This window comes from Tritonibacter horizontis (assembly GCF_001518015.1).
Lineage (GTDB): Bacteria > Pseudomonadota > Alphaproteobacteria > Rhodobacterales > Rhodobacteraceae > Epibacterium > Epibacterium horizontis.
The window spans coordinates 1-56321 of the sequence record NZ_LPUY01000075.1; the positions used below are offsets into that span (position 1 = coordinate 1).

A 56321-nucleotide genomic window follows, 5' to 3' on the forward strand; every position below is an offset into this window, starting at 1 on the left:
CCCCCGCCCCGGTCGGATCGCAAAGCGATCCGAAACCACCCTGAAAAAGACCGCCGTCGGCAGCTATTTCATCGCCTGGAAAACACAGCCATCCGACATCATGATCGGCGGCGTCGCGCAAAGGTTTCGTGCCACGCGATAGGCGGCCAGTACTTTGGGGACATAATCACGGGTCTCGGCGAAAGGCGGCACGCCGGCGTGTTCCCGCACGGCGCCCGCCCCGGCATTGTATCCAGCCAGCACGAGCATCGGATCCCCTGAAAATTCCTGCATCAACCAGTCGAGAAACCGCACGGCCCCGGCTATATTCTGCACGGGATCAAATGCATCGCTGACCCCAAAACGTTCCGCCGTCGCAGGCATCAGCTGCATCAGCCCCTCGGCCCCCACCCGACTGACCGCGTCAACACGCCCACCGGATTCGACCGCCATCACCGCCAGCACCAGGGCCGGCGAAACCTCGGTCCCGATCGTGGAGGTCAATAGCGAAACCCCATGCGCCCCGATCATGTCCTGCATGTCCTGCAACCGGGGCGTGGCGATTTCACTGCGCCCCTCCAATACCGATAGCGCCTCGACCAGGCGCCCCGGCGAGGCGCCCGCAAGGTCGCCGCCGACGGCCTCCCAGAACCAGGGGTAGCGGGTGACGGTGCTGTTGGGTTGGATGGACCCATCCGGTCTTGCGGTGCTGACGGCCGGGACCGGGGCTGCCGGGTCGATTTGAACCGTGATACGCTTTTGCGCCCCGGCCGTTGGCGGACGCACCCGCTTGGCCTCAAAGTCAGGAAACACTGCCGAAGGGCGGCTTTCGTCCTGCGCCGCCACAAGACTTGCGACCACAAGGCCGAACACTGTTGCTGCCACCCGCTTCATCTTGATTTTGCGCGTCCTGCCGTCTGATTTCGGCTGAACCCTGAGCGAAAGTGCCGCAAAAATCCAGACGGATGCGCCAGAATTGGACCTTTTTGCCACATTTGCTCCTTATTCGTCGCAGGTGAAAAAGGAAAAAGCGGCAAAATGCCAGACAATCATGAGCAAATTCAAAGCTTTGATGAATTTCCTAAGATTTTTTTAATCTTGCCGAACGCCTTCCGGGTTTCGGCCCAATTCCTGCCACGCTGACTAGGGATAACAGTGACATCCAAAGCGGAACGTCATCAAGCAGGTGAGAGAGCGGATGACACAGAAGTTCCAGCAAGGGTAACACTTTTTTCGATCCTCAGGAGGGACGTACCATGATCAAATTCTTCAAAAACTTCCGCAAAGACGACTCTGGCGCCGTAACCGTTGACTGGGTTGTGCTGACCGCCGCCGTCGCCGTACTGGCAGGCGTTGTCTACACCTCGATCCAGGATGGCGCATCCGACCTGACCGAAGGCACCGGTAACTTCCTGTCCGATCTGGACCCAAGCGCAGAAGAAGCACCGACCACCTAAGCCTCGCTTCGGGGATCATGGGATCCTGACGTAAATGTTTCGGGCCGCAAATCGTTTGTGGCCCGAAATCATCCGGGGGCGCCAGCCGGGAGGTTTACTGATGAAGACACTCAAGAGATTTCTGGCGCGTGATGACGGAGCTGTCACCGTCGACTGGGTCGTATTGGCCGCCGCCGCCATCGTCTTGGCGGCTTTGATTTCATCCGCGATGCAAGACGGGGCTCTCGGCCTGGCCGATGGCCTGGCGAGTTACATGTCGGACTGGACGTTCTGACCACGGCTTTCCACCGGCGCGCCTCGCGTCTTGGGTGCAGGACCGCACCCTTCTGATATCACTTTCAGCGCCTGTCCCGGTGACGGGTCTGCGCGACCTTTGCCCCTTGGCAGGGTGGCACGTGACATCCTCACGCGGATACAGCACAGAAAGGGACCCCCATGAGAGCGGTTTTTGGACTCGTCCTCATCGTCGGTGTCGCCCTTGCCGGCGGCGCTGTCATGATGGCAAAGAATTACATCGAAGCGCATCAGACCGCCCTGGCACGGGAACGCGCCAAAGGTCAGCAAAGCGCCCCGACCGTCGACGTCTACGTCGCCAACAAGCAACTGAACTATGGCCGTCGCCTGACCAAGGACGACATCCAGCTGATAAAATGGCCCAAGAACGCGGTGCCCGACGGTTTCTTTACCGCTGCCGAGGAGCTGTTCCCCTCCGATCATCAGAACGATGCACGCTATGTGCTGCGCACGATGGAAAAGGGCGAACCGCTGATGGCGGTGAAAATTACCGAACCGGGACAGGATGCAGGCCTCACGTCGCGGCTTGAACGCGGCATGCGTGCCTTTGCGATCCGTGTCGATGTCGCCAGCGGCGTGTCTGGTTTCCTGCGCCCCGGCGATCACGTCGATGTTTATTGGTCCGGTCGCCCGCCCTCCTCTCGCGGCGAGGACAACCGTGGCGAAGTCACCCGACTGATCCAGCCGAACATCGAATTGATCGCGGTCGATCAGACCGCTGGCACAGATCTCAGCGGCGCCCTGATTGCCCGGACCGTCACCGTCACCGTGCGCCCCGAACAGGTCGCCGCCCTGGCGCAAGCCCAGACAACCGGACGCCTGTCGCTGTCGCTGGTCGGCGCCGAGGACGACACGATTGCCACTTTGGTGGAGGTTGACCAACGCAAATTGCTCGGCCTGGGCGAAATCGAAGCGCCCCAGCGCGTCGAGGAAGAAAAGGTCTGTACCATCCGAACCCGCCGTGGTGCCGAGGTGGTCAATATCCCGATCCCCTGCAGCAATTAAGCGTCAGGCAGCGAATTCAGACGGTTACCAATTGGCCCGCGCGGTGTTTCATCACCCGCGGGCCAGTGCGTTCAGACCACAGGCCCGCGTCAACTTTCCATGAACCTGCACCCTGAAGTCATTGATTCTTGCAATGAAAGCCGAAGTAGCGCAGATTGACTTCAAAATTGGGGCAACAAGACCCCAGATGTTGAGGCGTGATCGGAAAGGCAGGTCACATGTCATTTGGACGTTATTTTGCGGCAGCCCTCACGGGGCTGACCCTATTCTGCGCATCCCTCCCCGACGCCACGCTGGCGCAGGGGATCAAGGTCGTGAAAAAGGGCACCAATTCCATACTCGACGTGCCGATGAACCGGGCCGTTGTGGTGGAGGCGGATGTGCCATTCGCCGAATTGAGCATCGCCAATCCGGGCATCGCCGATATTTCATCCCTTTCGGATCGCACCATCTATGTGCTGGGGAAATCTCCCGGGATGACCACCCTGACGCTGCTGGATGGCTCCGGGCGGCTCATCACCAATGTCGATGTGCGCGTCGCGGCGGATGTGACCGAATTCAAACAGCGGCTGCAGCAAATCCTGCCGAACGAGAAAATCGAAGTGCGGACCGCCAACGACGGGATCGTCCTGTCGGGTAATGTCTCCAGCTCGCAACGCCTGCAACGCGCAATGGATCTGGCGGAACGCTACGCACCGGACCGGGTCAGCAATCTGATGACTGTCGGCGGCGTGCAGCAGGTCATGCTCAAGGTGCGCTTTGCCGAGATGCAGCGCTCTGTCAGCAAATCGCTCGGCTCTTCGGTCGCACTTGGTACTGACCGCGTTGCCGGGGAAACCGGCACCTGGTTGCTTGGCGACAATGGCCTTGGCAACCCGATCCAGACCCAGGAAGACACCGTCGGCGCCCTGTTCTTTGGCTTTGACATCGGGTCGGTGGAATTTGGCGTATTGCTTGAGGCGCTGGAGCAAAAAGGTCTGGTCCGCACCCTTGCAGAGCCAAACCTGTCTGCCCTTTCCGGCCAAGAGGCCAACTTCCTGGCCGGTGGTGAATACCCGATCCCCGTGGCCCAGGAAGAAGGTGCGATTTCCATTGAATTCAAACCCTTTGGGATCGAGCTTAACTTCGTGCCGAGGGTTGTTGATGGCGATCTGATCAACCTTGAGCTCAAGGCGGCCGTCTCTGCCATCGACACCACCAACTCTGTCACGCTGAATGGTTTCTCGATCAATGCCTTCTCCCGCCGGGAAACCTCGACCACGGTTGAATTGCGGGACGGAGAAAGCTTTGCCATCGCCGGCCTGATCGAGGATCAATTCCTCGACAATGCCGCCCAGGTGCCATGGCTGGGCGATGTCCCTGTGCTCGGGGCGCTGTTTCGCAGTGCCGATTTTGAACGCAACCAGAGCGAACTGGTGATCATCGTTTCCGCCCATCTGGTCACACCGACACGGGGCGAGGCCTTCTCTTTGCCAACGGACCGGATCAAACCGCCGAGCGAAAAGAACCTGTTCCTGTTTGGGCGTACAGAACGCGTCCAGAAGGGCGCCGCCGGCGAAGTGGCCAATCAGGACTTTGATGGCTCCTACGGCTATCTCCTAGACTAACGGATTAAGAACGGTGGCGCAGATGTTGAAATATACGGCAATTTTCGGACTGGCCCTGATCACCGGTGCCTGCGCCTACAAAGAGGCCGGGCAGCCGTTGGATGGCCAGTATTTCGGGCAGGCCACCTTGAACAACACCGCCGTTTTATCTGGCGAGCGGGATTTCCGGGTCGAACTGGCCAAGCGGTTCGCCCAAGACGTGCCCACCACGATCAACTTTGATTTCGACAGTGCCCAGCTTGACGGGGCAGCGCGTCAGGTGCTGAGCGCGCAGGCCGAATGGATCCGGCAATTTCCCGAGGTCCGGTTCCGGGTCTATGGTCACACCGATGCGGTTGGCAGCCAGAGCTATAACAAATCCCTCGGCCTGAGACGCGCGCGCGCCGCCGTCAACTTCCTTGTGTCACAGGGGATCAGCCGCCAGCGCCTGGAGGCCGTTGCCTCCTTTGGCGAGACGCAGCCCTTGGTTCTGACCGATGGTCGCGAACGCCGCAACCGCCGGACCGTGACCGAAGTCAGCGGCTTTGTCGCCGCCCGCGTGAACGAACTGGATGGAAAATACGCCGCCATAATCTATCGCGATTATGTCGAAAGTGCGGTTGTTCCCAGTACCTTGACCAGCGAAAGCTCGCTCTCTGAATAGCGCGGTGACCGCGCAGGGCCCCTGCGTGTTGGTGTGCGGCGGCGCCCGCGCATTAACCGGCTGTTAGGTACAATTAATTTTCCCAACAATCGGGGCTTTTTGGCCCTACTCTTGCCCATATTGAGGACGACACTCGTCCCATAAGGTGCCCCTCGCCGCATGGACAGGGTGCACCGGTCCGCAAACGGCTTCGGTCGGGACCATGCAATGTGGGGATACATGGCAATGACGAATGGGAATTCGCAAGCAGATGCAGCGCCGATTTCGGCCTGTACCATCAGTCGGGATGTGCAGAACTTTGATCTGCTGATCGAAGACATGGAAGCCGTCATGGGCGAGGCCTGGGGCGACCTTGGCTTTACCGAAGCGCTTGCTTTTTTCTACCAACCCGAGGCCGAGGCGCTCGATTTTGTCGCCATCGCGATGGATGCCGAGGACGAGGAAATCCTGCCCTTGATGGGGGAGATCATCACCCAGGCCAAATCCCGCGGCATTAAGGTCATCCTGGTGGCCGAGGACGTCACCCCCGCCGCTCTGCACAAGCTCCTGCGCCAAGGCGCCGACGAATTCATCCCCTACCCCTTGCCGGAACAGGAACTGGCCGCCGCGATCGAACGGGTTCGAAAGCCCGCCGAACCGGTCGCACCCGTGGCCGCCCCGGCGCGCGCCCACAAGCTTCATGCAGATAGCCAGCGTGAGGGCGCCGTGATCGTGGCCCAGGGCCTTGCCGGTGGCACCGGATCGTCGACCTTTGCCGTCAACCTCGCCTGGGAGCTGGCAGAGCTGAATTCAACCGAGCGGCCCAGCGTCTGCCTTTTGGATCTCGACCTTCAGACCGGCTCGGTTTCGACCTACCTCGACCTGCCGCGACGCGACGCCGTGATGGAAATGCTCAGCGAAACCGAGGCGATGGACGAAGACATCTTTGGCCAATCCTTGCTGCCCTTTCAGGACAAACTGCAGGTCCTGACCGCGCCCGCCGATATGGTGCCGCTGGAATTCATTACCCCCGAAGACATTCTTCGTGTGGTGGAAATGGCGCGCAGCCATTTCGATTTCGTGGTCATCGACATGCCGCATACGCTGGTGCAATGGACCGAAACGGTGATGACCCTGTCACATGTCTATTTTGCGCTGATCGAACTGGACATGCGCTCGGCCCAGAATGCCTTGCGGGTCAAGCGCGCGCTGCAATCCGAAGATCTCCCGTTTGACAAGCTGCGGTTCATCCTGAACCGGGCGCCTAAATTCACCGACCTGAGCGGCAAAAGCCGGGTCAAACGCTTGGCAGAAAGCCTTGGTATTTCTCTCGACGTCCAGCTGCCGGACGGTGGGAAATACATTCTGCAAAGCTGCGACCACGGACAGCCGCTGGCCATCTCTGCTCCGAAAAACCCGCTGCGCAAGGAAATCGCCAAACTGGCGCGAAGCCTGCACGAGCTGGGAAAATCCGAAGCCGAAGCTGCCTGAACGCTCGCGTGAACACCTGGGGTTAATACAATGTTTTCCAAGTACAAAAAGACGTCCGCCGTGCCAGTTCAGGCACCGCCCAAACCGGCCAATCCCGCGCCCGCCGCAGCCACGCCTGCTGCCGAGGGTGTCAAAACCGTTCTGCGTCGCCCACTCGAGCGCAAGGCCGCCGAAGCGGCACCGATGGACCGCGAGCGCAAGCGCAAGGAACGGCTGGGCGAGATCAAGATCGAACTCCACCGCGAGCTGCTGGAAAACCTGAACCTGGCCGCGCTTGAAAAGGCCACCGAAGCAGACCTGCGCAACGAAATCGCCTCGATCTCTGGCGAGGTCCTGCAGGAAAAGAACATTGTCCTGAACCGTGAGGACCGCCAGCAGCTCAACAAGGAACTCTATGACGAGGTCACCGGGCTCGGGCCGCTGGAAACCCTGCTCAAGGATGACACGGTGTCCGACATTCTTGTGAACGGCCCGCACCAGATTTTTGTCGAACGCAACGGCAAGCTGGAAGTGTCCGACATCACCTTTAAAGACGAGCGCCATCTGATGCGGATCATTGACAAAATCGTCTCTGCCGTGGGGCGGCGCGTCGATGAATCCAACCCCTATGTGGACGCCCGTCTGGCGGATGGATCGCGGTTTAACGCGATGGTTCCGCCGGTGGCTGTGGATGGATCGCTGGTTTCGATCCGAAAGTTCAAAAAAGACAAGCTTGGCATCGACGATCTGGTGAATTTCGGCGCCTTCACCGAAGAAATGGCTGCATATCTGCAAGCCGCCGTCTCGACCAGATTGAACGTCATCGTCTCTGGCGGCACCGGTTCGGGCAAGACAACCACCCTCAATGCGCTGTCATCCTTCATCGACAACGCCGAGCGGATCCTGACCATCGAGGACACCGCGGAACTGCAACTGCAACAGTCCCATGTGGGGCGGATGGAAAGCCGCCCACCCAACGTCGAAGGCAAGGGCGAAGTCTCGCCCCGCGACTGTCTGAAAAACGCCCTGCGGATGCGCCCCGACCGCATCATCGTCGGCGAGACACGCGGCAGCGAGGTCATCGACATGCTGCAGGCGATGAACACCGGCCACGACGGGTCGATGACCACGATCCACGCCAACTCTGCCCGCGACGGGATTTCACGGCTGGAAAACATGATCGCCATGGCCGGGATCGAAATGCCGATCAAGGCGGTCCGCAGCCAGATCGCATCGGCGGTAAACCTGATCGTACAGGCCTCCCGCCTGCAGGACGGCTCGCGCCGGATGACCTCGATCACCGAAATCACCGGCATGGAAGGCGATGTGATCTCGATGCAGGAAATCTTTCGCTTCCAGCGGGTTGGCCTGACACCAGACAACAAGATCATCGGTCATTTCACCGCAACCGGCGTGCGCAGCCACTATTCGGAACGGTTCCGTCTCTGGGGCTATGACCTTCCTGCGTCAATCTACGAACCCACAGTGATGGAGCGCCGCTGATGCAAATCGGAATGGAACCACTCATCTACGGCCTGATCTTCGTTGGCGTGCTGGTGCTGGTCGAAGGCATCTACCTTGTCACCTTTGGCAAGTCGATCAGCCTCAACAGCCGGGTCAACCGTCGCCTTGATATGCTGGAAAAGGGCGGCAATCGCGAACAGGTGCTTGAACAGCTTCGCAAGGAAATGCAGCAACACCTCAGCTCGCGCTCGATCCCGCTCTATTCCCTGCTTGCCGAACGGGCCCAAAAGGCAGCCATCGCCTTTTCACCGCGTCAGCTGATCATGATCATGTGCGGTCTCGCTGGCCTGGCCTATGTCGGCCTCAGTGTCGGCACCCAGGCTGAACCGCCCGTCCGGGCGCTCGCCTCCATTGTCATCGGCGTCGGCGCGGTGTTCTTCTGGGTCAATTCAAAGGCCAAGAAACGTCTCGCGATGCTGGAAGAGCAACTCCCCGACGGGGTTGAGCTGATGGTGCGGAGCCTGCGCGTCGGCCACCCTTTCACCTCCGCCATCCAGATTGTCGCCAAGGAAGTCGAAGATCCGCTGGCCACCGAATTCGGGATCATTTCCGACGAATGTGCCTATGGGCGTGATGTCGGCGAGGCGCTGAAAGACATGGCCGAACGCCTCGACATTCAGGATCTGCGCTTTCTGTCCGTTGCCGTGACCATTCAGCAGCAATCGGGCGGCAACCTGGCCGAGGTTCTGGCCGGGCTGGCCAAAGTCATCCGCGCCCGCTTTCGCCTGTTCCGCCGGGTCAAGGCCATTACCGCCGAGGCCCAGTGGTCTGGCAAGTTCCTCTCTGGCTTTCCGCTGTTCTGCCTCGCCTCAACCCTGATCAACGATCCGGCCTATTATGACGGCGTCGTCGATCATCCCTGGTTCATTCCCGCCTGCTTCATCGTCGGGGGCATGCTGACGGCCAACCTTTTCGTGATGCGCATGCTCACCAACATTCAGGTCTGAGGAACCCGCCATGAACCCGATTACCTTTGTTCAAGACGCGTTGATTGCCCAATTCGGAGAGGCCGGCCCGTTGCTGGCGCTGGGGTTCCTCGGCCTCGTGCTGGTTGCTGTCGCCGTGGGTCTGCTGCTGAACCAACCAGAGGATCCGCTGAAAAAACTGCAGCGCAGCCTGAACGAAAGCCAATCCGGAACACCGCAAAAAGAGCGCCTGCGCCAGGCCAACCGCAACGAACAGCTGCAGAAATTCGCAAACTTCCTCGAACCGCAAGACGCCGAGGAACTGTCCGCGATGGAACTGAAACTGCGCCAGGCCGGCTATCAGTCCAAGGATGCGGTCCGGCTGTTTCACTTCGCTCAGTTTGCGCTTGGCCTTGTCGGGCTCGGCCTTGGGCTGGTGTTTGTCTATGTGCTCAATCCCGATGTCGAATACAGCACCCAGGATATTGCCTTGCGGGTGATCGGCCCCGGTGGTGCCTGCTATTTCCTGCCGCGCTACTGGATCACCCGCCGCATCGAAGAACGCAAACAGGCGATCACCCGCGCCTTTCCCGATGCGCTGGACATGATGCTGGTCTGTGTCGAGGCGGGTCAGTCTCTGGACCAGGCGATTGTCCGCGTCGCCCGTGAACTGCAGGCCTCCTACCCGGAGTTGGCAGAAGAATTCGAGGTGGTCGCCCATGAGATGAAGGCCGGCAAGGACAAGGACAAGGTCATGCGCGATATGGGAACCCGTTGCGGGGTGCAGGATGTTTCGTCCTTTGTCACCGTGATGATCCAATCCGCGACCTTCGGGACATCCATCGCCGAGGCGCTCCGGGTCTATGCCGGCGAAATGCGCGACAAACGCGTGATGCGCGCCGAAGAGGCTGCAAACAAGTTGCCAACCAAAATGACCCTTGCCACAATGGGTCTGACAGTGCCGCCGCTGCTGATCATCCTCGTTGGTCCTTCGGCGCAAGGTATTTCAAACCTGGGAAAATAAGGCAGACCTCCATGACGTTCAGGACCTGGCGCACCCACCTTTTCCGCCTGGTCCCACCCGCGGCCGCCGCCAGCGCATCTGCGTTGGTGGCGGCTTGCGTGTTGGGATCGGGGGATGGCGTGCTCAATGGCAAGGGCGACCGGGTCTGGGCCCCCGGCGTTGACACCCGCGCCGAGGCCGTCAACGGGCTGGATGTCGGCCACCGGCTGATGGCCGCAGGACAATACGAACTGGCGATCGACGCTTTCAACCGGGCCGCCTTGCAGGAGGGGCTGACGCCTGAGGTGCTGTCCAGTCTGGGCTCCGCCAACCTCGGGCTTGGGCGATTGGGGCAGGCCGAGGATCTGTTGCGCCGGGCGGTGAAGGATGCTCCCGAATGGCTCGAAGCGCTGAATAACCTCGGGGTTGTGCTGCTGGAACGCGGCAAGACGGCCGAGGCCGAACAGATCCTGCGCCGGGCCTATGCCTTCGACAATGGCGAAAGTGACGCAATCCGCGATAATTTGCGGCTGGCCCTCGAAAATCTTGACAATCCGGGCCATAGTGACGCCACAGGCAGTGACTATAAATTGGTGCGGCAGGGCGGCGGTGTATATCGCATCCAGACGACACCATAGCGCCAGAGGCAGAGCAGAAAAGGACGCAGAAAAATGCGCCAAATGGTTCTTTTGTCCGCAGGTTTGATCGGGGTGTTGACCCTTGCCTCCTGCAGCAAGGAGATCGACAAAGAAGCCGTCGAACGGGCCTTGCAGGACGTGAATGTGATCGACGAGAGCAATCTCAACAACGTTATCCTGAACAGCTCCGACCCCAACGAGGCGGTCAGCTACTTCCAGCGCAGCGTCGCCAGCAACCCGGATCGGATTGATTTTAACCGAGGCCTCGCAGCGTCGCTCGTACGCGCCAAACGCTACACAGAGGCCGCCGCCGCATGGCAGCGGGTCACCTCCCTGCCGGCGGCAACGGATGCCGACCGGGTAGAGCTGGCAGACGCGCTGATCCGCACCAACAGCTGGGATCAGGCCAAGGAAACCCTCAATACCGTCCCGCCCACCCATGAGACCTTCAAACGCTATCGTCTCGAGGCGATGGTGGCCGACTCTCAGAAGGACTGGAAAGCGGCGGACAGTTTCTATGAAACGGCCATTGGGCTCACGACGACTCCGGCGGGTGTCTTTAACAACTGGGGCTATTCCAAGCTGAGCCGTGGCGACTATGCCGAGGCGGAGCGGCTGTTTGGCGAGGCCCTGCGTCAGGACCCGAACCTGTTCACCGCCAAGAACAACCTTGTGCTCGCCCGGGGGGCACAGCGCAATTACAGCTTGCCCGTCATCGCAATGACCCAGACCGAGCGGGCACAGCTGTTGCATACGATGGCCCTGTCGGCGGTCAAACAAGGCGATGTCAGCACCGGCGAAGGCCTGCTGCGCGAGGCGATTGATACCCATCCGCAACATTTCGACGTTGCCGCCCGCGCGCTCGAAGCGCTCGAAAACGGCTAAGGCGGGGGCGCACGGATGCATTTCCCGGCCCAAGCCGCCCTGTGGTTCCTGCCCTTCGTGCTGCCGCTGTGTGCCGTGGTGATGCTGACCGACCTGCGCGAAATGCGCATTCCGAACTGGACCGTGGATAGTCTCGGCGCGGTCTATGTCCTTCTTGGCCTTCTGGTGATGCCCACCTGGGCCGACTATGGCTGGCAGCTGTTGCATCTGCCAATCGGCGTCGGCCTCGGCTTTCTGTTCTACGCGGCGGGGCTCGTGGGGGCGGGAGATGCGAAATTTGCCGGCGCCGCCGCGCCCTATGTCGCCTTTGCCGATCTGTCGCTGGTGGTGATCATCTTTGCCGTCACGCTGCTGACCGGGTTCCTCGCCCACCGGTTTGCCCGGCACACCGCCCTGCGCCGCCTGGCGCCCCACTGGAAAAGCTGGGACGTCGGCCGCAAGTTCCCGATGGGTCTGTGTCTGGGCGCGACCCTTGCACTCTACCTGTGCCGGGCGGCGGCCTCCGGGGTCTAATCCTGCGCCTTTGCCCTGGCCCGGGCAGCCCCCCTCAAACCCGGACAATCAAACAGGCTCTTCGCGGAAATGCTGCAACGCTGCCGTGGTCTTGCCACAGTATTCCATAGTCTCTGTCGGGACGGTTCCGCCCTGTCCACATCCTGAAACGAGGCCATGCCAGAGATGAACATGCAGACCACCTCCGTGATCGCCCCCCCCGCGCCCAAAGGCCTGGCAGAGATGCGCCTGCCCCTGGTGATGATGCGCGACATTCTGTTGAAAACCATGTTCCGCAAGACCCTGGACATGGTGACAGAATTGGCCGAAGCGATCTGCCTGCCCTCCTCGGTGACGCAGGAACTGGTGGATATCGCCCGCGAACAGAAACTGGTCGAGGCGACAGGCACGCTCAACGCCAATGCCGGCAATGAAATGGGCTATCAGCTGACCGATGCAGGCAAGGCCCGCGCCCTGGATGCCTTGTCTCAATCCGAATACTTCGGCGCCATGCCGGTGCCGCTGGACGTCTACCGCGAACAGGTCAAACGCCAGTCGATCCGCAATATCATGGTGACCCGCCAGCAACTGACCGCCGCCATGGGGCATCTGATCCTGCCCGACAGTCTGCTCGACCACCTTGGCCCTGCTGTCAGCGCAGGCCGCTCGATCCTGATGTATGGCCCGCCCGGCAACGGCAAATCCTCGATCTCCAACGGTATTCGCGACGCATTGGGCGACCGCGTCTACGTGCCCCGCGCCATCGAATACGCCGGGCAGGTGATCACCGTCTATGACCCCATCGTGCACAGCGAGGTCGCCGCCGACGTCGAAGACCCCAACGCCCTGCGCAAGCACCGCCGGTTCGACGAACGCTACGTCTGTTGCGAACGCCCGACCGTGGTGACCGGGGGGGAACTGTCGCTGTCGATGCTGGATCTGGTCTACAACCCTACCGCGCGCACCTATCAGGCGCCGCTGCAGCTGAAATCCACCGGCGGGATCTTTATCGTCGACGACCTTGGCCGCCAGGCCGAAAGCCCGCAGGCCCTTGTCAACCGCTGGATCGTTCCCCTGGAAGAGGGCCGCGACATCCTGTCCCTGCAATCCGGTGAAAAATTCGAAGTCCCGTTTGACACATTGGTGATCTTCTCGACCAACTTCCATCCGAACGAGATTTTTGACCAGGCCGCCCTGCGCCGGATCTTCTTCAAGATCAAGATTGACGGGCCCAATCAGGAAAACTACCTGAAAATCTTTGCCCTTGTGGCCCGCAAGAAAGGCATGCCCCTGGACGAGGCCGCGCTGGTGCATCTGCTGAAGGTCAAATACCCGACAATCAACAATATCTATGCCAACTATCAGCCGGTGTTCCTGGTCGATCAGATGATCTCCATCTGCGAATTCGAAGGCATTCCCTATCAGATGAGCCCCGAACTGATCGACCGCGCCTGGGCCAATATGTTCGTCAAGGACGAGACGATTGTGAAATAGCGGGCCTGCCCCGGCAGGGCTGTGCGCAAAATCCTTTGGCGGCGACACCGCTTTGGACTAAATGGGGAACATGACCTCCCTGCCCCCACAGATTCTGTCCTGGTTCGCGGCCCGCGCCTGGTCGATCCATCCGCATCAACATGCGATGCTGGCACGCAAGGACGCACCCGCGACGTTGCTTATTGCACCCACCGGTGGTGGCAAGACGATGGCCGGCTTCTTGCCAACCCTGGCCGAACTGGCGACCGGGAACCACGCGGGGCTGCACACGCTCTATGTTTCGCCGCTCAAGGCGCTGGCCGCCGATATCAAGCGAAACCTCACCGGCCCCGTGACTGAGATGGGCCTGCCGATCCGGATCGAGGATCGGACCGGCGACACCTCTGCGACGCGCAAGCGCCGTCAGCGCGCAGATCCACCGCAGATCCTGCTGACCACCCCCGAAAGCCTGGCGCTGATGGTGTCATACGAGGACGCACCGCGCATCTTTCGGGGCCTGCAACGGATCATCATTGACGAGGTCCACGCCCTCGCTGAAAGCAAGCGTGGCGATCAGCTGATGCTGGCGCTGAGCCGCCTGCAGGCACTGTGCCCCGATTTGCGTCGGGTGGGTCTGTCGGCCACAGTGGATGACCCGCAGGCGATTGCACACCGGCTGGCGCGGCATCCGGACCCTTGCGAGATTCTGCTGGCCGACCCCGGTCCCGCACCGGATATCCGCATGCTGGAAACGCAAGAGGCGCCCCCTTGGGCCGGGGGCGGCGCGGCCTATTCTATTCCCGCGGTGCTTGACCAGATCCGCCAGCACAACACCACGCTGATCTTTCACAACACCCGCGCCCAGGCGGAAATCTTCTTTCACAACCTGTGGCTGGCGAATGAGGACAGCCTGCCGATCGGCATCCATCATGGCTCGCTTGATCGGACGCAGCGCGAACGGGTCGAGGCCGCGATGGTTCGGGGCGAGCTGCGTGCGGTGGTCTGTACCGGCTCTCTGGACCTCGGGATTGACTGGGGCGACGTGGATCTGGTGATCCAGATCGGCGCGCCGAAGAACGTCAAACGGCTGGTGCAGCGCATCGGCCGTGCCAATCACCGCTACAATGCCCCGTCCAAGGCGCTGCTGGTGCCCGCCAACCGTTTTGAGGTGGTGGAATGCCGCGCCGCGCTGGAGGCCGTCCGGGACAACGATCTCGACGGTGACCCGCTGCCAACCGGCCCCCGAGACGTCCTGTGCCAGCATATCCTGATCGCAGCCTGCGCCGGGCCCTTTGAGGCCACCGATCTTTATCAAGAGGTGACCAGCGCCGGGGCCTATGCCAGCCTCAGCCGGGCCGAGTTTGATGCCTGTCTCGCGTTCTGTGCCACCGGCGGCTATGCGCTGCGGGCCTATGATCAATGGCAGCGGTTGCTGCAACGCCCCGATGGCCGCTGGCAATTGCGCGATCCCCGCGCCAGCACCCGCATCCGCATGAACCTCGGCACCATCCAGGACACCGATACGCTCAAGGTCCGGCTCAAACGCAGTCGCGGTGGCAAACCGCTGGGCGAGATCGAAGAAGGCTTTGCCGCGACGCTCACGCCCGGTGATACCTTCCTGATTGGAGGCCAGATCGTGCGCTATGAAGGGCTGCGCGAAATGACCGTCGAAGTCACCCGGAACGCTGCCAAAAAACCCAAGGTCGCGACCTTCAACGGCACCAAATTCGCCACCTCCACCCAGCTTTCGGCCCGCATCCTGCGGATCCTGAACCAACCCGACTGGGACGATCTGCCCCCCCACACCGCGGAATGGCTGGCCCTGCAGCGCGAGGTTTCGCAGATGCCCCGCCATGGACGCCTGCTGCTGGAAAGTTTTCCGCATGAGGGGCGCGAATATCTCTGTGTCTTTGGCTTTGCCGGGCGCAATGCGCAGCAGACGCTGGGGCTGTTGCTGACCAAGCGGATGGAGGATCTCGGGCTTGGCCCGCTTGGCTTTGTCGCCTCGGATTACGCAACGCTGATCTGGGGGCTGGAACCGGTGACAGCCCCACAGGACCTGCTGGATCTTGCAACCCTGCGGGACGGTCTGGACGGCTGGCTGGCCGGAAACGCCGTGATGAAGCGGGCCTTCCGCTCTGCCGCGATCATCGCGGGCCTGATCGAGCGCAACACCCCCGGTCAGCGCAAAAGCGGCAGGCAGGCCAGTTTCTCCGCGGACATCCTCTATGACACGCTGCGAAAATACGACCCCGATCACCTGTTGCTCGACATCACCCGCGAGGAAGCCCTGCGGGGGCTGGTCGATTTTGGCCGCATCGAAGAGATGATGGCCCGGGTCGGCACGCGACTGGACCTTCGACGGCTGACGCGCATCTCGCCGTTGGCGGCACCGCTGCTGCTCGAGGTGGGCAAGATCCAGATCAAAGGGGCGGGAATTGAACGCCTGATGGCGCAGGAAGCGGCGGCCTTGATGGCGGCCTCCGGCCTTGCGGGGCTGTCGCAATGAGCCCGGCTCGGCCCCATGATCGGCAGGACGCACCGGCCGGTTTTGATGTCCTGTTCTGTGGCGAGCGGCTGTCCCTGCTGGGCGCGCGGGCACTTTGGTGGGCGGCGCAGTCGACCCTTGTCGTATCCGATCTGCATCTGGGCAAATCCGAACGGGTGGCCCGGTGCACCGGTGTTTCGCTGCCGCCCTACGAAACCCGTGATACGTTGGACCGGCTGGAGACATTGATCGCAGCGCAGCGCCCGGCGCGGATTGTCTGCCTCGGTGACAGTTTCGACGATGACCATGCCGCCCGAAACCTGCCTCTGAGCGATCTGGACAGGCTGCGTGGTATGATGGTGGGGCGTCACTGGGTCTGGGTCGAGGGAAACCATGACCCCAGCCCGCCAAACCTGGGTGGTATCGCGCTGGCAGAGTTCGCCCTCGGCCCTCTCACCCTGCGCCATATCGCAGACCCCGCAGCGACCGGCGAAATCAGCGGTCACTACCACCCCAAAGCCAGCCTGCGCGGCCAGTTCAGACCGGCGTTTCTGTTGGACCGGACCCGCCTGATCCTGCCGGCCTTCGGGACCTACACCGGCGGTTTGCGCAGCACCGACAAGGCCTTGACCGGATTGTTGCAAAGCGACGCATTGGCAGTGCTGACGGGACCACGCCCCCTGCCCTGCCCGATGCCGCGATAGACATAGGCCCCGCCAGAAGATCCCAGGCCCCGGCCAGGGCGACGAGAAAACACAACGGCGGCGCGCGCCGTGGCACGCCGCCGCAAAAAGTTGTCAGCTGTCAACTCGGGGCAGTCCTCGCCGCGCGGGGCCTCAGGCGGTCAGCCCCTCGGGTTCCGCGATGCCGTTTGCCCGGCAGCAGGCGGTCACCGTATTGGCCAGCAGGCAGGCAATCGTCATTGGCCCGACGCCCCCCGGCACCGGGGTGATGGCCCCGGCGCGCGCGGCGGCGCTTTCGTAATGCACATCGCCCACCAGGCGTGTCTTTCCGGCGCCCTTTTCCGGGGCGTCGATGCGGTTGATACCGACGTCTATGACCGTCGCACCCGGCTTGATCCAGTCACCGGGCACCATTTCGGGGCGGCCCACGGCCGCCACGACGATATCGGCACGGCGCACCACCTCTGGCAGATCCTTGGTCCGCGAATGCGCGATGGTCACCGTACAGCTGTCGCCGAGCAGCAATTGCGCCATCGGCTTGCCGACAATATTGGAACGCCCAATCACCACCGCATCCATGCCGGAAATCGACCCATGGTAATCGCGCAGCATCATCAGGCAGCCCAGCGGCGTGCAGGGCACCATGGATTTCTGCCCGGTTCCCAGCAACCCGACGTTGGAAATGTGGAACCCGTCCACATCCTTGGCCGGTGCGATGGCGTTGATGACAAGATCCTCGTCAAGATGCTTGGGCAGCGGCAGTTGCACCAGAATGCCATGGATGCTGTCATCGCGGTTCAACTGGTCGATCAGCGCCAGAAGATCGGCCTCGGAGGTATCGACCGCCAGTTTGTGCTCGACGGATTTCATGCCCACTTCGAGGGTCTGCTTGCCCTTCGAGCGAACATAGACCTGCGAGGCAGGATCTTCGCCGACCAGCACCACGGCCAGCCCCGGCACCAGATCGTGATCCGCCTTCAGCCGCGCGACATGTTCGGCCACCTGACCGCGCACCTTGGCCGCAAAGGCCTTACCGTCAATGATTTCTGCTGCCATCGCTTTGTTCCTTCTCTGGTGACAGAGCCCCCCGGGGACTCTGTTCAAATCTCTGGGATGTCCCTCGCTGCGCGCAAACTGGACATATCGGCACATCCACGCGGTGGCTTTCGGCTGGTCATCGCCACATCAAACACGGCCTACGGCCCGAGATCTATGCCCCGGGCCGCAGATTGCCTATTTCGGCCCTTAGAACAAGCCTTCGATCTGGCCGTCATCATTCAGACGAATGGTTTCCGACGCCGGCGTCCGTGGCAGACCGGGCATTGTCATGATCTCACCACAGACCACCACGATGAAACCGGCCCCTGCCGACAGGCGAACCTCCCGTACCGGCACCGAATGGCCAACCGGCGCCCCGCGCAGATCGGGATCGGTCGAGAACGAATACTGCGTTTTTGCCATGCAGATCGGCAGATGACCGTAGCCTGCGGCTTCCCATTCCTTCAACTGATTGCGGATCTTGGCATCGGCCAGAACCTCGTCGGCGCGGTAGATGCGTTTGGCGATGGTTTCGATCTTTTCAAACAACGCCATCTCGTCCGGGTAGATCGGCGAGAAATTGGCGCTGCCGCCCTCGACCAGTTCCACCACTTTTTCCGCCAGGGGAGCAGACCCTTCGGAGCCCAGTTCCCAGTGACGGGCCAGCACGGCCTCGACGCCATGGGTGGCCACATAGGCCTTGACCGCGTCGATCTCAGCCTCGGTGTCGGTGACAAAGTGGTTGATCGCGACGACCGCAGGTACGCCAAATGACTTCACGTTCTCGATGTGACGGCCAAGGTTGGCGCAGCCGTTCTGCACCGCCTTGACGTTTTCCGCCCCGAGATCCGCCTTGGCCACGCCGCCGTTCATCTTCATCGCGCGCACGGTGGCCACGATCACCACAGCCGAGGGGGCAATGCCCGCCTTGCGGCACTTGATGTTCATGAACTTCTCAGCGCCAAGATCCGCGCCAAAGCCCGCTTCGGTCACCACATAATCGGCGACTTTCATCGCGGTTTTGGTGGCGATGACAGAGTTGCAGCCGTGGGCGATATTGGCAAAGGGGCCGCCATGCACAAAGGCCGGGTTGTTCTCCAGCGTCTGCACCAGGTTCGGCTGCATCGCGTCCTTCAACAGCACGGTCATCGCGCCTTCGGCCTTGATATCGCGGCAATAAACGGCCGTCTTGTCGCGGCGATAGGCAACGATGATGTCGCCCAGACGTTTCTCCAGATCCTTCAGATCGTTGGACAGACACAGGATCGCCATGACTTCGGAGGCCACGGTGATGTCAAACCCGGTCTCGCGCGGGAACCCGTTGGAAACACCGCCAAGCGACGCCGTGATCTGACGCAGGGCCCGGTCGTTCATGTCAACCACACGGCGCCAGACGACGCGGCGGATGTCGATCTCCAGTTCGTTGCCCCAGTAGATGTGGTTGTCGATCATCGCCGACAGCAGCGCATGCGCCGAGGTGATGGCGTGAAAATCGCCGGTGAAATGGAGGTTCATTTCCTCCATCGGGACCACTTGTGCCATACCGCCGCCTGCGGCACCGCCCTTCATGCCAAAGTTCGGACCAAGCGAGGCTTCGCGGATGCAGATCATCGCGTTCTTGCCAATCCGGTTCAGGCCATCGCCCAGACCAACGGTAGTGGTGGTCTTGCCCTCGCCCGCCGGTGTCGGGTTGATCGCGGTCACCAGAACCAGCTTGCCGTCCTCACGGCCCTGGACCGAATTGATGAACTTCTGGCTGACCTTGGCCTTGTCATGGCCATAGGGCAGAAGGTCGTCTTGGGTCATGCCCAGTTTGGCACCGATCTCCTGGATCGGGAGCTTGTTCGCCTCGCGGGCGATTTCAATGTCACTCTTGTAGCTCATGGCCTGGTTCCTAAGTGTCGAGTTGGCAGGGTCCGGCGTGGGCACCGGCGTCCCCTCTACGCTTAGCCGCTCGGGAAAAAACCGCGCCATAGGTTTCCGACACAATTGTGCCTCAGAGCGTCGTCCCTTGTTTTCGATAGGGGCGCGCAGGCGTCAAAAGGAAAACAATGTTCCCTGCCGGTTCAGCTTTCCCCCTGCCAGGCGCGTTGCGCAGGCAGGAACAGACGCAAGGCATCGCCCAGCTTCACCTGACCGGGACGTTCGACCCAGGCTGTGATTCCCCGCCGGTTTTCCGCCGCGCGCTTGAATTTGGGACCAAACCCGCCGTGATCCTTTTCGATCTCGCGCCCCGGCAGCACGCAAGGCTGGTTTTCCATATCAATGGTCAGCGTAGCCCCATCCGGCGCCTGCAGGCGGGCCGAAGGCGGCACAAATGTAAGGTCGGGAATGCCCCGGATCACCATCGACGCCCCAAGGTGGCGTGGGTCGATCTGGTCCAGCCCCATCTCGGCAGCGATGAGCGCCAGTTCTTCTTCGGAAAGGATCGTCAGCTGTCGCACGTTGCGGATCTCGGTGCCTTGCGGGTAGAGGTTTTTCACCCGCACACAAGAGGCGCGTTCGCGCCCTTCATGCCGTTCGCCGGAGATCCCGTCAAAGCCAAGGTCGAGCGCCTCACGGCGCTCCGCCTGAATGCCGCCCCCCGCCGGCACCATGCCGAGCCAGGTGATTTCCGCGATGAAACGTGATTCCGTCAGTACTGGCATGTTCCACTCCGTTGTTGTGCGGCCCGCCGAGGTGACCGGCCTGCAATTTAGCAGCAGCCCATGGGGATGCAATTGCCGATCCGCCTGTGCGGATGTGCCCTCCCCTCAGCGCCCGGCGCAGCCCGGTCGCCAAGGCGCCCCGACAGAACAAAAAAGAGGGGCACCCGCTTGGGTACCCCTCACTTTGCTGCGTTGCCGCGGCGCATGGATCACGCCGACGGTTCCGGCTCCATGTCGCCATCGGGCGGTGTTTTCTTCGGCTTGGCCTTGGGGATCGCGGTGATGGATGGCGCGCCGGTGTCGGCGTCATCGCCCGCATCATCGTCCGCCTGCGGCGGTTCGCCGTTCATCACCCGCTTGATCTCGTCCCCGGTGAGGGTTTCGTATTCCAGCAGCCCCTGCGCCAGACGTTCCCATTCATCCTTGTTTTCCACCAGGATCCTGTAGGCGGTCTGATAGGCCTCTTCGATGAAACGTTTGACCTCGTCCTCGATCAGCTCCTTGGTGTTTGCCGACACTGAGAACCCACCGGTGTTGCCAGAGTATCCCTCGTGGGCCTCGGCATAATCGATGTTGCCGACCTTGTCCGACATGCCCCAGCGCAGAACCATCGCCCGCGCCAGTTGGCTGGCCTGTTGGATGTCACCTGCGGGGCCATTGGACACATGACCTTCGCCGTATTTGATGATCTCGGCCGCCTTGCCCGCCATGGTCATCGCCAGCTTCTGCTCACATTCGTCCTTGTGCCAGTTCAGCCGGTCCATTTCAGGCAGGGACACCACCATGCCGAGCGCGCCACCACGGGGGATGATCGTGGCCTTGTAGACCGGGTCGCATTCCGGCAACCGCAGCCCGACGAGCGCATGGCCGGCCTCGTGGTAAGCTGTCTTTTCCTTCTGATCCGCCGTCAGGACCATGGATCGACGCTCTGCGCCCATCATGACCTTATCCTTGGCGCTCTCGAAGTCTTCCATCGTCACGAACCGGCGCCCGACGCGGGCGGCCATCAGCGCCGCCTCGTTCACCAGGTTGGCCAGATCGGCACCGGAAAAGCCCGGCGTGCCGCGTGCGATGATGCGCAGATCCACGTCAGCGCCCAATGGCGTCTTGCGCGCATGCACGCCAAGGATCTTCTCGCGGCCCTTGATGTCCGGATTGCCGACGGTGACGTTGCGGTCAAAGCGACCGGGACGCAGCAGCGCCGGGTCCAGCACGTCCTTGCGGTTTGTGGCCGCCAGGATGATCACGCCTTCGTTGGCCTCAAACCCGTCCATTTCGACCAGCAGCTGGTTGAGCGTCTGTTCGCGTTCGTCATTTCCGCCGCCATAACCGGCACCACGGTGACGGCCCACAGCGTCGATTTCGTCAATAAACACAATGCAGGGCGCGTTCTTTTTGGCCTGCTCGAACATGTCACGGACACGGGAGGCACCGACACCGACGAACATCTCGACAAAGTCGGAGCCCGAGATGGTGAAGAAGGGCACACCTGCTTCGCCGGCAATAGCGCGGGCCAGCAGCGTCTTACCGGTGCCCGGAGGGCCCACCAGCAGCGCACCTTTTGGGATCTTGCCGCCAAGACGCGAGAATTTCTGCGGGTTGCGCAGGAATTCGACGATCTCTTCCAGCTCTTCCTTGGCCTCGTCGATACCGGCGACATCATCAAAGGTCACGCGACCGTGTTTTTCGGTCAGCATCTTGGCCTTGGATTTGCCAAAGCCCATGGCGCCGCCTTTGCCGCCGCCCTGCATCCGGTTCATGAAATAGATCCAGACACCGATCAGCAACAGGAAGGGCAGGAAGGTCAGCAACAAGGACTGAAAGCCCGACTGCTGCTGCTTTTCCGCCCGGACGGGGATGTTATTGTCGATCAGCATCTGGGTGACTTCGGCGTCGCCCGGTTTGATCGTGGTATAGCTCTGATTGTCGGAGGTGGTGAACCTGACCTGTTCGCCATCGAGCGTCACCCGGCTGACCTGACCGTTCTCAACAGCGGTTACGAATTCCGAATAAGTCCTTTCGCGGCTCTGCAACGTGCTGCCGGATCCGCTGAACAAATTGAACAGGGTCACGACAAGCAGGAACAGAACAACCCAAAAGGCGATATTACGTGCGTTGCCCAAAATGGCTCTCCCAAGAATTCCAAGGACGCCACGGCAGTAGCACGTGACGACCATCAGTTATACCTAGAATAAGGATGATTTGGTCAGGTTCAATGCGATAAAGCATTCACCGCCCATGTCTCTGCGGGACGAAGGGCGGTTATTGTCCATTCAGAAGAGCGGAAAAGCAGCGGCGCGGCAAGCATTTCCTCGCCTTTCCAGACGCTGGGCAGTGTCATCAGGACCTCGCGCGGGGTGGCAAATTGCCGCCAGTCCCCGATGTGTCGCAGCCCCGCCGCCCCAAGGGGCCGGATTTCTGTACCCGGCGCCACGTCCTTCGGTCCCTGCACCCGCCACGCCGCCGCCCAGAGCTGGGCCGCAGCTGCACCCTTGGGCCAGGATAGGCAGCTATCCTGCACCGTCCGAGACTCGCGACAAATCCAGAACGACGCCCCGCGTTTGAAAATCTGGCAGCCCTGAAGGGTCATGCCGCGCCCGGCCTCCATGGCGCGCAGCGCCTCTTGCAGTGGCGCGCGGCGGGGCGGATAGCCCGGCCCGTTCACAAATGTGATCGCCTGCAGCAGAAGCCGCCGCGCCACGTCTTCTGGCAGCGCGCCAAACCCGTCAGCGTCAATCATAACAGCGCCATAGCGCACCTGACCGATCGCCCTGGCCGCCGTCAGCATGGCCTGCGCCAGCGCACTGTCGGCCATGCGCATATTGTCTGCAACGGTGCCCAGGGCCTCGACCGTCAGGCCAAGCGGTTCCAGCGCCCGCAGCGCATCGCGGATCCGCACCCGTTCAAACCGCATGTCCTGATTGCTGGGGTCCTCGATCCAAGTGATGCCCCGCGCCGTCAGGTAGTCGCGCAGGTCCTCCCGCCGGAGGTGCAGCATCGGGCGCAGCAGGGTGAGGCTGCCCCGGACCTGCCGCAGGGCCATCCCCGCCAGACCGGTCACCCCGGAGGCCCGGCGCAGTCGCATCAGGACGGTTTCAGCCTGATCGTCGGCCGTGTGCCCCACCGCGACCTGGTCGATGCCGCGTCCCCGGGCCCAGGTTTCAAGCAGCCGGTAGCGGGCCGTGCGCGCCGCATCCTGAAGATTGCCCTCTTCTGTCGGCTCCTGCCAGGTCAAGATATCGTGTGACAGGCCCAGTTGCGCCGCCTGCGCTGCGACCGCCTCGGCCTCCTGCCGTGATTCGCGGCGCAGACCATGGTCCACCGTCGCAATATGGAGCTGCATCGTCCCCTCATCAGCGAGGGTCGCGAGCAAATGCATCAACGCCACGGAATCGCTGCCGCCCGACACCGCCACGCCAAGGCGAGATGGCAGGGCCGTGCCGATTTGACGACGGATTTCTTCGGTCAGAGCCTCTTCTGTCGGCGGGGTCAGGAACACGCCAGTTTGGCCCGCTCCTGTTCAGCGTTTGCCACCATCGGATGTGCGGGAAAGCGGACCGCGACTTCGGCCAGCGTGATGCAAGCCTGATCCAACTGCCCCAAACGACCAAGCGCCGCCCCCAGTTCAAACAGTGCCTCGGGCGCGACAGACCCCGTGGTATCCCCGGTAAAGGCCGCCAGATAGGCGCGCGCGGCTTCGCGGGTATCGCCAAGCCCGTCGAGGGCCTTGCCCCGGTTGAAATCGACCTGCGCGGTCAGCGGGCTGCCCGGATAGGCCGATTTGAAGGCTTCAAGTTTATCCGCGGCGGCCTGATAGGCCTGCGCGTCAAGGTCGCTGACCGCAGCCTGAAAATCGGTCTCCTCGCCAATGGCGAGTTCCCCTGTCACCCCATCGGTCGGGCTGGCCAGAGGCGGTTTCTGACCCAGACCAAGCCCGGCGGCGGTGTCTTCGCTCGGCCCACCGAGGGTTGTGGTTTCGCCCAGCTGGGACAGGTCGCCGCCCTCCAGTTCAACCAGACGAAACTCCAGATCGCCGACCCGGTTGGTGCCATCCTCAACGACGCGCTGAATGCGATACTGCAACTCTTCGGTCTGTGCCGTCAGCCGTTGCAGTTCCTCTTCAATGGCGGTCACCCGCTCCAGAACCGAGGACCCCGCCAGCGAAGCCGAGGGCGCCCCCGTCGTGGACAGCTCGCGGTTCAGGCGCTGGATTTCCACGTGCAGGACGGTCAGTTCCTGACGGATGTCCGCCAGGGTCTGGTCCCGTTCCTGCGCGACCGAGGGAAGCGCGCCGGCCACAACCAGCGCTGTCGAAAGGAGGATCTGGCGCATACGCGTCATCTGCTTCAGCTCACTGCGCCGCCAGCCAGGACTGTCACCGCGCGACGGTTCTGGGCATAGCAACTTTCTTCGGAACAGATCTCGATCGGGCGTTCCTTGCCGTAGGACACCACCTGGATGCGGCCGCCTGCGACGCCTTGCGAGATCAGATACTCGCGCGCGGCATTTGCACGACGGGCACCGAGGGCGAGGTTGTATTCGCGGGTGCCCTGCTCGTCGGCGTGGCCTTCAATGGTCACCACGTAATCGCCGTTTGCATTCAACCAGCGCGCCTGACCGTCGAGGATGGCCTGCGCTGTTGGTGAGATGCTGGATTGATCAACCAGAAACAGAACACGGTCGCCAATCGCTTCGCGGAAATAGGCCGGGCTGGAGGGGTCATGCAGACTGCCCCCCGCGCTCAGCCCCGCGCCGCCGCTGCCGGAATTGGTATCGTCCCAACGCGCGTCGGAACAGGCTGCAAGGGACAGGCCCGCAACCAGGAAAATTACTGTTTTCATACTGCTCATCTGAAATCGCCTCGTGTCATCGGACATTTCTTGCCGAAGTGTTAGCATATTCTGGCCCGCCGCGCCACGGGCTTGACCGCCCGGACCCGAGAGAGCCGCGTATCAGTTCTGCAACGGCGACCACGATGGATCGGACGCGCCGTCAGGTGTTTTTACCGGTTTGAGGTTACGCCCGGAAACATCCACCGAATAAAGCCGCGCCTGCCCTGCCGCGCCTTGGGTTTCACGGGTGAACATGATCACCCGCCCGTTCGGCGACCAGGTCGGCCCCTCATCAAGGAAGGAGGCCGTCAGCAACCGTTCCTCGCTTCCATCTGTCCGCATCACACCGATGTGGAACCGGCCGGCGTTCTGCTTGGTAAAGGCAATATAGTCCCCGCGCGGCGACCAGACCGGCGTGCCATAGCGGCCCTGGCCAAAGCTGATCCGCTTGGCCTCGCCGCCCGAGGACGCCATCACATAGAGCTGCGACGCCCCGGACCGGTCGCTTTCAAACACGATCTGGCTGCCGTCCGGGGAAAAGGACGGCGCGGTTTCGATCGAGGGCGCGCTGGTCAGCCGCTGGCTCTGCCCGGAGTTGATGTTCATTGTATAGAGGTCAGAGTTGCCGCCCTCTGACTGCGAATAGACAATGGTCGTTCCGTTCGGCGCAAACCGTGGTGAAAAGGTCATCGCGGCGTCGTTGGTCGACAGCACCCGGCGCTGCACCTTGCCGACATCCAGCACATGGATCTGCGGAAAGCCGCTCTCGTAGCTGGTGTAAAGCACCCGGTCGCCGGTGGGCGAGAACCGCGGCGCCAGCACGATGTCGTTGGAATTGGTCAGATACTGAACGTTGGCCCCATCGTAGTCCATGATCGCCAAGCGTTTCTTGCGGTCGTCCTTTGGCCCCGTTTCGGAGACAAAAACCACCCGACTGTCAAAATAGCCGCCCTCGCCGGTCAGGCGGGAATAGATCGTATCCGCGACCTTGTGGGCGATGCGGCGCCAGCCGTCCGTGGTGCCGGACAACTGCAATCCCGACCCCAGCTCCTGACCTGCGAAGACATCATAGGCGCGAAACCGCACCGTAAGGCGGTCACCGGACAGGTTGACCGCCCCGGCAATCAGCGCTTGGGCGTTGATCGCTTTCCAGTCGGTGTAGTTCACCGCCGCGTCGAAATCGGACAGGCCGGAAATATAGGAGACCTCGGGGATCTCGCGGAACAGGCCGGAGCCGACCAGATCGGCCGCGATCACCCGCGCGATGTCAGCCGCGTATTGCGACGCGGCCGGAGTATCGGCGATGAATGCGGGCGCTGCAAAGGGCAGCGGTTCGATCACACCGTCGGTGATCTCGATCCTCAGCGGCCCGTCCTGCGCCTGTCCCGCCGGAGCCAAAGTCAGCAGCGTCGCAAGGCCAAGGCATAATGTCGCCAGCGCGTTTCTCATTTGATCCGCATCCTTTCAGGATTGAATGTCATCTCAATATCACGCCACTGCGCATATTTGTCAGTGGGAAGTTCAAAACCTTTTGCACCGCAGCGCATAATGGCCCTGCGGGCCGTTTCATAGGCCTGTGTTGCCGCGCCTTGCGACCCACCCGAGCTGGACAGCATCCGAATGGAGCCTGCGTCCGGGACGCCCTGGCGCGACAGGCTGAGGCCGACGACCACAGTCGTGCGCATCGCCTCGCTGGAGAGCGAGCCGACGTTCCAGCATTGCGACACCGCCAAACGCAGCGCATCTCTTTCTCCTTCAGTCATCGGCGGGCCGGACGGCTCCGGGGCCTCGACCTCGCCCGCACCGGTCAGCGCCTCTTGCAGGGCGTCCTCCACGGCGGAACTTTCGACCTCTGGTTTTGGTTCCGGCGCGGGGGCAGGTTTTTCATCAACCTGGGCCGACTGTGGCGCGGGCGCCTCAGTTTCCGGCGGCGCGGGGGTCTCTGCCTCTTGCACCACCGGGCGCGTGGGTCGGGGTTTGGGCCGCGAGGTGATCAGCGGCGCCGTCGGCTCGGCCTGTTCGGCCTCGGCTTCGGTCACGATGCGATCGCTGGCCGCTTCGGGCGCGGTTTCTTCCTGAACCGGCTGGTTTGCCTCGGCGCCCTGGTCCGGCGCAACCTCGTCCTGGGCGATGTCATCGACCCTGACGTCTGGCTCCGGCGGCTGAACCGGCTCTGGCGCAACACGATCCGTCGGCTGCGCCGTTTCGGGTTCGGCAACGCGGGGCAGCTCGGTGATCAGCTCCGGCACATCTGGCGCATCCGGAACCGTGGCGGGAACCTCCGGTATCACCTCTGGTGCTGGCGGTTCGGGTGCCACTTCGGCCTCGGCCGGTGGCGCAATCGGTTCTGCCGGGGCCGGTGCCGGCACCGGGTCCGGGCGGTTGGGCACACGGGGCGTGTTTTCTGCCAGGGTCGGCACCTGCGGCGCCACCGGGATCTCTGCCACTTCGGGCGCGGCGCGCACGGCGCTCAGGCGCTCGAATTCCTCGGCCGAGATGATCGAAACCTCCTGGCTCTGGAACGGCAGCGGGTCGGACTCGAACCAGCCGCCGACAAGCGCCCAGGTGACCAGAAAGGCATGGCCCGCAACAGAGATCTTTGTGCCGGTTTGCACATCGGCCCCCGTCTTACTCGTCCCGGGGCGCAGGTCGCCCGTCGAGCGCAGGGCCGCCGGTGTCTGTCACCAGCCCCACATTGCCAAAGCCACCGGCGTTCAACGCGCCCATGACCTGCATCACGTCGCTATAGGCAATCGCCCCATCCGCCCGCAGGTACACCCGGTCAGATGTCCGCTCTGCCGCGATGCCCCGCAGCCGCGCCACCAGTTCGTCGCGGGCGACAGGTGTCGTCTGGATCTGGATCTCGCCGGTTGCCGTCATGGTCACGGTCAGGGGTTCCTCGTCCTCGCCTGGCAATGCGCCGGCGGCGGTTTTCGGCAATTCGACCGGCACCCCGACGGTCATCAACGGCGCCGCAACCATGAAGATGATCAGCAACACCAGCATCACATCGACAAAGGGTGTGACGTTGATTTCCGCCATCGGCCGCGCGCGAGAGCGCCGCCGCCCGCGCCTCCGTCCGCCGCCTGCGTCTTTTTGTTGAACCGCTGCGCCCATGGATCAGCCGTCCAGCTGGCGGGAGAATATGGTCGCGAACTCATCGGCAAAGGCCTCGTAGCCGCCCATGATCCGATCCGCATCCGCCGACAGTTTGTTGTAGAAAATCACCGCCGGGATAGCGGCCAGCAGACCAAGCCCGGTTGCCAGCAGCGCCTCGGCGATGCCCGGCGCCACAACGGCCAGGTTGGTGTTTTGCTGTTCTGCGATTTCGATAAAGGCATTCATGATGCCCCAGACGGTGCCGAACAGACCGATGAACGGGGCCGTGGATCCGATGGTCGCAAGCACTTGCAGCCCGCGCTGGAGGCTCTCGCTTTCCTTGGAGATCGCCACGTCCATAGACCGGTCAATCCGGGCCTGCGCGCCGGGGATCAGCGCCCCGTCGGTGCGATGACTGCGCCGCCATTCCGTCATGCCAGCGGCAAAGATCCGTTCGGAATGGCCCGAAGGGTCCGGGCCGATGTCGTCGAACAGCTCATCCAGCGGATTGCCCGACCAGAACGCACGTTCAAACACCTGTGCCTCGCGCCGGGCGGAGCGATAGGTGATCAGTTTTTGCAGGATGATCGACCAAGACCAGACCGACGCGACGATCAGAATGACCATCACGAATTTCACCGTCAGCGTTGCTCGCGTGAACAACCCCCACATGGAGAAATCAATCTCCTGCGCCAGTGCCAGAGTTTCTACTTCCATCAGCCTGCTCTATCGCCCAATGCCGCGTCGTTTGTATCGCACGGCCCAATTGGACGTGACGCTAGCGGAAAACAAGCGCCATTGCCAAGGGATCCCCGTCAGGATGGGTCTTTTGTTACAAGGATGCGCGAACTTCTGCCGGAAGTCGGACCGGTCGGCCGCTTTGCATCGCCATGCACACCGCCGTGACGCGGGCGCGGAACAGTTCCTGGCCGTCACGCCACACGGTCTGCGCCATGGTCAACCGGGCCGTGGTAACCGTTTCGACCGTGGTCCGCACTGTCAGGTTGTCCTCGAAACGCGCGGGGGAGAGGTAGTCGGCCTCGATCCGGGTCACCACCCAGACGATGCCCGCGTCACGCATGGCGTTCTGATCGACGCCGAGCCCCCGCACAAAATCACTGCGGGCGCGTTCGATAAAGCGCAGGAAATTGGCGTGATAGACGACACCGCCCATATCCGTATCTTCGTAATAAACCGTGACGGGAAAGCTATGGGTCATGTGGGTGCGCCCGGTCTGGGGCCCTGCAATCGTGCGTAAAGCCGCAGCGCATGACTGCGATCCTGCGCCGCAACCGGCATCATCCGGTCATAGGCGGCGGCGATCACCCCCGAAATCTCAGGCCGCAGAATGGTGGCGCCACTGTCCGGCAGAACCGCCAACGGCGAGACCTCCGCAAAGGCGCGTTCCCCCCAAAGGAGCACAACCTGCACCGCCTGGGTCAGCGCCAGCGTTTCGGCCGGAATCTCCGCCAGCGGGCCCGACATGCGCAAGAACACAAACGCCGCCCGAATGCCGCCCTGATCGTCAAAGCAAAACGCGCGGTACTGTTGCGCCTGCACGTCGGACAAACGCGCGACCAGCGCCGCCAGATCGGGAATCATCCGGTCAAGGTCCGGCACCGCCAGCAATTCCGACCAGTCCCGAAAGAAAAACACCATCAGGTTGGAGCCCAGCTCCGGGTCGGTTTCCGCCATCTGGTGACCCGCCAGGGTCACCACCGCTTCCAATGCGCCTTTGACCGTCGCCAGCGTGTCGTCCGCCACCCCAAAGACGATCGGCGCGATCGGACGTCCCCAGCGGGCAAAGGCGTAAGTCCCATCCGCGCCTGTGAACAGCGCCTCGATTTTCTCGGGTGTGATCAATTCTGTCATGCTGCTCTACCTTGCAAGCAGGCCTGGCGCGGCCTGACCCTCGTCTGGGGCCGGTTTTATGCGTCATGTCGCGCCCCATCAAGAGGCGGCGGATATTGCGCCGATCACCGGCCGGTTGCGCGGTCCCGCCTGGGTGGACGGATCGCCGGGCACAGTTCTGTCGCGTCCCGTTTCGACCTCAGGAGAACAGGTCGTCGGTGGACCGCGTGGCCGATTGCGGTTGCGCCAGACCAAGATGTGTCCATGCCTTTTGCGCCAGCATGCGGCCGCGCGGGGTGCGCTGGATCAACCCCTGCTGCAGCAGATACGGCTCGATCACCTCTTCCAGCGCATCCCGGCTCTCGCTCAGGGCGGCCGACATGGTTTCAACCCCAACCGGTCCGCCACCGTAGTTCTCGGCCACCAGCCGCAGATACCGCCGGTCGGCCCCGTCCAGCCCCAGTTGATCCACCCCGAGACGGGTGAGGGCATTGTCGGCCAGCTCTCGGGTGATGGTGCCATCGCCCTCCACAACCGCAAAGTCCACAACGCGGCGCAAGAGCCGTCCTGCGATCCTTGGTGTGCCGCGCGCGCGCCGCGCGATCTCGCGCGCGCCCGCGTCTTCGGCGGGAGCGCCCAGCTTGCGGGCGTTGCGGCTGACGATCTCGAACAGCTCGTCAATCGTATAGAACTGCAACCGGGTCGGAATCCCGAACCGATCCCGCAACGGGGTCGTCAGCAACCCCATCCTGGTGGTCGCCCCGACCAGCGTAAACGGTTGCAATTCAATCCGCACCGTCCGCGCCGCCGGGCCTTCACCAATAACAAGGTCAAGCTCAAAATCTTCCAGGGCCGGGTAGAGCACCTCTTCGACCGCTGGATTCAGGCGGTGAATCTCATCGATGAACAGAACGTCGCGCGCCTCCAGATTGGTCAGGATCGCCGCCAGATCACCCGCTTTGGCCAGCACCGGCCCGGAGGTCATCCGGAAGTTCACCCCAAGCTCGCGTGCAATGATCTGCGCCAGAGTGGTTTTCCCAAGACCCGGTGGCCCGTGAAAAAGCGTATGATCCATCGCCTCATTTCGGCGGCGGGCGCTTTCGATAAAGATGCGCAGGTTGGCGCGCGCCTCGGCCTGGCCGATGAACTCTGACAGACCCTGTGGGCGCAGGGCTCTGTCGTTGTCTTCTGGCAGCGGATCCGGGCGCAGGGCGGGGTCGGCATCAATCATAGCCAGACACCGCCCGCTTGCGGATCAGGTCTGGCCACTCGGGTCCGTTCAATCGTCACGCTGCGCGTCTCCATACCCTTATCCTACCCCTTTGGCGCCAGCAGCCGCAATGCGGCGCGGATCAGATCCGCCTCGCCCGCGTCAGGCACATTGGCCGCCGCTTCGGCCACCGCAGCGGCGGCATCCGAGGGACCATAGCCGAGGTTCGCCAAGGCAGACAGCGCTCCGGCAGCGGCCGCCGCCGCCCCTGTGGCCACCGACTTGGGCGCGGACTTGCGCGGTGCTGCCGCAGCGCGCCCCTCCCCGACAGGTTCGACCAGCCCGTCCAGATCCGGCCCCGCCAGCGCATCAGAGACCGTGCCCCCCATGGCCATGACGCCGGGCGCCTTGTCCTTCAGGTCCAGCACGATCCGTTGCGCGGTTTTCGGGCCGACCCCTTTTGCGGCCTTGACCGTCGCCCAGTCCCCAAGCGCGATGGCGCGACTGACCCCATCGGGACCAAGCGTGCCGAGGATTGCCAGCGACACCTTGGCGCCGACGCCCTGAACGGAGGTCAGCAACCGGTGCCATTCCTTTTCCACCAGCGAAGTGAAACCAAAAAGCTGCATCAGATCTTCGCGCACCAGAAGCTCGGTATAGAGCTGCACGGCCTCCCCGACGGGGGGCAAGCTGGCCAGGGTCCGGTCCGAACAATAGACGATATAGCCAACGCCCCGGACATCAATCATCACGTGATCCAGCGCCTTGTAGTCGAGCCGCCCGGTCAATTTCCCGATCATGCGCGCACCTCTTTCAGTTGTCGCTGCTTGGTGCCGCCGTAATAGGCATGGCAGATGGCAATCGCCAGCGCATCCGCCGCATCCGGCCCCTTTGGCGCGCTGCCGGGCAATTGCAGTTTGACCATATGGAGGACCTGTTCCTTTTCGGCATGCCCAACCCCGACAACCGTTTTTTTGACCCGGTTCGGCGCATATTCACCAACCGGCAATCCCGCCTTGGCCAGGGTCAGCAGGGCGACCCCGCGCGCCTGACCGAGCTTCAGCGTCCCGGCCCCGTCCTTGTTCACAAAGGTCTGTTCGATTGCCGCCTCGTCCGGAGCGTAGGCAAGGATGATCTCGGTGACCTGATTGTGCAGCGACAGCAGCCGTTCGCCCAGATCGTCACCATCGGACTGGCAGACCCCGTTCGCAACATGGCTGAGCCGTGCACCGTTTGATTCGATTACGCCCCACCCAAGGGATCGGAGCCCCGGATCAATGCCCAGTATTCGCACCTGTTTGCCCGCCGTTTGCCAGAGAGTTTGATTTTTGTTGATCCCGCCTAGCACAAAACGCGAACATAGCAAAATGTTTTCCAGTCCGCTCCGCCGGTCTTGGCCGCCTGGCATGCTGTGGGCAATGCGGCCTTGGTGCAGAAACCCGTCGTCGAATGGACAAATACGACACCTCAGGAAACGTCGGCGACAGCATTTTCCAAACCCTGTTGAATTGTCCAATGCCCCTTCTTTTTAAGGGGAAATGCTATGCAGGTTGTGCATGGAACACATGCAGAAATTGCACTTGTGGCGACATCACCGCCCGACTAAGTGCCGTCCATCGCACAGATGCGACATGAATGACCTTCGACCTAGAGAGAACGTGGATATGGCTGCAATCGACACCACCCGCACCGCCCAAGGCACCCTCGGCCTGATCGGCCGTATCGGCGCTCTTGCAAGTACAATTTACGCAACCGTGATGGTCTGGAATGACCTGCGCATGACCCGGAATGCGCTCGGGGCGCTGACCGACAGAGAGCTGTCGGACATCGGCCTGATCCGCGGTGACATTGACGCGCTCGGCAGCGACTCGCCGCTGATCTGATCACTGGCGCCAGAGCCTGGCACCGGAAGCCTGGCTCGTGAAACGAACCTGTGTCGCCGCACCTGTGTCGTTCGGGCCCGCATTGGCAGCCTGAAATCAGAAAGCCGCGCCGCCGGAATGCCCGGTGCGCGGCTTTTTCTGTCTGCCCAGAGAGTTCTAACGCAGGATGGGCATCAGTTTTTCGGCAATTTTGGTGGACAAGGGATCGCTTCGCATCACCCAGGCCCCCGCCTGTTCCAGCGTCGATCCCTGGCGCAGCTCGGCGACGCGGTAATTATAGCTATCATAGCCAAGCGAGGCCATCAAAAGCCCCTTGAACAACAGGATCGCCGCCACAAAGAGAATGACAGAGCGCCCGGAAATGCGGGATTGGGCTTTTTTGCGCGGCTCGATGACGATCAGCCCATCCGCACGCATCTTGGCAGTATATCCCTGCCCTGCCTGCGCATGTTTCCTGTCCAGCCGACGAAGCCGGTTGCGAAATTCTGCGTGTTGTTCGCTCATTGCGACTCTCCGAACTGGCCCCCACCAGCGGATGGTCACAACTTAGGCTGGGAATGTGTCGAAAGGAAGGCAGATACCTAAAAGTCTATTAAACTGCACGCCTTTCAGTCAGCGCGGCGCAACGTTAGCGTCGTCCATTCACCAATTTGGTCACGCACCTCCAGATTGATGCCATTTTCGGCATAGACAGAGATCACATCATCCGCCTGCTCATTGAGGATACCGGACAGAATCGCATAACCGCCTGCGCGCAAGTGTGCTGCCATGTCCGGGCTCAACGCCAGCAAGGGGCCTTTGAGGATATTGGCAAAGATCAGATCGTAAGGCGCGGCGTCATGCAGTGCGGGCGCGTCAAAGCCGGCCGCCTCCAGGCAGGTCACAGCGCCCTTCAGGCCGTTGGCGTCCATATTTGCCACCGCCACATCAACCGCAACCTGGTCGATGTCACTGGCAAGAATCTCGGCCTCGGGCCAGACGCGGGCCGCCGCCATCGCCAGCACCGCAGTGCCACAGCCGATATCGGCCACGCTCTGGCCGACGAAACCTTCTTCCAGCAGATGATCAAGCGCCCGAAGGCAGCCCAACGTCGTGCCGTGATGACCGGTGCCAAAGGCCATCGCCGCCTCGATCAGCAGCGGGATCTTGTCACCTGGCAACTTGTCTGCATCGTGGCTGCCGTAGACGAAGAAACGGCCCGCTTCCACCGGTGCCAGCTCGCGGCGCACATGGGCCACCCAGTCGGTTTCCGGCAGCTCGGACACGGCAAAAGGTTTGGCGCCATGGATCGTCGCCAGCAGCGCCAGCCCGGCCGGATCCGGGGTTTCGGTGAAATAGCCGCCCACTTCCCACAGACCGGAGCCATCTTCGACCTCAAAGACGCCAACGCCGGTCGGCTCAGGCGTCAGCCGCTCCATCGCCTCGCCCAGCGCCTCGGCCTGGGGTTTTCCGGTCAAGGTGGTGAGGGCGGTAAAGGTGGGCATGTCGGGATCTCCGAAAGAGCAAAGGGGCGCGGCTGTGACGCGCCTACGCCAGCCTTCGGGCCTTGGTCAAGGGGTGAGCGCGCCGGGCGGCGGCGCTATTGGGCCGGGGCAGGCGTGACGAGCCGGGCAAAAATCGTCTCGTTGCCGGGTTCGGGATGGCGCGGGATCAGACAGGCCAGGGCCAGCGAGATCAGCGCCATCGACGCCGCCAGGGCAAACACGAGGGGCGGCGACACCACCCACAACAGGCCAAGAAGGACCGGCAGGAACACCGCTGCGATGTGATTGATGGTAAAGGCGACAGCCGCGGTTGGCGCAATATCCCCCGGGTCGGCGATTTTCTGGAAATAGGTCTTCAGCGCCAGCGCCAGCCCGAAAAAGATGTGGTCAATCACATACAGCGTCGCCGCCAGCGCCACGCCCCAGCTGAACCAGTAGAGCCCCCCATAGGCCAGGAACACCAGCGCCAGCCCCGCGTATTCGAAGATCAGCGTCTTGCGTTCGCCGTAGCGGGCAACAATCTGGCCCAGAACCGGGGCCACCGCCATGTTGATGCCGAGGTTGATCAGATAGAGCCAGGCGATCTCGTGCACCTTGAAGCCGAATTTTTCGACCATCATGAAGCCGGCAAAAACGACAAAGATCTGCCGCCGCGCCCCGGCCATGAACTGCAGCGCGTAATAGAGCCAGTACCGGCGGCGCAGAATCAGCTTCTTGACCTGCGGATGCGGCGCCTCGAACTGCGGATAGAGCAGCATGCACAAAAGCGCGATCACCGTGGTCGCCATCCCGGCACCGACATAGACAGCGTTATACGTGAGGTTCAGCGGCTCCCAGAGCAGGATCACAATCACATAGACCACCGCTGTCATCGCCGATCCGGCGGCCAGCAACCAGCCCAGCATCTGTGGCGCGCGGTCCTTTGGCAGCCATTGCAGCTGCAACGACTGGTTCACCGTTTCATAATAGTGAAAGCCGATGGAACTGAGCATGGTCAGCGTCAGGATGCCCCCCATGGCGGGGAAAAACCCGGTCAATGCCGTCGCCACGCCGAGCAGGATCAGCGAGACCAGCCCCAGCACCTGCTCGCGCACGAACATGATCACGGCGATCACGCCGACGGCCAGGAAACCGGGGATTTCACGGATCGTGTGCAATACGCCAATATCAGCGCCATCGAAATTGGCGGCCTCCTTGACGAAATTGTTCAGCAACAGGCTCCAGCCGTTAAAGGCAATGGGCATCGCCAATGCCATCATGAACAGCAGGGTGATGGGGCGGCGCCAGAAGGGAAGCGTACTGGCCTGATCAAGGGGCATGGGTGCAGACATGAAATCGCTTTAGATCGCTTGCCGCGACAAGGCCAGCCAAGAATTGTACCAAGTCATATTGCCGGATGCACAGGTGATCTGCAGCCATGCAGATCGGGGGCGCGGCCTGCAAGTGTCAGAAGAAGTTTTGCGGGTCGATATCCACATTCAGGCGCAGATCGCCGCGCAGCCGGAACGGCGCGATCCAGCGTGTGATCGCATCCTGCAGCGCGATGCCCTTGTCGGCCTTGACCAGAAGCCGGACCCGGTGGCGACCGCGAATGCGCGCGATGGGGGCTGGCGCAGGGCCAAAGAGCTGCGCGCCGACCTGCCGCAGCGGGCCGTCGCTGCGGGCCAGGGCATTGGCCAGATCAAAGACCTGCGCAAGATCGCCGCCCGAAACGATAATGCCGGCCATGCGCCCATAGGGGGGCACACCCGCCGCCCGGCGCTGCTCTGCCTCGGCGCGCCAAAAGCTTTCTTCGTCGCCCGACAGGATCGCCCGGATCACCGGATGCTCTGGCTGGAAACTTTGCAGCAAGGCCTCGCCCTGCCGTTCTGCCCGTCCGGCGCGCCCCGCCACCTGCCGCATAAGCTGGAACGTGCGTTCGGCCGCCCGCAGGTCAGAGCCTTGCAGGCCAAGATCGGCATCAATCACCCCGACGAGCGTCAGCAGGGGAAAGTTATGGCCCTTGGCCACCAGCTGCGTGCCAAGGATGATATCCGCCTCGCCGCTTGCGATATCCTCGATCCGCTGTTTGAGCGCCCGCGCCGAGCCGAAAAGGTCGGAGCTGAGCACCGCAATACGCGCCTCGGGGAAAAGCGCCGCCGCCTCTTCGGCCAGCCGTTCGATGCCCGGGCCGACCGGCGCCATCTTGCCCTCGACCTTGCAGCTGGGGCATTCGGTGGGCACCGGTTTTGTCTCGCCGCACTGGTGACACATCAACCGCTTGAGAAAGCGGTGCTCCACCATGCGGGCATCGCAATTGTCACAAGCCACCTGCGCACCGCAGGCCCGACAGATGGTGACGGGCGCAAAACCGCGGCGGTTCAGGAACAACAGCGATTGTTCGCCCCGCTCCATCCGCCGCGCGATGCCCTGCTTCAGCGTCGGAGAGATCCAGGTCGAGGGCAGCAGCTCCTCGGTGCGCATGTCCACCGCCCGCATCTGCGGCAGCACCGCCGCGCCGAACCGCGCGGTCAGATCGAGGCGGGCGTATTTTCCAGCCTCGGCGTTGGCCCAGGTTTCCAGCGATGGGGTCGCGGAGGCCAGCACCACCTGCGCGTTGCACAAGGACGCCCGCCAGACCGACAGATCGCGGGCGTTATACAGCACGCCCTCTTCTTGTTTGTAGGAGGTATCGTGTTCCTCATCGACGATGATCAGCCCCAGATCGCGAAACGGCAGATACAGCGACGACCGCGCGCCGATCACCAGCTGGGCATCGCCCTGCCCCACCATGCGCCAGACCCGGCGCCGCTCGGTCATGGTAACGCCGGAATGCCATTCCGCCGGCACCGCGCCAAACCGCGCCTCGACCCGTTTCAGGAATTCGGCCGTCAGGGCGATTTCCGGCAACAGAACCAACGCCTGCCGCCCCTTGCGCAGACAGGCGGCCACCGCCTCAAGGTAGACTTCGGTCTTGCCCGATCCGGTCACCCCCTTGAGCAGCGTCGTACCATAGCGGCCGGAGTTCACCCCGGCGGCCAGCGTTTCGGCGGCACGGGCCTGATCCTCCGACAGTTGCTTGCCGGGCAATTCCGGGTCCAGTGGCGGGAATGGCAGATCGCGGGGGGAGTCTTCTTCGCGCAGCGCCCCCTGTTTGATCAGCCCCTTGACCACCGATGTGGTCACCCCCGCCAGCCCAGACAATTCGCTGGGCGTAAAGGCGGCGCCATCGTATTCATCCATGATGTCGAGCACCTTGGCGCGCGCATCGGTCATCCGGTCCGGCTCCGCATCGCCCCGGCGCAGCACCTTGCGCATCGAAGGCGGGTCAGACAGGCCCGGCGCGCGGGTGGCCAGCCGCAGCATCATCGACAGCGGCGTCAGGGTATATTGCGCGCCGCGTTCCAGAAACTGGCGCATCTCGGCGCGCATCGGTGCCAGATCCAACACCCGGATGACCGACCGCAGCTTGGCCGCGTCGAAATCCCCCGCCCCCGGCCCCCAGACCACGCCCAGAACCTTGCGCGGGCCCAGCGGCACCTCGACAAAGGCGCCGAGGAAACAGCCCTCCTGCGGTGCGCGATAGTCCAGCAGGCGGTCCAGGGGCTGCGCGGTCAGCACAGCCACCCGCGCGTCGGCGGCAAAATACTCTGGACTTTGGTTGTCTTGCATCATTCCAAGCGTAGACCCGCTGCTGTCTTTCCCCTACGGTGTGCGCGTTGCGATGTTTTCGCTAACATACGCAAGGACGCGCCCTGAACCGCCTCTTCGTCATTCGCACTTTTCGCGAGACGTCCTATCAGGTAAAGGCATGGCGCACCGAGGCCAAGCCATCCAGAGGACCAAAGCCCATGAAATTCTTCGTAGACACCGCCGAAATCGACGCCATCGCCGAGCTGAACGATCTCGGCATGGTCGACGGCGTCACCACCAACCCCTCCCTGATCAAGAAATCCGGCCGGGACATCATCGAAGTCACCAAGGAGATCTGCGATCTGGTCGACGGACCGGTTTCAGCCGAGGTCACCGCCACCGACGCTGCAACCATGATCGCCGAAGGCCGCAAACTGCTGGAGATCGCCGACAACATCACCGTCAAGGTGCCGCTGACATGGGATGGCCTCAAGGCCTGCAAAACCCTGACCGATGACGGCCACAAGGTCAACGTGACCCTGTGCTTTTCCGCCAATCAGGCGCTGCTGGCCGCCAAGGCGGGCGCGACCTTCATTTCGCCCTTCATTGGCCGCCTGGACGATATCAACATCGACGGCATGGAGCTCATCGAAGACATCCGGACCGTCTATGACAACTACGGATTCGAAACCGAGATTCTGGCCGCGTCGATCCGCACCGTGAACCACATCCTCGACAGTGCCCGCCTTGGCGCCGATGTGATCACCGCGCCGCCGGCCGTGATCAAATCCATGGTCAACCACCCGCTGACCGACAAGGGCCTTGCGGCATTCCTCGCGGACATCGAGGCCGCCGGCATCAAGATTCTGTAAGCGACTCTTTGCGTAACCGCACAAGCCCGACTGGCGCCACCCACAAGGTGGCGCCATTTTCGTGTGTTATTTCAACAGGATTTCCCCGCCGACAGCGCCCGGTGTTTTTCCATCTTTTTGGTGGGCCTTGTTAAAAGCCTCATGTTATAGTGGCCAAAACCCGGTCAGAAGTCGGTGACAAGAATGAGCAGTATCAACGCCGGGCTGGAAGAAAGCCTGCGCAAGAAAATCATTGACGAGCCCCAGATGGTGCTGGACGACCCGAACGTGATGCGTGCGTTGGTTGCCGGTAACGAACGGTCGATGGGCAGCAATATCGTCGACATGCGCGGCCTCGCGATGGAACGGCTGGAAACCCGGCTTGACCGGCTTGAGGATACCCATCGGTCGGTCATTGCCGCCGCCTATGAAAATCTGGCCGGCACCAACCAGATCCACCGCGCTGTCCTGCGCCTGCTCGACCCCGAAAGCTTTGCCGGGTTCATGGAGGTGCTGCGCGGTGATTTCTGCGACATCCTGCGGATTGACGCGATGGCGCTCATCCTCGAAACCACCCAGGAAGAAGCCGGAGCCGCGGTGGAGCGGGTGGGGGATGTGCTGAAATTTACCGAGGCCGGGTTCATCGACGGCTACCTGTCACAGGGGCGTTCCTTTGGCGGGGAGCGCAGCGTGTTGCTGCGCCAGATCGACACCGCGCCCGCACGCATTTACGGTGAAAAGTCGGCGAGCTTGCGGTCGGAGGCCTGTCTGAAACTGGATCTTGGCAGCGGCCGTCTGCCCGGTCTGCTGGTCCTCGGCGCCGAGGACCCGGGGCAGTTCACGCCGCAACATGGTACTGATCTGCTCAGTTTCTTCGCCGGCGTTTTTGAGCGCAGCATGCGCCGCTGGCTGTCGTGACCACACAGGGAACAGCCCTGATTTCGCCTGCCGCGCGGGATGCCCTGCAGACCTGGCTTGCCACCCTCAGCGCCCTGGACGGGGCTGCGGAAAATACGCTCAGCGCCTATCGCGGCGACGTCACCGAATTCCTCATGTTCATGACGTTGCATTCTGGCGAACCGCAGGGGCTGGGTGCGCTGGCCCGTATTGCGACCTCTGACATGCGCGCCTGGATGGCATCCTGTCGCGCGAACGGCACTGGCGCGCGCTCGCTGGCGCGCAAGCTGTCGGCGGTGAAGAAGTTCTATGGCTGGCTCGCCCCTCGGGAAGGGTTTGAGCCGACCGCCGTGCTGTCGATCCGCGCGCCCAAATTCCAAAAGAAGCTCCCGCGTCCGCTCGACACCCAGGCGGCCCGTGCCATGATCGACACGGTCGAACTGCAATCCCTGCAGGACTGGGTTGCCGCCCGCGACGGCGCCGTGGTGACCCTGCTCTATGGCTGCGGGCTGCGCATTTCCGAGGCGCTGGGGCTCAAGGGACGGGATGCGCCGCTGCCGCCAACGCTGCGCATTCGCGGCAAGGGGGACAAGGATCGCGTGGTGCCGGTGATTGCGGCCGCCCGCACGGCCGTGGACCGCTATATGCGTCTGTGTCCGCACCCGATGGAGCAGGATGCGCCGCTGTTTCGCGGCGTGCGCGGCGGGCCGCTGAACGCTCGCACGGTGCAAGGCGTGGTGGCGGCTGCGCGCCGTCAGCTCGGTCTGCCGGCCTCGGCCACGCCCCACGCCATGCGCCATAGCTTTGCCACCCATCTGCTGGAGGCCGGTGGCGACCTGCGGGCGATCCAGGAGCTTCTGGGACATGCCTCGCTGTCGACCACCCAAGCCTATACCGCCGTGAACAGCGCGCATCTGCTTGACGTGTATAACCGCGCCCATCCCAAAGCCTGACCAAAGTGATGCACATCCAACTGTCATACCCCTGTCACCCGGGCTGGACATAGGCATCAGAGACCGATTTCACACCAGCACGGCGTCCCGCTATATTCATCCAAGGCCTGTTAAATGATGCAGCAAGTTGACACCGCTCTGCTCCGTTTCGCCAATCGGGGCACCCTGTTGCCGCAGCTGGTGCTGGTGGTCTTTACCTTGCTGATGATTCTGCCCGGTTTCTTTGTCCTGCCGCCGGTGGACCGGGACGAAAGCCGGTTTTCACAGGCTTCGCGGCAAATGGTGGAAAGCGGCGATCTGATCGACATCCGACTGGGCGAGGACGCCCGCTACAAAAAGCCGGTTGGTCTGTATTGGCTGCAAACCGCCGCCCAGACCCTGATCGGTGCGGAGGCGCATCTGAACGACATCTGGGCCTATCGGCTTCCGTCCGCCTTGGCGGCGGTGGTGTCGGTGCTTCTGACCTATCTTGTCGCCCTGCAGCTGATGGGGGCGCAAGCCGCGTTTCTGGCCGCCGCGCTTTTGGCCAGCAGCTTTGTCTTTGGAGCCGAAGCGCGGCTGGCCAAAACCGACGCGACATTGCTGGCCACCATCCTGATCTGTCAATGGAGCCTCGCCCGGCTCTGGTCCGACGGGCGTTTGTCCCGGGGCGCCGCCCTGCTGTTCTGGGGCGCGCTTGCCGCGTCGATCCTGGTCAAAGGGCCGCTGGGTCCGATGGTGATTGGCAGCACGATTGCCCTTCTGGCGCTGCATCGGCGTGGCCTGTTGTGGCTGGCGCCGCTGCGGTTTCGACAGGGCGGCATCCTGCTTCTGGTGCTGGTGCTGCCCTGGTTCATCGCCATCAGCCTGCGTTCGGGTGGTGCGTTCTGGACCGCCTCCCTGGGCGCGGATCTGCTGGCCAAGGTCGGCGAGGGGCAGGAAAGCCATGGCGCGCCGCCCGGCAGCTACCTGCTGGCCGTGTGGCTGACGTTCTGGCCGGCCGCGATCCTGCTGCCCTTTGCGGGGCTTTATGCCCTGCGCAACTGGAAATCACCTGAGGTGGTCTTTTGCCTCGCCTGGATCATCCCGACCTGGCTGATCTTCGAACTGGCCGCCACCAAACTGCTTCACTATGTGCTGCCGACCTATCCGGCCCTGGCGCTACTGGCCGCCGCCGGCTGGCTGTCTCGCCCCGCTCAGCTTCGGCCGGGCCTCGGGTTTCGCATATTCCTTGCCGTGATCCTGGCGCTGGCGCTGGTCTTTCCTGTCGCCTCGGCCTGGCTCAGCCAGTCGCTGGGCGGTGGCCTGTCGCTCTGGTGGGCTGGCGGCCTTTGCCTCTGCCTGATGGGCATTGCCCTTGGCTGGTGGAGCTTCGGGCGAGGTGCCCGCCTGCTGCCTGCCTGCGCCTGCGGTGTCCTGAGCCTCGGACTGTCAGTGTCGCTCTACGCCCACCTCGCCCGGACACCGCAATTGTGGCCATCGGTGGCCATGGCGCGTCTCGTGTCCGAGACCGAGCTGTGCACAAGACCGCTGCTGATCTCGATCGGCTATGAAGAGGCGTCGCTGATGCTGCTCAACGCCCAGCCGGTGGTTTTCGGACTGGCGCCGGACGATGCGGTCCGCCGCCTGCAGGGGCATGACTGTGGGATTGCCTTTGTGACGGCACCGCAGCTGGCGGCGTTTCAGCGCGCCGCCGCCGACGCCGGCCTGTCACTGCAGCGAGGTGATCCGATCAGCGGGTTTTCGATAGGTGGCGCGGAGCAGGTCGAACTCTCGGTCTTTCTGCGAAACTAGCGGGCGGTGTGGCTTTGCTCCGCCAGTTTTGTCACCTCTTGCGGCGTGTCAGACAGGCTCTGGACGGCCAACCCCGCCGCAAGCGCAACCGCCACTGCGACCCCAAGGCCAAAGGTTTGCGCCGCCCCCGACCGGTCGCCGCTCCGGGTGGGCAACCGCGACACCACCGCCCGGCGGACGGTTGAGACCGCAGCCGCCGCCCCTAGCCAAAGACGGCGGAAAGCCCGGTCAAAGGCGGCAAGGGAGGCGATTTGCAGCATCCAGCCCAAGGCCGCGCCCGCGACGACCTGCCAGATCGTATGCGCCCCGGCCTCTACCCGGCTGGTGCCGACAAACCCGGCAGAGATGACCACCGCCGCCTGGGCGGTCTTGTTCGCGGCAAGGCAGCCCTGAACCAGCGCTGTCGCGCCAAACGCCGAGGCCGTCATATGACCCGACGGAAACCCCTTGTCACCGCCATTCGGGCGCTGGTTCAACGGCGCCTTCCCCAGGCCGGCTTTGGACCCATGGATGGCAAATTCCATCAGGATGAAACGGCCGAAGTACTGGACGCCCCGCCCTTCGGCAACGGCGCACCCCAATCCCGCCAGCGGCAGGGCGATCTGGATATTGTCGCCGATCCGCTCGACCGAACGATTGGCGAATGACATGCACACAAGCAGGATCGCGAGGATGAGGAACGCCCCAAACTGCCGCACCACCCAAAGCGCCAGCCGCCGCAGCCGATCCGGGCTGCGGCGGGCCGGTCTTCGGGGACGTGTCAGGACAGGCTCACCGTGATCCGGGCGTTGGTCGAACATCTGCCGGTCTCCTTTTTGTGGACGGCGCAAGGGCCAGGCGTCGCTCTTTCGGTCGGGCGAGCAGGCTGCGTCCCAGGGTCAGGGCAAACAATCTGCGCCCGCCGCGCAGCAGCCGCGCGAGCTCTCGCAAGGCCGGGGTCAGGCACAGGCGGATATCGCCCCAGAACAGCCCCGCATCGTTGCGCAGCGCCTGCCCCGTGACCCGCGGCAAGGCCGAGGCAAGCCGAAACAGGCGGCCCAGCCAGACCGCAAGGGTCATCATCATCAGGGCAGCCCAGACAACATCCGACAGGAAATGGCGGCCCTTCATCACCCGGAGGCTCGCACCGATCACCACAAAGCTGATCAGGACCACCACCAATGGGCGGCGGCGGTGCGGGGGCACCACATTCCACAACACCAGCCCCGCGATGATGGCGGACACCGTCGCCGCGGCTGCCTCGCCCGACACGAAGGAACAGTTGCGGGCGCATTCATCCGCAAACTGCAACGCCGGGGTAAACTGCGCCTCGCCTCCGAAACTGTCGATCTGCGCCGGGCGTGCCCGGCCCCAATGGGCCTTGAACCCCAAATTCACCAGCAGCACCGGCCCCAGCACGATCAGGCTCGCACAGAACGCCCAGAACCGCCCCGGGATCTCCAGCTTCTGGTTGCTATACCAGGCCTGAAGCCCAAACAGGATGACGACCAGCGCCACCAGATGGAACAGATTCCAGATGACTTCGCGCAGCAGCGCGAGGCTTTTGACGTGGTCCAGATAGAAACCGCCCAGCGCCGGGACGTAGAACTGTTGCGCGACCCAGATATCCACGTTGGGAAACATCGCAAAACCTAGCGCGACAAGCAGCCATGCCCGCGCCAGTGAGGCCGTTGCAAGGGCGTTCATCGCGACAGCTCCCAACAGGTCGCGGGCACGCGAAAGCCATGTAATCCCCTGTCGGCATAGGCCCCCGGCCCCTGCCCCACCGGACCAAGCGCATCGGCTTGCCCGCAAGGCGCAGCCCTGCCGACATAAAGGACGTCGCCCTCAAACTTGGCTGGCAAAGGGAACCGCTCGGCATAGTAATGCGGGCTCTTGGCCGGATGGGGCACCGCATACAACGCCAGCCCCGCATCACGCCCATAGTAGAACAGATCCGCAAGGACCGGTCGGCTGTCCGCCACGATGGCAGCAAGCTGCGCGTCCCGGGCCAGATCGACCACCTCCTGCACCGCCCTGTCGCGGCCGGTGTAGCGTTTCAGAACCAGCCGGTCGCCAATGCTCCATTGCGTAACCTGTGTTGCGGCGCACGCCACCGCGAGGCTCAGGCACAGGTTGATGCCAAGCCCGACCCAAAGCAGTCGACGCGCCCGGTGCAACAAAAATGGCACCCCCAGCAGCAAGGCTGCCGGATAGGTCATCGCCGCCCAGTTGGCATAGGCCTTTGACAGGAGCGCCTGCGCACAGACCAGCGCCAGGATCGGCAACGACATGCACAACAGCCACCTTGCACGCGGATCGTCGTGCCGCGCCGCATGCCAGCCCGCCCAGATGAACCCGATGAACAACACCGGCCCCATCACGACCCCTTGGGACAGCAGGAACTCCGCCAATGCGGCAAAATGCAGGCGCGGCGCTGCCTCCTGCCGGATCCAATCGACATTGTCGGCCGTGTGGCTGACGGTGGCAAAATCGTGGGCCATGTTCCAAACCACATTCGGCGCGATCACGGCGGCAAAAACCACAGCCGTCAGCGCCAGATGGCGCAGCGGCAACCGCGATGCCGGAACCGCCAGCGCAGCGATGCCAGCCCCAAGGAGGAAATAAGCCGCCGCATATTTCGCCAGCATGCCAAGCCCCAGGCACAAGCCCATCACGGCCGCATCCCGCAGATTTGGTGCCTCCAGCTGCCGCAGCCACAGCAACAGCGCCGCGCACCAGAACGGCAACAGGATCGTGTCCGTCGAGATCAACGCCGAGCCGACAGCGATCAGCGGCAGGCTGACATAGGCGAGCCCGACCGCAAGGGCGGCCTCGGCGTCGGTCAGGCGTCGGGCCGCAGCCATCAGCGCCAGCGCCGCTGCGCCATGGCACAGGGGTGCCGCCGCCCGGATCCAGACCACGCTGTCGCTCCCTGACATGTCGGTCACCAGCCGGATGACCCAGCCGATCAGCGGGGGCTTTGAATAATAGCCGAAATCGAGGTTCTGCCCCCAGAGCCAATATTGCGACTCGTCAAAGAACAGGTCAGCGTCACTCGCCCAGAGCAGGGTCAGGCGGAGCGCGGTGACAGCGGCGATCAGCCCCACCCCGACGGTCGACAGGTCAAACGCTTTGGGTTGTGGTACGCTTTTCTGCATAGATCAGCCACAGGTTGCGGGCGTAGATCACAACGCCCAGAGATTGGCCCAAGATGAAAACCGGGTCTTGTCGGTGCAGGGCATAGGCAAACAACGTCAGACCGCCGAAAATGGAAAACCACCAGAAGACTTCGGGGATGACCGACCGGCCCTCTTTTTCCGATGCCCACCACTGCAGGACAAATCGCATCGAGAACATCATCTGCGCGCCAAGGCCGACGATCACCCAAGTCAGTTCGAGGGTGCTCTCCACCTTGAAGAATTCAAGAATTCCTTCGATCATGCTGCGGCTTCCTTGGTTTTTGTTAGCGCCCTCTGCGCCTGCGGCTGCCCGGGCGCGTCAGCACTGGTGACGGCGCCGATCAGATCTTGCGCAGACCGCTCCTGCGGGCGGGCCGTTTTGGACCGTCGGACCAGCCAGGCGACACCCAGCAAATCCGAGATGCCGACCAGCGCCCGTTGCAGGTTGGTGTATTTCGACGCGCCGGCCTCGCGCGCGCGGTGGGCGACATCAACATGCGCAACCTCCCAGCCCGCTCTGGCAAAGAGCGCCGGCAAGTACCGGTGCATGTGGTTGAAATACGGCAGTTCCAGAAACGCCGCGCGGCGAAACGCCTTGAGACCGCATCCGGTGTCACGGGTATTGTCGTTCAGCACAGCGGCGCGCAGCGTGTTGGCGGCGCGAGAGGCAAGTTTCTTGGTCAGCCGGTCCTGACGGTGCTGTCGTTGCCCGGCGACCAGCCCCAAACGGTCTGGCGCGGCCGCTGCCAACAGCGGCGCGCAGAGGTTCGGCAACTCGGCCGGTGGGTTTTGCAGGTCGCCATCCAGCGTGCAGATCAGCCATCCCCGCGCGGCCAGCACGCCACTATGCACCGCAGCCGATTGCCCGGCGGCCTGCCCGTGCTGCACGAGGCGGAGCCAGGGCCGGGTCATCATGTGTTCGCCGATCAGGCGGGCAGTCCCGTCCCGAGATCCATCATCGACCAGAATGACTTCGCTTTCGGGAAGAAAAGCCCGTGCCTGCTCCAGCTCTGCCAGGAGCGGGGCCACATTCCCGGCCTCATTGTGCATCGGGCTGATGATGGTGACGATGGGCGTCTGGCCCGCCATCTGGCCTGTCGTCACGCCCTGTTGCGGATCCGTCCGCGTCATTTTGGTATCGCTCCCTGCCGGTTTCGGGTGGCCGAGATCTGCCACGGCACAGGGGCGTGGATCTCAGGCTACCGGCAGAGGATTACATCACCAGCTTGAGGCTTTTTTTAAAGTTATGTGTAGTTTTGTGACAGACCCGGATCGGCCGGGAGCGCCCCCTAGGATGACGGGCGGCGCGGCATGCGGATGGGGCGCCCGGCCATGGCGAGAAACGCCCCGGCGACCAGGCAGCCCGCTACCGTCGGCAGATGGTAGATCCACCACAGGTCAGGCGTTTCAAGCACCAGCCCAGACGCACCGCCGCGCGCGGCTTCGACACCGATCAAGATCACGAAGGCCAGGCAGATCTGGGTCCAGAGCCCAAACCGCGAATGGGCCCCTGTCATCAATGCGGTAAAGCCGATCAACGCCACCGCGACGCAAATCCCGACCCAGGACAGGCGTTCGTGCAGTTCTTCGACCAGCTGCCCCTCCGAATAGCTGCCCTGCGCCACCAGCTCTGCGCGCCCGCGCAACAACACGCTGGTGGGCAGCGCGCGCAAGCTGTCATGATCTGTCGCCTCCAGATCACCATAGCGCGAGATGTCTACGGTCAGATCATCGAACCAGGTGGCGGACAGCTCTTCGGCGGCGGCATTGTAGCGCGCCACCATGCCCTCGACCATGACGACATAGATCGCGTCGTTTTCCTGCACCAGATAGGCCTGAGAGGCCGTATAGGTCTGCGGCCGTTCGGCGACGCGCCGGTCCGAGATATAGACATCCCGCAGGGTGCCGGTCGGGTCGATGGTTCCGAAATAGACCACGACCCCATCCATCGGGTGAAGGAAGGTTCCCTCCTTCAACAGCTTCGCCGCGAGATCCTGCTCCAGTTCCGCTTCGCGCTCTTCAAATGCCGCCAGAGAGGCCGGACGCAGAACGGTGGTCAGGGTCGCGACCATCACCGCCGCAAGCGCGGCAAACATGATCACCGGTCGGGCCAACCGCATCGGGCTGGCACCGGTGGCCTGCATGACCACCAGTTCGCTCTCGCGGCGCAAACGGTTGGTGACATAGACGACCGCCGCGAAAATCGCCATCGGCATCACTGTGCGCAGCAGGGTCGGAAAGGTCAGGGCGGTAAGTTCAAAAAACACCCAAGGCGAATGCCCGCCCCCCAGCAGCGTCGAGAACAGGCCGATAGAGCGCGAAATCCAGAAGACCCCGGCCAGGACCAGGGTGAAAAAGCTCCACATCACGATCAGTTGGCGCAGAACATATCCATCGTAACGTGCAAACATTGGTCTCTCGGGCCCTGTGGATTGGCATGCCTGACCGAAGGCCGGCACGGGGTTTCTTGCTCTGTCCCTGTCTACGAGACTTTTCCGGTGCACCGCCAGCAAAGTTATTCAGACCGACACGGCGTTGTGACGCTTGCGGGTTGCAGCTTTGACGTAAATTCGTCATCAGAGAGGGATGACAAAAGAACTTCGCGCCCTGTCCGTACACCTGTTAACTGCAACCGGTGCCGTTTTCGCCATGCTCGCCATGTTAGCCGCGGTAGAGGCGAAATGGGATCTGATGTTCTTGTGGCTGGGGGTCGCCTTTGCGGTCGACGGCATCGATGGCCCGCTGGCCCGCCACTATGACGTGAAACGCAACGCGCCGCAGTTTGATGGTGTCTTGCTCGATCTGATCATCGATTATCTGACTTATGTCTTCATTCCCGCGTTTGCCCTGTTCACATCTGATCTGATGTCGGGCTGGACCGGATGGGTCGCGATCATCGTGATCACCTTCACCAGTGCGATGTATTTTGCCGACACCCGGATGAAGACCAAGGACAATTCCTTTTCGGGCTTTCCGGGCTGCTGGAACATGCTTGTGTTGGTCATCTTTGCGCTCGAGCCCAATCACTGGATCAGCCTGGCCCTGGTGACGGTGCTGTCGGCCACCATGTTCCTGCCGCTGAAATTCATCCATCCGGTGCGCACAGAACGCTGGCGGCCGCTGTCCCTGCCGATCGCCCTGCTCTGGACCGGTCTTGCAGGCTGGACCGCCTGGGTCGATTTTGCGCCTGGTCCCCTGGTGCATGGGTTGCTCCTGGCGACCTCGGTCTATCTGCTGTTTGTCGGGATTGCCCAGCAGGTGATCCCACAACGCCGCTGACACCCCGCGCAGGTGGCAGGCCTTAATTGTTGGTGCCCCCAAGAATACAGTCAAATTTTGGGCAAATATTGCTTTTTTCACTGTAAGCTGGCGCAATTGATCGTGGTTTTCAGGAGATTTAAGTAAAACGTTAAGCATAACTCCAGAATATCGGTCGGGCACGTTAACCGTATACCCCTTTCATGTTCAGGAGTGACTTTGATGTCGACGCAACAGGAAAATCAGGCAGAGCTCGCCAATGTTCCGGACATAGCAGCCAGATATCGGGCTGCCAGCAGCTCGGCGTCGACGCAACAATTGGCCAATGCGATGGCGCTTTTGCAGAAATCCGCCGCCGGCGCCGTTTTCCCGCGCGAAGCCACATCGGACGACGCGCCCGCCCCCGACGTCCCCAGCAAGAAAATGGCCCGGACCTGTGCCAGCAACGAACTGGCCTTTATGTCGCGCCGCAGCCCGTTCCGCACCTCGGAAAGAGAAGCAAGCCGACGCTATGCCGGTGCCAAAACAGTGATCTGACAGCCCCGGCGCCGCCTTTTTGCGCCCGATCCGGACAATTCGAATAAAACTCACCCAAAAGCCAATTTGCCGCCCCAAGTCCCATCACCGGGCTGACGGCGGCTTTTTCCTCGGCGTGGCGCTATACTTCCGGATAGGCCAAAGACCCGAACGAAAATGCCACTACGCTTTCCCGCCCGTGATTTTCCGCACCACTTGTATAAAATTGAATCAACTTGGTACTCGTTTGAGGTGAATAAGATGAACAGCATTTCCGTCGACACAGGGGTTTACCGCATGATGCAGGGTCATCTGTCTGGCCAGACACAGGAAAATTCTGACCGCCTGGCCCGCGAAGAGGCCCGCAAGCCGGTGGCGGCAGCAGAAACCAATTGGGTTGATGCGTCCCGCGCGTTTGAGACACGGACCAGCGCCGCCCCCATTTCCAGCCTCGTCCCCATTGCCGAGACCGCCGACCCAATTCGCTCTGGCGACATCACGCAGATGAACGCGGGCAGCACAGATATGGCCCGCTACGTGCAGAGCGTCATCGAAGGAAGCGTGAACGGTCCAGTCCCGATGAGCGCGCTGATCGCCAAGCAAAACTACGAAACCGCGCTCAAGGCGGCAGCCTAAGCCCCCCTGCCCGCGCGACAACAGGGCCGAGAATCAACAGAGCGGCCCGTTGCTCCGGATGCATCTGCGACTTAAAAATTCGCGACCACAGCTCCGGCAATTTTAAGAAAATTGATAAAGCTACATACTGACAAGACGAATCTGTATTTTCCCGAAGGCGCCATAAAAAGGTTAAAGTTTTACTGAGCCATCACCTCATCCTCCGTTTCCTGCTATGATGAATGTCTGGACAGTTTGGAATGTCATGTGCCGATGCAGGCCTCTTTCTGGAGGCCGGCGAAAGGCAGGCTCCGCGCCACATTCCAAGCGTTCGACACGTTGCAAGAACCCGACACTTTCGTGGAAAGGGATAAGGCATGATTACAGCGATACGTGGATACGCAAACGCGCCCATGAATACCGCAGATATCTCGGTTCTGACGCAGACCGACACCGTGACAGCGGTGAGCGAAATCGGCGGCGCCACCGGCTCGGAATTTGCCAACAGTCGATTGGGCAATTTCCTGAGCGACGATGCTGCGCCGCGCGACCGCGATCTTGATACCCTCATGAGCAGTGAGCCGCTTGGGCTTTATGACAAAGGTCCGCAAGCCCCCGATTCGCAGGCGGAGGCACGATCGGAAGCGCCCCCACCGCCGCCACCGCCCGAGGATGTGGACCCCATCGCTTTGCCGCCCATGGAAAGCCTGGTGAACAGCCAGATGCAACAGGCGGCAGAGATCCAGCAGGATCTGGTGTTCACCGGGATCTCCTCGGGGAGCTTCGCGCAAGAGATGTATACCAACACCCAGGACGTTCTGTCCCGGATCGCGGCCTGATCTCGCGCCCTTGCGGGTGCCACGCGGTCGGCTCCGCCAGATGACACCGCCAGATGACATAAAACACCGCCCGGAGGCAGACCTCCGGGCGGTGTTTTCTATTTCGCCATGTCGCTGTGACCCTCGCACCTGAGGGTCACAAAAAGACACGCCAAGGTCGGGCTCAGCCGCCCAAGGCCGTGCTGCAGCGGCCGCAGGTGCCCGCGTGGGCATGGGTGCCCACATCCGGCAGGATTTTCCAGCAGCGTTGGCATTTTTCGCCTTCGGCCTTCTCAAACACCACCGAGACCCCCTCGACCTCCGGCAGGCGGAAGGCTTCCGACGGGCTCGGGTCGCCGGTCAGCTGGACATCGGAGGTGATGCAGACATCCGCGAAGGGCACCCGCGTCAGCGCATCGAGCACATCCACATCGCGCACGTGCACAACAGGCGCCGCTTCGAGCGACGCGCCGATCACCTTTTCCGCGCGCTGCACTTCAAGTGCTGCGGTCACGACCCGGCGGGCCTGACGCACCTTGGCCCATTTCGCCGCAAGTGCCTCGTTGATCCAGTCATCGGGTGTTTCAGGCATGTCCACCAGATGCACAGAGCTGTCCGCCCCCGGGAAGCGTTCCAGCCAGACCTCTTCCATCGTGAAAACGAGGATCGGCGCCAGCCATGTGGTCAGGCGGTGGAACAACAGATCCAGCACCGTGCGCGTGGATCGCGCGGTCAGCGTTTCCCCATCGCAATACAGTGCGTCCTTGCGGATATCGAAATAGAAGGCCGACAGATCGACCGTCGCAAAGTTAAAGATCGCCTGCCATACCCCGTTGAAGTCAAAGGACTTATACCCTGCCTTCACGGTTTTATCGAGCTCCGCTAGCCGGTGCAGAACCCATTGCTCCAGCTCGGGCATATCTGCGGCATCGACCCGCTGACCCTCGTCGAAATCCGCCAGCGACCCCAGCAGGAACCGCATTGTGTTGCGCAAACGCCGATAGCTGTCGGCGGTCCCTTTCAGGATCTCCGGCCCGATCCGCTGGTCCGCAGTATAGTCGGCCTGCGCCACCCAGAGACGCAGAATATCGGCGCCGTATTGCTTGATGACCTCTTCGGGCACGATGGTATTGCCAAGCGATTTGGACATCTTCATGCCCTTCTCGTCCAGCGTGAACCCATGGGTGACCACATTGCGATAAGGCGCGCGGCCCTTGGTGGCGGAGGCCTGCAGCAAGGAAGAGTGGAACCAGCCCCGGTGCTGGTCGGTGCCTTCCATATAGACATCGGCGATGCCATCCTCGGTGCCGTCTTCCCGGTCGCGCAGCACAAACGCATGGGTGGAGCCGGAATCGAACCACACGTCGAGCACGTCAAACACCTGCTCGTAGTCATCCGGGTTCACGATCCCGTCGAGCACCCGCGCCTTGAACCCGTCCTCGTACCAGACATCGGCGCCGTTTTCCTCAAAGGCGGCGGTGATGCGGCTGTTCACCTCAACGTTGCGCAACAGGAAGTCGGCATCGGTGGGCAACGCACCTTTCTTGGTAAAGCAAGTGAGCGGCACCCCCCAGGCGCGTTGCCGTGACAGCACCCAGTCGGGGCGGTTCTCGATCATCGAATGCAGACGATTGCGCCCCGTCTGCGGCGTCCATTTCACCAGTTCGTCGATGGATCGCAGCGCGCGTTCGCGAATGGTATCGCCATAGTCGCCCATGCCATCATCCAGCTTGCGGTCCACGCCAGCAAACCACTGCGGCGTGTTGCGATAGATGATCGGTGCCTTGGAACGCCAGGAATGCGGATAGCTGTGCTTGATCTTGCCGCGCGCCAGCAGGCCGCCGACCTCGACCAGCTTGTCGATCACCGCCTTGTTGGCATCGCCCTCGCCACCCTTGCGGTTGAGGATGTATTTGCCACCAAAGAACGGCAGATCGGCACGGAAGCCGCCATCGTCCATCACGTTATAGGTGATGACCTGTTCAAGCATGCCGAGATCACGGTAGAGTTCAAATTCCTCCATCCCGTGGCTTGGGGCGCAATGCACAAAACCGGTGCCTTCGGTGTCGGTCACGAAAGGCGCAGCGCGAAAATCGCGGATATCGTCCCATTCGCCGTTGGAACCTTCGGCCCCGGCCAGCGGGTGGGTCAGGCCGAGACCCGCCAGATCGGACGCCGAGACATCGCCAACGCGGGTGTACTGGTCCTCCGCCAGTCGCGCGCGTTTGAACACATCCGCCGCAAGATTGTCGGCCAGCAGGTATTTGTCGCCCACATTGACCCAGCATTCCTCCGGCGTGCCGGTGACCTCATAAAGGCCATAGGCAATGTCGGCGCCATAAACCACGGCCTTGTTCGACGGCATGGTCCAGGGGGTCGTGGTCCAGATCACCACATGGGCACCGGCCAGCTTGTGTTCGGCAGGCTCCGCGACCTTAAACTTCACCCAGACGGTAAAGCTCTCCTTGTCGTGATACTCCACCTCGGCCTCGGCCAGAGCGGTTTTTTCGACCGGCGACCACATCACGGGTTTGGAGCCCTGATAGAGCGTGCCGTTCATCAGGAACTTCATGAATTCCTCGGCGATGACGGCCTCGGCGTGGAAATCCATGGTGATATAGGGGTTCGGCCAGTTACCGGTGATGCCGATCCGTTTGAATTCTTCGCGCTGGATGTCGATCCAGCCCTCGGCGAACTTGCGGCATTCCTGACGGAATTCGATGACCGGCACCGCGTCCTTGTTCTTGCCCTTCTTGCGGTACTGTTCTTCGATTTTCCACTCGATGGGCAGGCCGTGACAGTCCCAACCGGGGACATAGCGGCTGTCGAAACCCATCATCTGATGGCTGCGAACGATCATGTCCTTGATGGTCTTGTTCAGCGCGTGGCCGATGTGCAGATGTCCGTTGGCATAGGGCGGGCCGTCGTGCAGGACAAAGGGGGTGCGGCCCTGTTTTTCGCGCAGGCGGTCATACACGCCGATCTCTGCCCAGCGGTCCAGCCATGCGGGCTCGCGCTTGGGCAGGCCTGCGCGCATGGGGAAATCGGTCTTGGGCAGGTTCAGCGTGTCTTTGTAGTCGGGGGCGGTGTCGGTCTTTTCGGCGCACATATCGGTGGCGTCCTTTTGCATCAACGGGTCGGATTGGGGATATTCGGTTCGGTGCGATCACTCAAGCACCTTTGCCCGGCGTCTCGATCTGTCAGAGCGCCGGGGTCGTAATTCGAATAATGATGGCCACGCGTCGTGTTGCGGTCGAGGTCATAGGCCCGCTTATAGGGCGATGTGCCGCGCGGGTAAAGCACGACAAAATTGCCGTGACACCCGCGCGACAAAAGACAGCGCAGGCGCGGTAAAAACGTCGCATGGTCTGACCCGGGCCGAACCGCTAGGCTGCTGTCATCGCTATCAACTTGCGCATAGGCACAAAGGATTTCGTGATGGATGCACGGCCCCTCGCCCTGTTTCAGATCAGCCCCGACGACATCAACCGGGTTGTCCGGCTCTTTTATGCCGAGATCCGCAAACACCCCATTCTTGCACCGGTCTTTGCGGCCCATGTCGAAAACTGGCCCGAGCACGAAGAAAAGATCGCGTCGTTCTGGCGCAATGCGATCCTGCGGGAACGGGTCTATTCCGGCAATCCCATGCGGGTGCATGCCAGCACGCCAGAGATCAAGGCAGAGCATTTCAGCGATTGGCTGGACCTGTTTCACGCAGTGCTGGCCCGCACTGTGACGCCGCAGCAGGCGCAGGCCTGGGGCGCATTGGCGGACCGGATCGGCGAGGGGTTCCGAACCGGAGTTGTCTCCCTGCGTCAGCCCAGAGGGGCGCCACCGCGGCTGGTCTGATCCGAGGCCGCCGGTCGCTGCCCGAACACGCCTGTCAGCGCCCGTTGCACCACCTTGCGGGTGGACGGCTTGCGGCAGGCGTGGAATGCCATCGGACGGCAGACCTCTATCGCGGCCAGCCCGACCCGTGCGGTCAGGGCGCCATTGACCAGCCCCTCGCCAAACCGTCGCGAGAGTTTGGACAGCACCGACCCGCCCAGAATGGGTTCCAGCAGATCATCGCCCACCGCCACGGCCCCCGTTGCCACCAGCTGCGACAAGACCGCCCGCGTCAGCCGCCAGGAGCTGAACAGCCCGGATCGGCCGCCGTAAATCTCGGCTATGCGGCGGATCATCCGCAGGCTGGCAACAAGCGCGGTGATCACATCCGCCAGAGCCAGGGGCACCAGCGCTGTGACGCCCGCCACCTGACGGGCCGCGCTTTCGACCTCGGCCACGGCCCGCGCATCAAGCGGGGTCATCAGCTCCGCCTCGGTCAGGTCAATCAGCGCATCCGCATCCAGAATGTCGCCCCGGCGCTCGGACAGGTTGCGGCGCGCCCAATCAAGATCGGCGCGGCCCGCATAGAACCGCAGAAATCCGTCCACCTGGGCCTGTGCGGACTTCAGATCGCCCTCCCGCGCCCCGGCGCAGGCCCGGCGCAGCTCATCAATGCGGCGCAGCCGACCCAGGGCGGCCAGCTCCTTGAGACAAACGATCAGGGCCACCAGGACAAGAACAGCCATCGCGGCCGAAACAATCAGCCCCAGGATCGGGACACGGTCCAACAGGCGCGTCGCATAGTCCCAGGCGGCGACCGAAAGGATGGTGGTCACCAGCCCCGCCAGCACCGGCCAGATCCAGCGCGACCAGCCGGACCCGCGCCGTGCCTCCATCGCTTTGACCGTGGCCTGCAGGGCGGTCGGCTGGTCAAGATCTGGCACCGGCGGTGCATCCCGGACGTTGGGGGTGGCGTCTGTCTCGTCGTCGAGATCAAAAATCACCGGCTTAGGGCTCATGGTCAGATTCTCCCTGTTTGGGCGGCCAATGGTATTCGACATCCGGCAGACCTTCGCCGTTGGCGGCGCCATCGGTACGCTGCACTTCGACAAACCCTTCGCGCAGATAGAACCGCTGCGCCCCGGTGTTGGCCTGGAATGTCCACAGCTTCAGAGACGGCGATGCCGCCTTTGCCCGGGCCAGAAACGCCTTGCCGATCCCCTGCCCCCGGGCCTCTGCTGTCAGGTACAGCGCGCAGATCTCTGCCCCGTCCTGCGCCATGAACCCCACAATCCGCCGGTGCGTTTCCACTTCGGCCACGCTGACCCAGCCCTTGGCAATCATCTGGTCGCAAAAGGAAATAGCCTCCGCCCCGGAGTGTTCTTTCGGCATCCAGCTGGTGTCCTGCTGGAACCGGTGCAGGATCGCGCCGGCCTGTCCCGCATCCAGCGGCGTCGCAGGGCGCAACC

At 62.6% G+C, this 56321-nt stretch carries 55 protein-coding genes (1 of these 55 running past the window's edge); 25 read left to right on the forward strand and 30 right to left on the reverse strand.

The window, feature by feature from the left end:
* Window positions 1-63: 63 nt before the first annotated feature.
* The gene (locus tag TRIHO_RS13250) at window positions 64-873 is read right to left on the reverse strand and encodes a lytic transglycosylase domain-containing protein (RefSeq protein ID WP_068244477.1); all 810 of its coding nucleotides are present in this window, start codon (window positions 871-873) and stop codon (window positions 64-66) included.
* A gap of 362 nt (window positions 874-1235) precedes the next feature.
* On the opposite strand from TRIHO_RS13250, the gene TRIHO_RS13255 reads away from it, so the two are divergent.
* From TRIHO_RS13255 to pdeM, 15 genes are all read left to right on the forward strand, one after another.
* Complete coding sequence (locus TRIHO_RS13255) at window positions 1236-1436, forward strand: hypothetical protein (protein WP_068244480.1); 201 nt, start codon at window positions 1236-1238, stop codon at window positions 1434-1436.
* A 100-nt stretch (window positions 1437-1536) separates the two neighbouring features.
* Window positions 1537-1710: a hypothetical protein gene (locus tag TRIHO_RS23925; RefSeq protein WP_165595915.1), complete on the forward strand. Its 174-nt coding sequence runs from the start codon at window positions 1537-1539 to the stop codon at window positions 1708-1710.
* 161 nt (window positions 1711-1871) lie between these two features.
* A complete protein-coding gene (gene cpaB, locus TRIHO_RS13260; protein ID WP_068244483.1) occupies window positions 1872-2735 on the forward strand; it encodes a Flp pilus assembly protein CpaB in 864 nt (287 codons plus the stop codon).
* A 218-nt stretch (window positions 2736-2953) separates the two neighbouring features.
* A complete protein-coding gene (locus TRIHO_RS13265; RefSeq protein WP_068244486.1) occupies window positions 2954-4342 on the forward strand; it encodes a type II and III secretion system protein family protein in 1389 nt (462 codons plus the stop codon).
* A gap of 22 nt (window positions 4343-4364) precedes the next feature.
* Window positions 4365-4985, forward strand: coding sequence for an OmpA family protein (locus TRIHO_RS13270; protein WP_068244489.1), 621 nt, complete (start codon window positions 4365-4367; stop codon window positions 4983-4985).
* A gap of 225 nt (window positions 4986-5210) precedes the next feature.
* Complete coding sequence (locus tag TRIHO_RS13275; protein ID WP_068244791.1) at window positions 5211-6455, forward strand: AAA family ATPase; 1245 nt, start codon at window positions 5211-5213, stop codon at window positions 6453-6455.
* Between the two features lie 30 nt (window positions 6456-6485).
* On the forward strand, window positions 6486-7937 hold the full coding sequence (locus TRIHO_RS13280; protein WP_068244492.1) for a CpaF family protein: 1452 nt from the start codon (window positions 6486-6488) through the stop codon (window positions 7935-7937).
* Window positions 7937-8905, forward strand: a complete 969-nt coding sequence (locus tag TRIHO_RS13285; protein ID WP_068244494.1) for a type II secretion system F family protein — start codon at window positions 7937-7939, stop codon at window positions 8903-8905. Before TRIHO_RS13280 ends, TRIHO_RS13285 begins: the two co-directional genes overlap by 1 nt.
* A 10-nt stretch (window positions 8906-8915) precedes the next feature.
* Window positions 8916-9887, forward strand: coding sequence for a type II secretion system F family protein (locus TRIHO_RS13290; protein ID WP_068244497.1), 972 nt, complete (start codon window positions 8916-8918; stop codon window positions 9885-9887).
* 11 nt (window positions 9888-9898) lie between these two features.
* Window positions 9899-10504 (forward strand): tetratricopeptide repeat protein, encoded by a 606-nt coding sequence (locus TRIHO_RS13295; RefSeq protein WP_068244499.1) that lies wholly within the window; start codon window positions 9899-9901, stop codon window positions 10502-10504.
* A gap of 33 nt (window positions 10505-10537) precedes the next feature.
* Entirely contained in the window at window positions 10538-11389 is an 852-nt protein-coding gene (locus tag TRIHO_RS13300; RefSeq protein ID WP_068244502.1) for a tetratricopeptide repeat protein, read from the forward strand.
* Between the two features lie 15 nt (window positions 11390-11404).
* Window positions 11405-11902 (forward strand): prepilin peptidase, encoded by a 498-nt coding sequence (locus tag TRIHO_RS13305; RefSeq protein ID WP_068244505.1) that lies wholly within the window; start codon window positions 11405-11407, stop codon window positions 11900-11902.
* Between the two features lie 165 nt (window positions 11903-12067).
* The gene (locus TRIHO_RS13310; protein ID WP_068244795.1) at window positions 12068-13375 is read left to right on the forward strand and encodes a P-loop NTPase family protein; all 1308 of its coding nucleotides are present in this window, start codon (window positions 12068-12070) and stop codon (window positions 13373-13375) included.
* Window positions 13376-13445: 70 nt separating this feature from the next.
* Window positions 13446-15863: a ligase-associated DNA damage response DEXH box helicase gene (locus TRIHO_RS13315; RefSeq protein WP_068244796.1), complete on the forward strand. Its 2418-nt coding sequence runs from the start codon at window positions 13446-13448 to the stop codon at window positions 15861-15863.
* Window positions 15860-16546 (forward strand): ligase-associated DNA damage response endonuclease PdeM, encoded by a 687-nt coding sequence (gene pdeM, locus TRIHO_RS13320; RefSeq protein WP_068244508.1) that lies wholly within the window; start codon window positions 15860-15862, stop codon window positions 16544-16546. The genes TRIHO_RS13315 and pdeM overlap by 4 nt, the downstream gene beginning before the upstream one ends.
* Before the next feature lie 132 nt (window positions 16547-16678).
* On the opposite strand, the gene folD is transcribed toward pdeM, so the two are convergent.
* The 16 genes from folD to ruvC form a co-directional block, all read right to left on the reverse strand.
* Entirely contained in the window at window positions 16679-17581 is a 903-nt protein-coding gene (gene folD / locus TRIHO_RS13325; protein WP_068244510.1) for a bifunctional methylenetetrahydrofolate dehydrogenase/methenyltetrahydrofolate cyclohydrolase FolD, read from the reverse strand.
* A gap of 189 nt (window positions 17582-17770) precedes the next feature.
* Entirely contained in the window at window positions 17771-19447 is a 1677-nt protein-coding gene (locus TRIHO_RS13330; protein ID WP_068244513.1) for a formate--tetrahydrofolate ligase, read from the reverse strand.
* A gap of 182 nt (window positions 19448-19629) precedes the next feature.
* Window positions 19630-20211, reverse strand: a complete 582-nt coding sequence (locus TRIHO_RS13335; protein WP_068244516.1) for an MOSC domain-containing protein — start codon at window positions 20209-20211, stop codon at window positions 19630-19632.
* Between the two features lie 209 nt (window positions 20212-20420).
* Window positions 20421-22334, reverse strand: a complete 1914-nt coding sequence (gene ftsH / locus TRIHO_RS13340) for an ATP-dependent zinc metalloprotease FtsH (protein ID WP_068244519.1) — start codon at window positions 22332-22334, stop codon at window positions 20421-20423.
* An 89-nt stretch (window positions 22335-22423) separates the two neighbouring features.
* Entirely contained in the window at window positions 22424-23710 is a 1287-nt protein-coding gene (gene tilS, locus TRIHO_RS13345) for a tRNA lysidine(34) synthetase TilS (RefSeq protein WP_232367785.1), read from the reverse strand.
* Window positions 23701-24552: a tetratricopeptide repeat protein gene (locus tag TRIHO_RS13350; RefSeq protein ID WP_131811205.1), complete on the reverse strand. Its 852-nt coding sequence runs from the start codon at window positions 24550-24552 to the stop codon at window positions 23701-23703. Before TRIHO_RS13350 ends, tilS begins: the two co-directional genes overlap by 10 nt.
* A gap of 5 nt (window positions 24553-24557) precedes the next feature.
* Window positions 24558-25061, reverse strand: a complete 504-nt coding sequence (gene pal, locus TRIHO_RS13355; protein WP_068244527.1) for a peptidoglycan-associated lipoprotein Pal — start codon at window positions 25059-25061, stop codon at window positions 24558-24560.
* A 102-nt stretch (window positions 25062-25163) separates the two neighbouring features.
* Window positions 25164-26492, reverse strand: coding sequence for a Tol-Pal system beta propeller repeat protein TolB (gene tolB, locus TRIHO_RS13360; RefSeq protein ID WP_068244529.1), 1329 nt, complete (start codon window positions 26490-26492; stop codon window positions 25164-25166).
* Window positions 26489-27658: an energy transducer TonB gene (locus TRIHO_RS13365; protein WP_068244532.1), complete on the reverse strand. Its 1170-nt coding sequence runs from the start codon at window positions 27656-27658 to the stop codon at window positions 26489-26491. Before TRIHO_RS13365 ends, tolB begins: the two co-directional genes overlap by 4 nt.
* 13 nt (window positions 27659-27671) lie before the next feature.
* Window positions 27672-28160: a protein TolR gene (gene tolR / locus TRIHO_RS13370; RefSeq protein ID WP_068244535.1), complete on the reverse strand. Its 489-nt coding sequence runs from the start codon at window positions 28158-28160 to the stop codon at window positions 27672-27674.
* Between the two features lie 3 nt (window positions 28161-28163).
* Window positions 28164-28859, reverse strand: coding sequence for a protein TolQ (gene tolQ / locus TRIHO_RS13375; protein WP_068244538.1), 696 nt, complete (start codon window positions 28857-28859; stop codon window positions 28164-28166).
* Window positions 28860-28974: 115 nt separating this feature from the next.
* Window positions 28975-29361: a tol-pal system-associated acyl-CoA thioesterase gene (gene ybgC / locus TRIHO_RS13380; protein ID WP_068244539.1), complete on the reverse strand. Its 387-nt coding sequence runs from the start codon at window positions 29359-29361 to the stop codon at window positions 28975-28977.
* Window positions 29358-30014 carry a hypothetical protein gene (locus TRIHO_RS13385; RefSeq protein WP_068244540.1) on the reverse strand — a complete coding sequence of 219 codons (657 nt, stop codon included), beginning with the start codon at window positions 30012-30014 and terminating at the stop codon, window positions 29358-29360. The genes ybgC and TRIHO_RS13385 overlap by 4 nt, the downstream gene beginning before the upstream one ends.
* 178 nt (window positions 30015-30192) lie before the next feature.
* A complete protein-coding gene (gene ruvB / locus TRIHO_RS13390; protein WP_068244543.1) occupies window positions 30193-31224 on the reverse strand; it encodes a Holliday junction branch migration DNA helicase RuvB in 1032 nt (343 codons plus the stop codon).
* 83 nt (window positions 31225-31307) lie between these two features.
* The gene (gene ruvA, locus TRIHO_RS13395; RefSeq protein ID WP_068244546.1) at window positions 31308-32003 is read right to left on the reverse strand and encodes a Holliday junction branch migration protein RuvA; all 696 of its coding nucleotides are present in this window, start codon (window positions 32001-32003) and stop codon (window positions 31308-31310) included.
* The gene (ruvC, locus tag TRIHO_RS13400) at window positions 32000-32497 is read right to left on the reverse strand and encodes a crossover junction endodeoxyribonuclease RuvC (RefSeq protein ID WP_068244798.1); all 498 of its coding nucleotides are present in this window, start codon (window positions 32495-32497) and stop codon (window positions 32000-32002) included. The genes ruvA and ruvC overlap by 4 nt, the downstream gene beginning before the upstream one ends.
* Window positions 32498-32867: 370 nt before the next feature.
* Between ruvC and TRIHO_RS13405 the strand changes: the two genes are divergently transcribed.
* Entirely contained in the window at window positions 32868-33086 is a 219-nt protein-coding gene (locus TRIHO_RS13405; protein WP_068244550.1) for a DUF1127 domain-containing protein, read from the forward strand.
* Window positions 33087-33242: 156 nt separating this feature from the next.
* Here TRIHO_RS13405 and TRIHO_RS13410 read toward each other — a convergent pair whose 3' ends face one another.
* From TRIHO_RS13410 to TRIHO_RS13425, 4 genes are all read right to left on the reverse strand, one after another.
* On the reverse strand, window positions 33243-33590 hold the full coding sequence (locus TRIHO_RS13410) for a hypothetical protein (protein ID WP_068244552.1): 348 nt from the start codon (window positions 33588-33590) through the stop codon (window positions 33243-33245).
* Between the two features lie 104 nt (window positions 33591-33694).
* A complete protein-coding gene (locus TRIHO_RS13415) occupies window positions 33695-34570 on the reverse strand; it encodes a 50S ribosomal protein L11 methyltransferase (protein ID WP_068244559.1) in 876 nt (291 codons plus the stop codon).
* Between the two features lie 95 nt (window positions 34571-34665).
* Window positions 34666-35901, reverse strand: coding sequence for an MFS transporter (locus TRIHO_RS13420; RefSeq protein WP_068244562.1), 1236 nt, complete (start codon window positions 35899-35901; stop codon window positions 34666-34668).
* A 115-nt stretch (window positions 35902-36016) separates the two neighbouring features.
* Entirely contained in the window at window positions 36017-38224 is a 2208-nt protein-coding gene (locus tag TRIHO_RS13425) for a primosomal protein N' (RefSeq protein WP_068244565.1), read from the reverse strand.
* 176 nt (window positions 38225-38400) lie between these two features.
* Between TRIHO_RS13425 and fsa the strand changes: the two genes are divergently transcribed.
* The 4 genes from fsa to TRIHO_RS13445 all read left to right on the forward strand — a co-directional run bounded on the left by fsa (window position 38401) and on the right by TRIHO_RS13445 (window position 42656).
* Entirely contained in the window at window positions 38401-39054 is a 654-nt protein-coding gene (fsa, locus tag TRIHO_RS13430) for a fructose-6-phosphate aldolase (RefSeq protein ID WP_068244568.1), read from the forward strand.
* A 183-nt stretch (window positions 39055-39237) separates the two neighbouring features.
* Entirely contained in the window at window positions 39238-39951 is a 714-nt protein-coding gene (locus TRIHO_RS13435; RefSeq protein WP_068244569.1) for a DUF484 family protein, read from the forward strand.
* Entirely contained in the window at window positions 39948-40883 is a 936-nt protein-coding gene (locus TRIHO_RS13440) for a tyrosine recombinase XerC (protein WP_068244570.1), read from the forward strand. The genes TRIHO_RS13435 and TRIHO_RS13440 overlap by 4 nt, the downstream gene beginning before the upstream one ends.
* Window positions 40884-40997: 114 nt before the next feature.
* A complete protein-coding gene (locus TRIHO_RS13445; RefSeq protein ID WP_068244571.1) occupies window positions 40998-42656 on the forward strand; it encodes an ArnT family glycosyltransferase in 1659 nt (552 codons plus the stop codon).
* Here TRIHO_RS13445 and TRIHO_RS13450 read toward each other — a convergent pair.
* The 6 genes from TRIHO_RS13450 to TRIHO_RS13475 form a co-directional block, all read right to left on the reverse strand.
* Window positions 42653-43456 (reverse strand): phosphatase PAP2 family protein, encoded by an 804-nt coding sequence (locus TRIHO_RS13450; RefSeq protein ID WP_068244573.1) that lies wholly within the window; start codon window positions 43454-43456, stop codon window positions 42653-42655. The genes TRIHO_RS13445 and TRIHO_RS13450 overlap by 4 nt on opposite strands.
* Window positions 43428-44342: a phosphatase PAP2 family protein gene (locus tag TRIHO_RS13455; protein WP_068244574.1), complete on the reverse strand. Its 915-nt coding sequence runs from the start codon at window positions 44340-44342 to the stop codon at window positions 43428-43430. Before TRIHO_RS13455 ends, TRIHO_RS13450 begins: the two co-directional genes overlap by 29 nt.
* Window positions 44339-45796, reverse strand: a complete 1458-nt coding sequence (locus TRIHO_RS13460) for an ArnT family glycosyltransferase (protein ID WP_082705138.1) — start codon at window positions 45794-45796, stop codon at window positions 44339-44341. Before TRIHO_RS13460 ends, TRIHO_RS13455 begins: the two co-directional genes overlap by 4 nt.
* A complete protein-coding gene (locus tag TRIHO_RS13465) occupies window positions 45762-46079 on the reverse strand; it encodes a lipid-A-disaccharide synthase N-terminal domain-containing protein (protein WP_068244580.1) in 318 nt (105 codons plus the stop codon). Before TRIHO_RS13465 ends, TRIHO_RS13460 begins: the two co-directional genes overlap by 35 nt.
* Window positions 46076-46948 carry a glycosyltransferase family 2 protein gene (locus tag TRIHO_RS13470; protein ID WP_082705142.1) on the reverse strand — a complete coding sequence of 291 codons (873 nt, stop codon included), beginning with the start codon at window positions 46946-46948 and terminating at the stop codon, window positions 46076-46078. The genes TRIHO_RS13465 and TRIHO_RS13470 overlap by 4 nt, the downstream gene beginning before the upstream one ends.
* A 158-nt stretch (window positions 46949-47106) precedes the next feature.
* Window positions 47107-48228: an LptF/LptG family permease gene (locus tag TRIHO_RS13475; protein ID WP_068244582.1), complete on the reverse strand. Its 1122-nt coding sequence runs from the start codon at window positions 48226-48228 to the stop codon at window positions 47107-47109.
* Between the two features lie 175 nt (window positions 48229-48403).
* Between TRIHO_RS13475 and TRIHO_RS13480 the strand changes: the two genes are divergently transcribed.
* From TRIHO_RS13480 to TRIHO_RS13495, 4 genes are all read left to right on the forward strand, one after another.
* Window positions 48404-49096: a CDP-alcohol phosphatidyltransferase family protein gene (locus TRIHO_RS13480; RefSeq protein WP_068244585.1), complete on the forward strand. Its 693-nt coding sequence runs from the start codon at window positions 48404-48406 to the stop codon at window positions 49094-49096.
* Between the two features lie 201 nt (window positions 49097-49297).
* Window positions 49298-49612, forward strand: coding sequence for a hypothetical protein (locus TRIHO_RS13485; protein ID WP_068244588.1), 315 nt, complete (start codon window positions 49298-49300; stop codon window positions 49610-49612).
* A 240-nt stretch (window positions 49613-49852) separates the two neighbouring features.
* Window positions 49853-50227 (forward strand): hypothetical protein, encoded by a 375-nt coding sequence (locus TRIHO_RS13490; protein WP_068244590.1) that lies wholly within the window; start codon window positions 49853-49855, stop codon window positions 50225-50227.
* A gap of 392 nt (window positions 50228-50619) precedes the next feature.
* Window positions 50620-51045 carry a hypothetical protein gene (locus TRIHO_RS13495; protein ID WP_232367786.1) on the forward strand — a complete coding sequence of 142 codons (426 nt, stop codon included), beginning with the start codon at window positions 50620-50622 and terminating at the stop codon, window positions 51043-51045.
* Between the two features lie 163 nt (window positions 51046-51208).
* Here TRIHO_RS13495 and ileS read toward each other — a convergent pair whose 3' ends face one another.
* Window positions 51209-54133: an isoleucine--tRNA ligase gene (gene ileS / locus TRIHO_RS13500; RefSeq protein WP_068244799.1), complete on the reverse strand. Its 2925-nt coding sequence runs from the start codon at window positions 54131-54133 to the stop codon at window positions 51209-51211.
* 329 nt (window positions 54134-54462) lie between these two features.
* Between ileS and TRIHO_RS13505 the strand changes: the two genes are divergently transcribed.
* Window positions 54463-54873 (forward strand): group III truncated hemoglobin, encoded by a 411-nt coding sequence (locus TRIHO_RS13505; protein WP_068244596.1) that lies wholly within the window; start codon window positions 54463-54465, stop codon window positions 54871-54873.
* Here TRIHO_RS13505 and TRIHO_RS13510 read toward each other — a convergent pair.
* Both TRIHO_RS13510 and TRIHO_RS13515 read right to left on the reverse strand, forming a co-directional pair.
* Window positions 54840-55871, reverse strand: a complete 1032-nt coding sequence (locus TRIHO_RS13510) for a YcjF family protein (protein WP_068244599.1) — start codon at window positions 55869-55871, stop codon at window positions 54840-54842. The genes TRIHO_RS13505 and TRIHO_RS13510 overlap by 34 nt on opposite strands.
* Window positions 55861-56321, reverse strand: partial view of a GNAT family N-acetyltransferase gene (locus tag TRIHO_RS13515; RefSeq protein ID WP_068244600.1) — the 3' portion only. 10 nt of this gene lie beyond the right edge of the window; the window shows 461 of its 471 coding nt (coding positions 11-471); the start codon falls outside the window, past its right edge; the stop codon is at window positions 55861-55863. The genes TRIHO_RS13510 and TRIHO_RS13515 overlap by 11 nt, the downstream gene beginning before the upstream one ends.

Coding starts and splice junctions, on each gene's coding strand:
- TRIHO_RS13250 (WP_068244477.1), bottom strand. CDS start 873: ATGAAGCGGGTGGCAGCAACAGTGTTCGGCCTTGTGGTCGCAAGTCTT.
- TRIHO_RS13255 (WP_068244480.1), top strand. CDS start 1,236: ATGATCAAATTCTTCAAAAACTTCCGCAAAGACGACTCTGGCGCCGTA.
- TRIHO_RS23925 (WP_165595915.1), top strand. CDS start 1,537: ATGAAGACACTCAAGAGATTTCTGGCGCGTGATGACGGAGCTGTCACC.
- cpaB (WP_068244483.1), top strand. CDS start 1,872: ATGAGAGCGGTTTTTGGACTCGTCCTCATCGTCGGTGTCGCCCTTGCC.
- TRIHO_RS13265 (WP_068244486.1), top strand. CDS start 2,954: ATGTCATTTGGACGTTATTTTGCGGCAGCCCTCACGGGGCTGACCCTA.
- TRIHO_RS13270 (WP_068244489.1), top strand. CDS start 4,365: ATGTTGAAATATACGGCAATTTTCGGACTGGCCCTGATCACCGGTGCC.
- TRIHO_RS13275 (WP_068244791.1), top strand. CDS start 5,211: ATGACGAATGGGAATTCGCAAGCAGATGCAGCGCCGATTTCGGCCTGT.
- TRIHO_RS13280 (WP_068244492.1), top strand. CDS start 6,486: ATGTTTTCCAAGTACAAAAAGACGTCCGCCGTGCCAGTTCAGGCACCG.
- TRIHO_RS13285 (WP_068244494.1), top strand. CDS start 7,937: ATGCAAATCGGAATGGAACCACTCATCTACGGCCTGATCTTCGTTGGC.
- TRIHO_RS13290 (WP_068244497.1), top strand. CDS start 8,916: ATGAACCCGATTACCTTTGTTCAAGACGCGTTGATTGCCCAATTCGGA.
- TRIHO_RS13295 (WP_068244499.1), top strand. CDS start 9,899: ATGACGTTCAGGACCTGGCGCACCCACCTTTTCCGCCTGGTCCCACCC.
- TRIHO_RS13300 (WP_068244502.1), top strand. CDS start 10,538: ATGCGCCAAATGGTTCTTTTGTCCGCAGGTTTGATCGGGGTGTTGACC.
- TRIHO_RS13305 (WP_068244505.1), top strand. CDS start 11,405: ATGCATTTCCCGGCCCAAGCCGCCCTGTGGTTCCTGCCCTTCGTGCTG.
- TRIHO_RS13310 (WP_068244795.1), top strand. CDS start 12,068: ATGAACATGCAGACCACCTCCGTGATCGCCCCCCCCGCGCCCAAAGGC.
- TRIHO_RS13315 (WP_068244796.1), top strand. CDS start 13,446: ATGACCTCCCTGCCCCCACAGATTCTGTCCTGGTTCGCGGCCCGCGCC.
- pdeM (WP_068244508.1), top strand. CDS start 15,860: ATGAGCCCGGCTCGGCCCCATGATCGGCAGGACGCACCGGCCGGTTTT.
- folD (WP_068244510.1), bottom strand. CDS start 17,581: ATGGCAGCAGAAATCATTGACGGTAAGGCCTTTGCGGCCAAGGTGCGC.
- TRIHO_RS13330 (WP_068244513.1), bottom strand. CDS start 19,447: ATGAGCTACAAGAGTGACATTGAAATCGCCCGCGAGGCGAACAAGCTC.
- TRIHO_RS13335 (WP_068244516.1), bottom strand. CDS start 20,211: ATGCCAGTACTGACGGAATCACGTTTCATCGCGGAAATCACCTGGCTC.
- TRIHO_RS13350 (WP_131811205.1), bottom strand. CDS start 24,552: ATGACGCGTATGCGCCAGATCCTCCTTTCGACAGCGCTGGTTGTGGCC.
- pal (WP_068244527.1), bottom strand. CDS start 25,061: ATGAGCAGTATGAAAACAGTAATTTTCCTGGTTGCGGGCCTGTCCCTT.
- tolB (WP_068244529.1), bottom strand. CDS start 26,492: ATGAGAAACGCGCTGGCGACATTATGCCTTGGCCTTGCGACGCTGCTG.
- tolR (WP_068244535.1), bottom strand. CDS start 28,160: ATGGGCGCAGCGGTTCAACAAAAAGACGCAGGCGGCGGACGGAGGCGC.
- tolQ (WP_068244538.1), bottom strand. CDS start 28,859: ATGGAAGTAGAAACTCTGGCACTGGCGCAGGAGATTGATTTCTCCATG.
- ybgC (WP_068244539.1), bottom strand. CDS start 29,361: ATGACCCATAGCTTTCCCGTCACGGTTTATTACGAAGATACGGATATG.
- TRIHO_RS13385 (WP_068244540.1), bottom strand. CDS start 30,014: ATGACAGAATTGATCACACCCGAGAAAATCGAGGCGCTGTTCACAGGC.
- ruvB (WP_068244543.1), bottom strand. CDS start 31,224: ATGATTGATGCCGACCCCGCCCTGCGCCCGGATCCGCTGCCAGAAGAC.
- ruvA (WP_068244546.1), bottom strand. CDS start 32,003: ATGATCGGGAAATTGACCGGGCGGCTCGACTACAAGGCGCTGGATCAC.
- TRIHO_RS13405 (WP_068244550.1), top strand. CDS start 32,868: ATGGCTGCAATCGACACCACCCGCACCGCCCAAGGCACCCTCGGCCTG.
- TRIHO_RS13410 (WP_068244552.1), bottom strand. CDS start 33,590: ATGAGCGAACAACACGCAGAATTTCGCAACCGGCTTCGTCGGCTGGAC.
- TRIHO_RS13415 (WP_068244559.1), bottom strand. CDS start 34,570: ATGCCCACCTTTACCGCCCTCACCACCTTGACCGGAAAACCCCAGGCC.
- TRIHO_RS13420 (WP_068244562.1), bottom strand. CDS start 35,901: ATGTCTGCACCCATGCCCCTTGATCAGGCCAGTACGCTTCCCTTCTGG.
- TRIHO_RS13425 (WP_068244565.1), bottom strand. CDS start 38,224: ATGATGCAAGACAACCAAAGTCCAGAGTATTTTGCCGCCGACGCGCGG.
- fsa (WP_068244568.1), top strand. CDS start 38,401: ATGAAATTCTTCGTAGACACCGCCGAAATCGACGCCATCGCCGAGCTG.
- TRIHO_RS13435 (WP_068244569.1), top strand. CDS start 39,238: ATGAGCAGTATCAACGCCGGGCTGGAAGAAAGCCTGCGCAAGAAAATC.
- TRIHO_RS13445 (WP_068244571.1), top strand. CDS start 40,998: ATGATGCAGCAAGTTGACACCGCTCTGCTCCGTTTCGCCAATCGGGGC.
- TRIHO_RS13450 (WP_068244573.1), bottom strand. CDS start 43,456: ATGTTCGACCAACGCCCGGATCACGGTGAGCCTGTCCTGACACGTCCC.
- TRIHO_RS13455 (WP_068244574.1), bottom strand. CDS start 44,342: ATGAACGCCCTTGCAACGGCCTCACTGGCGCGGGCATGGCTGCTTGTC.
- TRIHO_RS13460 (WP_082705138.1), bottom strand. CDS start 45,796: ATGCAGAAAAGCGTACCACAACCCAAAGCGTTTGACCTGTCGACCGTC.
- TRIHO_RS13465 (WP_068244580.1), bottom strand. CDS start 46,079: ATGATCGAAGGAATTCTTGAATTCTTCAAGGTGGAGAGCACCCTCGAA.
- TRIHO_RS13470 (WP_082705142.1), bottom strand. CDS start 46,948: ATGACGCGGACGGATCCGCAACAGGGCGTGACGACAGGCCAGATGGCG.
- TRIHO_RS13475 (WP_068244582.1), bottom strand. CDS start 48,228: ATGTTTGCACGTTACGATGGATATGTTCTGCGCCAACTGATCGTGATG.
- TRIHO_RS13480 (WP_068244585.1), top strand. CDS start 48,404: ATGACAAAAGAACTTCGCGCCCTGTCCGTACACCTGTTAACTGCAACC.
- TRIHO_RS13485 (WP_068244588.1), top strand. CDS start 49,298: ATGTCGACGCAACAGGAAAATCAGGCAGAGCTCGCCAATGTTCCGGAC.
- TRIHO_RS13490 (WP_068244590.1), top strand. CDS start 49,853: ATGAACAGCATTTCCGTCGACACAGGGGTTTACCGCATGATGCAGGGT.
- TRIHO_RS13495 (WP_232367786.1), top strand. CDS start 50,620: ATGAATACCGCAGATATCTCGGTTCTGACGCAGACCGACACCGTGACA.
- ileS (WP_068244799.1), bottom strand. CDS start 54,133: ATGTGCGCCGAAAAGACCGACACCGCCCCCGACTACAAAGACACGCTG.
- TRIHO_RS13505 (WP_068244596.1), top strand. CDS start 54,463: ATGGATGCACGGCCCCTCGCCCTGTTTCAGATCAGCCCCGACGACATC.
- TRIHO_RS13510 (WP_068244599.1), bottom strand. CDS start 55,871: ATGAGCCCTAAGCCGGTGATTTTTGATCTCGACGACGAGACAGACGCC.